The 56,523-nt window shown below is 73.4% G+C and carries 49 protein-coding genes and 1 pseudogene (2 of these 50 only partly in view); 23 read left to right on the top strand and 27 right to left on the bottom strand.

All coding sequences use genetic code 11. From position 1 onward, the window contains the following. A protein-coding gene (locus tag ACQ1X7_RS00275; RefSeq protein WP_432476142.1) for an SDR family oxidoreductase crosses the window boundary here: on the top strand, window positions 1–837 show its 3' portion. It extends 3 nt beyond the left edge of the window; only the last 837 of its 840 coding nucleotides appear in the window; its start codon lies beyond the left edge, outside the window; its stop codon occupies window positions 835–837. A 76-nt stretch (window positions 838–913) separates the two neighbouring features. On the opposite strand, the gene ACQ1X7_RS00280 is transcribed toward ACQ1X7_RS00275, so the two are convergent. Beyond that, window positions 914–1,342, bottom strand: coding sequence for a CBS domain-containing protein (locus ACQ1X7_RS00280; RefSeq protein WP_432476143.1), 429 nt, complete (start codon window positions 1,340–1,342; stop codon window positions 914–916). 177 nt (window positions 1,343–1,519) lie between these two features. Beyond that, window positions 1,520–2,872 (bottom strand): sodium:proton exchanger, encoded by a 1,353-nt coding sequence (locus ACQ1X7_RS00285; protein WP_432476144.1) that lies wholly within the window; start codon window positions 2,870–2,872, stop codon window positions 1,520–1,522. A gap of 99 nt (window positions 2,873–2,971) precedes the next feature. Here ACQ1X7_RS00285 and ACQ1X7_RS00290 point away from each other — a divergent pair, with 99 nt between their 5' ends. Further along, a complete protein-coding gene (locus ACQ1X7_RS00290; protein ID WP_432476145.1) occupies window positions 2,972–3,244 on the top strand; it encodes a DUF7218 family protein in 273 nt (90 codons plus the stop codon). Window positions 3,245–3,295: 51 nt separating this feature from the next. On the opposite strand, the gene ACQ1X7_RS00295 is transcribed toward ACQ1X7_RS00290, so the two are convergent. Continuing rightward, window positions 3,296–3,805 (bottom strand): DUF6328 family protein, encoded by a 510-nt coding sequence (locus ACQ1X7_RS00295; RefSeq protein WP_432476146.1) that lies wholly within the window; start codon window positions 3,803–3,805, stop codon window positions 3,296–3,298. A gap of 205 nt (window positions 3,806–4,010) precedes the next feature. Continuing rightward, on the bottom strand, window positions 4,011–4,709 hold the full coding sequence (locus ACQ1X7_RS00300; protein WP_432476147.1) for a GAF and ANTAR domain-containing protein: 699 nt from the start codon (window positions 4,707–4,709) through the stop codon (window positions 4,011–4,013). 249 nt (window positions 4,710–4,958) lie between these two features. Between ACQ1X7_RS00300 and ACQ1X7_RS00305 the strand changes: the two genes are divergently transcribed. After that, entirely contained in the window at window positions 4,959–6,017 is a 1,059-nt protein-coding gene (locus ACQ1X7_RS00305) for an NAD-dependent epimerase/dehydratase family protein (RefSeq protein ID WP_432476148.1), read from the top strand. An 18-nt stretch (window positions 6,018–6,035) separates the two neighbouring features. Further along, window positions 6,036–7,220 (top strand): alcohol dehydrogenase catalytic domain-containing protein, encoded by a 1,185-nt coding sequence (locus ACQ1X7_RS00310; protein WP_432476149.1) that lies wholly within the window; start codon window positions 6,036–6,038, stop codon window positions 7,218–7,220. A 28-nt stretch (window positions 7,221–7,248) separates the two neighbouring features. Here the strand turns inward: ACQ1X7_RS00310 and ACQ1X7_RS00315 are convergent, their stop codons facing one another. Genes ACQ1X7_RS00315 through ACQ1X7_RS00335 form a run of 5 tightly spaced genes read right to left on the bottom strand, consistent with a single transcriptional unit; the run spans window position 7,249 to window position 11,978 of the window. Next, window positions 7,249–8,073, bottom strand: coding sequence for a class II fructose-bisphosphate aldolase (locus ACQ1X7_RS00315; protein ID WP_432476150.1), 825 nt, complete (start codon window positions 8,071–8,073; stop codon window positions 7,249–7,251). A 20-nt stretch (window positions 8,074–8,093) separates the two neighbouring features. Beyond that, window positions 8,094–9,032: a 1-phosphofructokinase family hexose kinase gene (locus ACQ1X7_RS00320; protein WP_432476151.1), complete on the bottom strand. Its 939-nt coding sequence runs from the start codon at window positions 9,030–9,032 to the stop codon at window positions 8,094–8,096. Then, window positions 9,020–10,171, bottom strand: a complete 1,152-nt coding sequence (locus ACQ1X7_RS00325) for an N-acetylglucosamine-6-phosphate deacetylase (RefSeq protein WP_432476152.1) — start codon at window positions 10,169–10,171, stop codon at window positions 9,020–9,022. The genes ACQ1X7_RS00320 and ACQ1X7_RS00325 overlap by 13 nt, the downstream gene beginning before the upstream one ends. Next, window positions 10,168–11,067, bottom strand: a complete 900-nt coding sequence (locus ACQ1X7_RS00330; protein WP_432476153.1) for an ROK family protein — start codon at window positions 11,065–11,067, stop codon at window positions 10,168–10,170. The genes ACQ1X7_RS00325 and ACQ1X7_RS00330 overlap by 4 nt, the downstream gene beginning before the upstream one ends. Beyond that, window positions 11,064–11,978 carry an SIS domain-containing protein gene (locus ACQ1X7_RS00335; RefSeq protein WP_432476154.1) on the bottom strand — a complete coding sequence of 305 codons (915 nt, stop codon included), beginning with the start codon at window positions 11,976–11,978 and terminating at the stop codon, window positions 11,064–11,066. The genes ACQ1X7_RS00330 and ACQ1X7_RS00335 overlap by 4 nt, the downstream gene beginning before the upstream one ends. Before the next feature lie 79 nt (window positions 11,979–12,057). Here ACQ1X7_RS00335 and ACQ1X7_RS00340 point away from each other — a divergent pair, with 79 nt between their 5' ends. From ACQ1X7_RS00340 to ACQ1X7_RS00360, 5 genes are all read left to right on the top strand, one after another. Continuing rightward, on the top strand, window positions 12,058–14,010 hold the full coding sequence (locus ACQ1X7_RS00340; RefSeq protein WP_432476155.1) for a DUF5107 domain-containing protein: 1,953 nt from the start codon (window positions 12,058–12,060) through the stop codon (window positions 14,008–14,010). A 100-nt stretch (window positions 14,011–14,110) separates the two neighbouring features. Beyond that, window positions 14,111–15,529, top strand: a complete 1,419-nt coding sequence (gene ngcE / locus ACQ1X7_RS00345) for an N-acetylglucosamine/diacetylchitobiose ABC transporter substrate-binding protein (protein ID WP_432476156.1) — start codon at window positions 14,111–14,113, stop codon at window positions 15,527–15,529. Window positions 15,530–15,553: 24 nt separating this feature from the next. Beyond that, the gene (locus ACQ1X7_RS00350) at window positions 15,554–16,465 is read left to right on the top strand and encodes a carbohydrate ABC transporter permease (RefSeq protein WP_432476157.1); all 912 of its coding nucleotides are present in this window, start codon (window positions 15,554–15,556) and stop codon (window positions 16,463–16,465) included. Between the two features lie 13 nt (window positions 16,466–16,478). Then, window positions 16,479–17,384: a carbohydrate ABC transporter permease gene (locus ACQ1X7_RS00355; protein WP_432476158.1), complete on the top strand. Its 906-nt coding sequence runs from the start codon at window positions 16,479–16,481 to the stop codon at window positions 17,382–17,384. 46 nt (window positions 17,385–17,430) lie between these two features. Further along, window positions 17,431–18,216 carry a DeoR/GlpR family DNA-binding transcription regulator gene (locus ACQ1X7_RS00360; RefSeq protein ID WP_432476159.1) on the top strand — a complete coding sequence of 262 codons (786 nt, stop codon included), beginning with the start codon at window positions 17,431–17,433 and terminating at the stop codon, window positions 18,214–18,216. Between the two features lie 148 nt (window positions 18,217–18,364). Here ACQ1X7_RS00360 and ACQ1X7_RS00365 read toward each other — a convergent pair whose 3' ends face one another. The 3 genes from ACQ1X7_RS00365 to ACQ1X7_RS00375 are packed head-to-tail and all read right to left on the bottom strand — an operon-like array spanning window position 18,365 to window position 21,360. Further along, the gene (locus ACQ1X7_RS00365; protein ID WP_432476160.1) at window positions 18,365–19,321 is read right to left on the bottom strand and encodes an NAD(P)-dependent alcohol dehydrogenase; all 957 of its coding nucleotides are present in this window, start codon (window positions 19,319–19,321) and stop codon (window positions 18,365–18,367) included. Further along, a complete protein-coding gene (locus ACQ1X7_RS00370) occupies window positions 19,318–20,070 on the bottom strand; it encodes a hypothetical protein (protein ID WP_432476161.1) in 753 nt (250 codons plus the stop codon). The genes ACQ1X7_RS00365 and ACQ1X7_RS00370 overlap by 4 nt, the downstream gene beginning before the upstream one ends. A 51-nt stretch (window positions 20,071–20,121) precedes the next feature. Beyond that, the gene (locus ACQ1X7_RS00375) at window positions 20,122–21,360 is read right to left on the bottom strand and encodes a patatin-like phospholipase family protein (RefSeq protein WP_432476162.1); all 1,239 of its coding nucleotides are present in this window, start codon (window positions 21,358–21,360) and stop codon (window positions 20,122–20,124) included. 62 nt (window positions 21,361–21,422) lie between these two features. On the opposite strand from ACQ1X7_RS00375, the gene ACQ1X7_RS00380 reads away from it, so the two are divergent. Next, entirely contained in the window at window positions 21,423–22,280 is an 858-nt protein-coding gene (locus tag ACQ1X7_RS00380) for a hypothetical protein (RefSeq protein ID WP_432476163.1), read from the top strand. 26 nt (window positions 22,281–22,306) lie between these two features. Here the strand turns inward: ACQ1X7_RS00380 and ACQ1X7_RS00385 are convergent, their stop codons facing one another. From ACQ1X7_RS00385 to ACQ1X7_RS00425, 9 genes are all read right to left on the bottom strand, one after another. Further along, window positions 22,307–22,789 (bottom strand): hypothetical protein, encoded by a 483-nt coding sequence (locus tag ACQ1X7_RS00385; RefSeq protein ID WP_432476164.1) that lies wholly within the window; start codon window positions 22,787–22,789, stop codon window positions 22,307–22,309. A gap of 94 nt (window positions 22,790–22,883) precedes the next feature. Beyond that, window positions 22,884–23,876, bottom strand: a complete 993-nt coding sequence (gene egtD / locus ACQ1X7_RS00390) for an L-histidine N(alpha)-methyltransferase (RefSeq protein ID WP_432476165.1) — start codon at window positions 23,874–23,876, stop codon at window positions 22,884–22,886. Next, a complete protein-coding gene (gene egtB / locus ACQ1X7_RS00395; RefSeq protein ID WP_432476166.1) occupies window positions 23,873–25,237 on the bottom strand; it encodes an ergothioneine biosynthesis protein EgtB in 1,365 nt (454 codons plus the stop codon). The genes egtD and egtB overlap by 4 nt, the downstream gene beginning before the upstream one ends. A gap of 111 nt (window positions 25,238–25,348) precedes the next feature. Next, window positions 25,349–25,702, bottom strand: coding sequence for a hypothetical protein (locus ACQ1X7_RS00400; RefSeq protein WP_432476167.1), 354 nt, complete (start codon window positions 25,700–25,702; stop codon window positions 25,349–25,351). Window positions 25,703–25,772: 70 nt separating this feature from the next. Further along, window positions 25,773–26,231 (bottom strand): pyridoxamine 5'-phosphate oxidase family protein, encoded by a 459-nt coding sequence (locus tag ACQ1X7_RS00405; protein ID WP_432476168.1) that lies wholly within the window; start codon window positions 26,229–26,231, stop codon window positions 25,773–25,775. Next, the gene (cydD, locus tag ACQ1X7_RS00410) at window positions 26,228–29,578 is read right to left on the bottom strand and encodes a thiol reductant ABC exporter subunit CydD (protein WP_432476169.1); all 3,351 of its coding nucleotides are present in this window, start codon (window positions 29,576–29,578) and stop codon (window positions 26,228–26,230) included. The genes ACQ1X7_RS00405 and cydD overlap by 4 nt, the downstream gene beginning before the upstream one ends. After that, the gene (gene cydB / locus ACQ1X7_RS00415) at window positions 29,575–30,591 is read right to left on the bottom strand and encodes a cytochrome d ubiquinol oxidase subunit II (protein WP_432476170.1); all 1,017 of its coding nucleotides are present in this window, start codon (window positions 30,589–30,591) and stop codon (window positions 29,575–29,577) included. Before cydB ends, cydD begins: the two co-directional genes overlap by 4 nt. A gap of 13 nt (window positions 30,592–30,604) precedes the next feature. After that, complete coding sequence (locus ACQ1X7_RS00420) at window positions 30,605–32,053, bottom strand: cytochrome ubiquinol oxidase subunit I (protein ID WP_432476171.1); 1,449 nt, start codon at window positions 32,051–32,053, stop codon at window positions 30,605–30,607. Window positions 32,054–32,239: 186 nt separating this feature from the next. Beyond that, window positions 32,240–33,136, bottom strand: coding sequence for a sulfite exporter TauE/SafE family protein (locus ACQ1X7_RS00425; protein ID WP_432476172.1), 897 nt, complete (start codon window positions 33,134–33,136; stop codon window positions 32,240–32,242). 220 nt (window positions 33,137–33,356) lie between these two features. On the opposite strand from ACQ1X7_RS00425, the gene ACQ1X7_RS00430 reads away from it, so the two are divergent. Genes ACQ1X7_RS00430 through ACQ1X7_RS00440 form a run of 3 tightly spaced genes read left to right on the top strand, consistent with a single transcriptional unit; the run spans window position 33,357 to window position 36,371 of the window. Then, complete coding sequence (locus tag ACQ1X7_RS00430; protein WP_432476173.1) at window positions 33,357–33,923, top strand: hypothetical protein; 567 nt, start codon at window positions 33,357–33,359, stop codon at window positions 33,921–33,923. 1 nt (window position 33,924) lies between these two features. Continuing rightward, the gene (locus tag ACQ1X7_RS00435; protein ID WP_432476174.1) at window positions 33,925–35,160 is read left to right on the top strand and encodes an alpha-hydroxy acid oxidase; all 1,236 of its coding nucleotides are present in this window, start codon (window positions 33,925–33,927) and stop codon (window positions 35,158–35,160) included. Beyond that, window positions 35,157–36,371 (top strand): MFS transporter, encoded by a 1,215-nt coding sequence (locus tag ACQ1X7_RS00440; protein ID WP_432476175.1) that lies wholly within the window; start codon window positions 35,157–35,159, stop codon window positions 36,369–36,371. Before ACQ1X7_RS00435 ends, ACQ1X7_RS00440 begins: the two co-directional genes overlap by 4 nt. Window positions 36,372–36,474: 103 nt before the next feature. Here ACQ1X7_RS00440 and ACQ1X7_RS00445 read toward each other — a convergent pair whose 3' ends face one another. Together ACQ1X7_RS00445 and ACQ1X7_RS00450 are read right to left on the bottom strand one after the other, a co-directional pair. Further along, window positions 36,475–38,307: a phosphoenolpyruvate carboxykinase (GTP) gene (locus tag ACQ1X7_RS00445; RefSeq protein WP_432476176.1), complete on the bottom strand. Its 1,833-nt coding sequence runs from the start codon at window positions 38,305–38,307 to the stop codon at window positions 36,475–36,477. Window positions 38,308–38,431: 124 nt separating this feature from the next. Beyond that, a pseudogene (locus ACQ1X7_RS00450) lies at window positions 38,432–38,895 on the bottom strand (DUF6328 family protein). Between the two features lie 135 nt (window positions 38,896–39,030). Here ACQ1X7_RS00450 and ACQ1X7_RS00455 point away from each other — a divergent pair. From ACQ1X7_RS00455 to ACQ1X7_RS00475, 5 genes are all read left to right on the top strand, one after another. Beyond that, window positions 39,031–39,174 (top strand): GPGG-motif small membrane protein, encoded by a 144-nt coding sequence (locus ACQ1X7_RS00455; RefSeq protein ID WP_432476177.1) that lies wholly within the window; start codon window positions 39,031–39,033, stop codon window positions 39,172–39,174. An 88-nt stretch (window positions 39,175–39,262) separates the two neighbouring features. Beyond that, a complete protein-coding gene (gene recC / locus ACQ1X7_RS00460) occupies window positions 39,263–42,583 on the top strand; it encodes an exodeoxyribonuclease V subunit gamma (RefSeq protein ID WP_432476178.1) in 3,321 nt (1,106 codons plus the stop codon). After that, entirely contained in the window at window positions 42,580–45,876 is a 3,297-nt protein-coding gene (locus ACQ1X7_RS00465) for a UvrD-helicase domain-containing protein (protein WP_432476179.1), read from the top strand. Before recC ends, ACQ1X7_RS00465 begins: the two co-directional genes overlap by 4 nt. Further along, window positions 45,873–47,603: an exodeoxyribonuclease V subunit alpha gene (gene recD, locus ACQ1X7_RS00470; RefSeq protein WP_432476180.1), complete on the top strand. Its 1,731-nt coding sequence runs from the start codon at window positions 45,873–45,875 to the stop codon at window positions 47,601–47,603. The genes ACQ1X7_RS00465 and recD overlap by 4 nt, the downstream gene beginning before the upstream one ends. Window positions 47,604–47,664: 61 nt before the next feature. Next, window positions 47,665–48,264, top strand: coding sequence for an ACT domain-containing protein (locus ACQ1X7_RS00475; RefSeq protein ID WP_432476181.1), 600 nt, complete (start codon window positions 47,665–47,667; stop codon window positions 48,262–48,264). 13 nt (window positions 48,265–48,277) lie between these two features. On the opposite strand, the gene ACQ1X7_RS00480 is transcribed toward ACQ1X7_RS00475, so the two are convergent. After that, window positions 48,278–48,724 (bottom strand): nitroreductase family deazaflavin-dependent oxidoreductase, encoded by a 447-nt coding sequence (locus ACQ1X7_RS00480; RefSeq protein ID WP_432476182.1) that lies wholly within the window; start codon window positions 48,722–48,724, stop codon window positions 48,278–48,280. A 66-nt stretch (window positions 48,725–48,790) separates the two neighbouring features. On the opposite strand from ACQ1X7_RS00480, the gene ACQ1X7_RS00485 reads away from it, so the two are divergent. After that, window positions 48,791–49,708, top strand: a complete 918-nt coding sequence (locus ACQ1X7_RS00485) for a 1,4-dihydroxy-2-naphthoyl-CoA synthase (protein ID WP_432476183.1) — start codon at window positions 48,791–48,793, stop codon at window positions 49,706–49,708. Here the strand turns inward: ACQ1X7_RS00485 and ACQ1X7_RS00490 are convergent. Continuing rightward, the gene (locus ACQ1X7_RS00490) at window positions 49,702–50,871 is read right to left on the bottom strand and encodes an MFS transporter (protein WP_432476184.1); all 1,170 of its coding nucleotides are present in this window, start codon (window positions 50,869–50,871) and stop codon (window positions 49,702–49,704) included. The genes ACQ1X7_RS00485 and ACQ1X7_RS00490 overlap by 7 nt on opposite strands. 129 nt (window positions 50,872–51,000) lie before the next feature. Here ACQ1X7_RS00490 and ACQ1X7_RS00495 point away from each other — a divergent pair, with 129 nt between their 5' ends. Then, the gene (locus ACQ1X7_RS00495; RefSeq protein ID WP_432476185.1) at window positions 51,001–51,669 is read left to right on the top strand and encodes an HAD-IA family hydrolase; all 669 of its coding nucleotides are present in this window, start codon (window positions 51,001–51,003) and stop codon (window positions 51,667–51,669) included. 18 nt (window positions 51,670–51,687) lie between these two features. Here the strand turns inward: ACQ1X7_RS00495 and ACQ1X7_RS00500 are convergent, their stop codons facing one another. Further along, window positions 51,688–52,392: a DUF4386 family protein gene (locus tag ACQ1X7_RS00500; RefSeq protein ID WP_432476186.1), complete on the bottom strand. Its 705-nt coding sequence runs from the start codon at window positions 52,390–52,392 to the stop codon at window positions 51,688–51,690. Between the two features lie 159 nt (window positions 52,393–52,551). On the opposite strand from ACQ1X7_RS00500, the gene ACQ1X7_RS00505 reads away from it, so the two are divergent. Continuing rightward, a complete protein-coding gene (locus ACQ1X7_RS00505) occupies window positions 52,552–53,253 on the top strand; it encodes a CPBP family intramembrane glutamic endopeptidase (protein ID WP_432476187.1) in 702 nt (233 codons plus the stop codon). Window positions 53,254–53,322: 69 nt separating this feature from the next. Further along, window positions 53,323–54,012 (top strand): NAD-dependent deacylase, encoded by a 690-nt coding sequence (locus ACQ1X7_RS00510; protein ID WP_432476188.1) that lies wholly within the window; start codon window positions 53,323–53,325, stop codon window positions 54,010–54,012. Between the two features lie 62 nt (window positions 54,013–54,074). On the opposite strand, the gene ACQ1X7_RS00515 is transcribed toward ACQ1X7_RS00510, so the two are convergent. Continuing rightward, window positions 54,075–54,839 (bottom strand): TetR/AcrR family transcriptional regulator, encoded by a 765-nt coding sequence (locus ACQ1X7_RS00515; RefSeq protein WP_432476189.1) that lies wholly within the window; start codon window positions 54,837–54,839, stop codon window positions 54,075–54,077. A 93-nt stretch (window positions 54,840–54,932) separates the two neighbouring features. Here ACQ1X7_RS00515 and ACQ1X7_RS00520 point away from each other — a divergent pair, with 93 nt between their 5' ends. Continuing rightward, on the top strand, window positions 54,933–56,523 hold the 5' portion of the coding sequence (locus ACQ1X7_RS00520; RefSeq protein WP_432476190.1) for an MMPL family transporter. It continues 611 nt past the right edge of the window; the window shows 1,591 of its 2,202 coding nt (coding positions 1–1,591); its start codon is at window positions 54,933–54,935; the stop codon falls past the right edge of the window.

Here is a 56,523-nt window from a genome sequence, read left to right on the forward strand (position 1 = left end):
GACCAGCCCCCGCAGCAACAAGAGGTTCCGGGTGACCAGTCCCGGATGCAGCCCGTGCCGGACTGTGGTGAGCAGACCTACCGGGGTAGCGGCCGGCTCAGCGGCAAGGTGGCGGTCATCACCGGCGGCGACAGCGGCATCGGTCGTGCCGTGGCGATCGCGTACGCCCGGGAGGGGGCCGATGTCGTCATCAGCCATCTGGCCGAGCCGGACGACGCGGAGGACACCGCAGGGTGGGTCCGTGAGGCGGGGCGCACGGCGTTGACCATCGCGGGTGACGTCTCCGAGCCCGGGCACTGTCGGGAGATCGTCAGGCGCACCGTTGCGGAGCTGGGCCGGGTCGACGTCCTGGTCAACAACGCTGCCTTCCAGATGAACCACAGCGACCTCGAGGAGATCTCCGACGAGGAGTGGCAGTACACCTTCGCCACCAACGTGTCGGCCATGTTCTACCTGGTCAAGGCCTGCCTGCCGCACATGGAGCCGGGGTCGTCGGTGATCGGCAGCACCTCGGTCAACTCCGACATGCCGTCGCCGGACCTGGCTCCGTACGCAGCGACCAAGGCGGCGATCGCCAACTTCTGCGCGAGCCTGGCGCAGATGCTGGGCCCCCGCGGCATCCGGGTGAACAGCGTGGCTCCCGGCCCCATCTGGACGCCGCTGATCCCGTCCACCATGCCGCCGGAGAAGGTCGAGCACTTCGGCGAGGACACGCCTCTCGGGCGGCCCGGTCAGCCGGCGGAGCTGGCGGGGGCGTACGTGCTGCTCGCCTCGGACGAGGGGAGCTACATGTCCGGCGCCCGGGTGGCCGTCACGGGCGGACGCCCCATCCTGTGAGGCACCGACCTGCGGCGGCACGACGTCGTCGGCCCCGGACGACCGGGGCCGACGACGTGGCGGGGTGGGCGGGCGTTCACCCGTTCTCGGGTGCCGAGGAGATCGCGGCCACCAGCTTCCCTGCCTGATCCTCGGGGAGGTGCTTGGCGATGTCCGCCTGACTGATCATGCCGACCAGGTCGTGGCCGTCGATCACCGGCAGACGGCGGACGCCGGCACCGGTCATGGTCCGCAGTGCCTCCTCGACGGAGTCGTCGGCCCCGACCGTGACGACCTCGTCGCCGGCGTACTGCTCGACCCTGACCTCGGACGTGTCCATGCCCTCGGCCACACAGTTCAGGACGATGTCGCGGTCGGTGATGACGCCCTTGAGCCGGTTGTCGTCGCCGCAGATCGGCAACGCCCCGACGCCGAGGTCCCGCATCTTGCGAGCCGCCTCGGTGACCGTCTGGTCGACCTGGGCGCACTCGGCGCCGCCGGTCATGATGTCGCGTGCGGTGGTCATCTCTGATGTCCCCTCTCTCGTGGTTGCTTCGAACCGGTCTCGTACCCGCCCGCCCCCGACCGACACCACGCCCGTGCGGGTGAGTCAGCGACCGCCGCTGTAGGGGAGGGGCTCCTGCACCTTCGTCCTGACGCCGTCGCGCATGAACCGTTGGCCGGGGTTCACCCGCGGCGGTTCTCAGCGCGCACGGACGGAGTCGTCCTCCTGGGGCTCCTCGGGGAGGGCCTCGAGCGAGGACACGGTCGCGTCCCTGACCAGCCTCAGGGCACGGCCCCGGTGCCTCATGAGGATCGCGACCGCCGCGACCACGTACACAGCGGACAGCACGACGATCACGATCTGGTTGACCTGCTCGCTGAACAGCACGCTCACCAGGAACTGCGACAGGAACAGTCCGAGGAGCGCGATGGCGGCGCGCGCGTTGAGGCTCACGTTGACGAGCAGCGCGACGGCGAAGAGGGACTGCGCCCCGGTGATCAGGAGCTCGTAGCGCTGATGGGTGTCGAGCGGGAGCCCACTGGTGGTCATCGCGGACACCGCGAAGACCACCGGCAGCCCGCCGACCAGGAGGGTCCACTGGTTCACCTTGCTCGAGAGCAGCGTGCCCAGGGAGTCGCTGGCCTTGAGCCGCCACGCGTAGAGGCAGGCCACGATCAGCTCGGGCGACTCGCTCGCCAGCGGTGCCACCCACTGGACCAGGAGGAACTCGGAGATGCCGATCTGACGTCCCGAGGCGACCAGGCTCTCGGCGAAGTGCTCGGCCGTCGCCAGGATCACCAGCGCCGCGAACGAGAACATGACGACGAGCGCGGTTCGGCGTACGCGTCTCGGGCGCCTCCCCACCCAGGCCGAGACCCCGAGCAGGTCGGGCTCGGTGCGCGGCATGCGGGACAACCGCCATGCGTACGCCACGAACAGGCCGATCAGCACCACCGAGTCCCAGATGCCGATGCTGGTGCGTAGTGGGAGCGACAGGGAGTACAGGGTCGCGAACGCCAGGAAACCGATCTCGACCGACATCGCGGGAGCGAGCCGGACCTCGCCCACGCGGCTCGAGGCGGACGCCGCGTCGCCGGTGTCGCGCCCCTCGCGCCGGGCGGTCCGCCACACGGCCAGGGTCGCCACCAGGACGACCAGGGGCCACCCGACGCCCACGAGGACCCGGTTGGCTCCGGTCATGTTCGCCAGCGCCAGGGAACAGACCTCCGGGCTGCTCCCGTCCCCGGTGAAGGCAGCGCCACAGTGTGTGGCGAACACGAAGTCGACGGCGTACTCGGGCAGCACGGCGAGCAGCGCGAGCAGGGCGAGCGCGAGCCCCGCGTTGATGTCGACCTGAACCGCCTCGGCGGCCCACGACAGCAGGAACGCCGCGCCGATGATGGCACCGCCGTAGATCACCGCCAGCAGCGGTTCCTCCAGGTGGGGAGCAGGCAGTCCGAGGTAGCTCGACACGCCGAGCCACGACCCGGGCAGGGCGGCCAGGGCTGCGAGGTAGAGGGACACGGGCGGGCGTCTGGTCGAGTCGTCCACGCATCTCACCGTGCCCATCGGTGTCTCGTGCATGCGGTCGGGGATGGAACGGCCGCCCGCGGGTACGACCACCTCCAGGAGCAACCTGAGGAGGAAGAGATGCCGCAGGGCAAGGACCCGGGTCCCAGCGTCAAGGACGACGAGAAGTACGAAGCGCTGCGCCGGGAGGGCGCGAGCAAGGAGAAGGCGGCGAGGATCGCCAATGCCTCGGCCGCCGAGGGCGAGGACACCGTCGGCAAGCGCGGAGGCCGAGCGGGGTCGTACGACGACTGGAGCGTCGATGACCTGCGGGAGCGGGCGTCAGAGCTCGACATCGAGGGCCGCTCGCAGATGAGCAAGTCAGAGCTCATCGACGCGCTCCGCAACCACTGACGGGCTGCTTCCCGGCCGACCACGGGTCGGCGACCTGGTTCCGGTCCCCGGTCAGTCGGGCAAGTCTTGGCGCGCCGCGACGAGCGGGATCACGAGCAGCAGGACGGTCAGCACCACGGTCGCACTCGCGGCCACCACCAGGGCAGGCGTCCACCCGAGGGTGACGCTGAAGATCAGGGTCGTGATGCCGACGATGATCGCGGCCAGCAGGGCGATCAGCACCTGGGTCAGCAGGTGTCCCGTCGCCACCACCCGGTCCTTGACGTGCTGCCGGAAGACCCGACGGTGGACACCGATCGGCACGAGGGTCACCCCCACCGCAAGGGCGGACACGACGACGATCGCCAGGTACAGCCGCACCTGCCAGGCGTCCAGCTCTCCGAACCGGAAGCTGAACGGCAGGGTGAGGAGGAAGCCGGCCAGGAGCTGGACGCCGGTCTGGACGACGCGCAGCTCCTGGAGCATGTCCAGCCAGTTCCGGTCGAGCCGTTCGGCCTCGGTCTCGTCGCGCTCGTACATCGCCGTGCTCCGTTCCTGCGGTCGCGTGCTGCCACCGCTCATGTTCCCAACGCCGGGTCGATGAAGACGTCGCGCACGGACGGGAGGAGGAACGCAGCGGGCGGTCGATGCCGTCGGCGCCCAGCTCCAGGGCGTCCCCGCCGCGGGGGGACGGCTCCGACTCCACGCGAGCCGGAGCAGGATCTCGTCGGTGCCCGACTGCATCGTGAGCTCCGGGAGCACGTCGCGGATCCTGTCGCTGCCGGCGTCAGTCCATGGTGTACCTCGTGTCGGTGGAGCTGACGAGCTCGGCGGCGACGTCGCGGAGCTTGACGTTCCCGGTCTGCGAGGTGCGGACCAGGAAGCCGAACGCCCGGTGCGCGTCGAGCTGGTACCGCTCCATGAGGATCCCGGTCGCCTGGCCGATCACCTGACGTGACGCGATGGCGTCGTTGAGCTCACGCTCGGCACGGAACCGGCCCAGCGCCAAGGCTGCATGGGTGGCGAAGAGCTCGGCCAGCGGTACCGCGTCGTCGTCGATGGTGGCCGAACCGGTGGAGTACAGGTTGAGCCCACCCAACGAGTCCCCGTCCTCGTAGAGGCCGACCGCCAGCTGGGCGCGGAGACCGCGTTCGGCGGCCTGCGGGATGTAGCGCGGCCACCGCTGCGCGTGGTGGGCGTTCTCGACCAGGAGCACCCCCTGCTCGACGATCGACTCGTAGCACGGTCCCTCCTTGAGCCCGTACTGGAGGGCGTCGAGGTCCCAGACCAGCTGGTCGGTGCCGGCGCGGGTCTCGATCGTGCCGTCGCGATGGGTGATGGACACCCCGACGTGGTCGAAGCCCGGGACGGTGTGCCGCGCGGCGTGGGCGATCGCCGCCAGGGTCTCGTCGGCGTCCATGGGGGTGTGGAGCAGCCGCGCGACCTCGGTGATCGCCTCGGAGATGCGGGTGGAGTCGGCGTCCACGAGTGCTCCTGCCGCTGTGCGCTCTGCTGACACCGCGGTGACCGCGCACAACGAAGCACACCGAGGTGGACGGCCACCGGAGGGCACCGCCGGTGACCGTGGGACCGGCTCAGACTTTACGCCGTCGGACGGAGGCGGCAAGGACGGCACCGGTCGCCCCCGACCGACCAGCCTCTCGTCGCCATGGGTGTGTGCTGGTGGCGGGACCCGGGCCGGTTTGGCGAGCGTCGGGTCGGGTACGGCGGCGACATGCGGATCGCGATCACGGGGGCCACCGGCAACGTCGGGACGGCGCTGCTGCGTCGACTCACGACGTCGCAGGAGCACGAGCTGGTGGGGCTGGCCCGCCGGCTCCCCGAGGGCGATGACGGCGGCGTCGAGTGGGTGGCCGTCGACCTCACCGGCGGCGACGACTCCGTCCTGCGCGAGGCGTTCCGTGGTGCCGATGCCGTCGTCCACCTGGCGTGGGGCTTCCAGCCCTCGCACGACACCGAGTACCTGGCGAGGCTGGGCGTCGGTGGCACCCGTCGGGTGCTGGTGGCGGCAACGGCGACGGGAGTGCCACACCTGGTCCACATGTCCTCCGTGGGTGCCTACTCCCCCGGGCCGGCCGTCGAGCCGGTGGACGAGTCGTGGCCCACCGAGGGCGTGGCCGGGTCGCCGTACAGCCGGCACAAGGTGCGCGCGGAGCGACTCCTCGACGCCTACGAGCGCGACGACGGCCCGGTGACGATCACGAGGCTGCGGCCCGGCCTGATCGGACAGCGGGGTGCGGCTGGGGCGCTGCTGCGCTACGCCGTACCGGGGTTCGTGCCCGCGCGGGCGTTGGGACTGCTTCCCGCCATCCCGCTCGATCGCAGGCTGCGCGTCCCGATGGTGCACGCGGACGACGTGGCGGCCGCCATCGAGCTGGCGCTCCGGCGACGGCTGGGCGGTGCGTTCAACCTCGCCGCCGAGCCGCCGGTGACGGCCGTGACCATCGCCGATGCCCTCGGGGCCAGGTGCGTGCACGTCCCGGCGTCAGTTCTGCGACGGGCCGCGTCCCTCGCCTGGAGGGTGCGGCTGCAGCAGGTCGACCCGGGATGGCTCGACCTCGCGATGCAGGTGCCGCTGCTCGACACGACCCGGGCGCGGAACGAGCTGGGATGGGCTCCCGAGGTGCCCGCCGACGCGGTCCTGCGGGAGACGGTGGCCGGCCTGGTGCGCGCCGAGGCCACCGGAACGCCCGTGCTGCGACCACGGACCGCCTCGGGGCGGCTGGCGGACCTGGTCCGCCGCGGCCCCGTCGGCAACCGACGTACCCCCTGACGACCACGAAGGAGAGAAATGCGAGCACTGACCTGGCAAGGAATCGACGACGTGCGGGTGGAGACCGTGCCCGACCCGGTGATCGAGGAGCCGACCGACGCGATCGTCCGGATGACCACCACGGGCCTGTGTGGATCGGACCTGCACCTCTACGAGGTGCTCGGGCCCTTCATGACCGAGGGGGACATCCTGGGCCACGAGCCGATGGGGATCGTGGAGGAGGTGGGCAGCGGGGTCACGAACCTGCGGCCGGGTGACCGCGTGGTGGTGCCGTTCCAGATCGCGTGTGGTGACTGCTTCATGTGCGGCCACGGACTGCCGACGCAGTGCGAGACCACCCAGGTGCGCGAGCACGGCATGGGGGCTGCCCTCTACGGCTACACCAAGCTCTACGGGCAGGTGCCGGGCGCGCAGGCGGAGTACCTGCGCGTGCCCCGTGCGGACGCCAACCCGATCACGGTGCCGGACGGCCCGCCGGACGACCGGTTCGTCTATCTCTCCGACGTGCTGCCCACCGCGTGGCAGGCGGTCGAGTACGCCGCGGTGCCGGACGGCGGCACCGTCGCCGTCCTCGGGGTCGGCCCGATCGGCGACATGGCGAGCCGGATCGCGGCCCACCGCGGCCACCGGGTGATCGCGGTCGACCCCCAGCAGGACCGGCTCGACCGGGTGAAGGTCTTCGGAGCCGAGACCGTGTGCGTGGGCGAGGTCGACGGTGACGGCGTCGGCGAGGTCATCCGCGACCTCACCGACGGGCGGGGTGCGGACTCGGTGATCGACGCGGTCGGGATGGAGGCGCACGGTTCGCCGGTGGCCCGGGCGGCGCAGAAGGTCGTCGGCAAGCTGCCCGACGCCGTCGCCGCCCCGATGACGAGGGCGGTGGGCGTGGACCGCCTGGCCGCCTTCAGCACCGCCATCGACGGGGTGCGCCGCGGCGGCACCATCTCCGTCGTCGGGGTCTACGGTGGGGCAGCGGACCCGGTGCCGATGCTCACGATGTTCGACAAGCAGCTCCAGCTGCGGATGGGCCAGGCCAACGTGCGCCGATGGGTCGACGACATCATGCCGCTGCTCACCGACGACGACCCGCTCGGCGTCGACACGTTCGCCACGCACCGGCTCCCCCTGGAGATGGCGCCGCACGCCTACGCCGACTTCCAGCAGAAGAAGGAGGGCGTCTGCAAGGTCGTCTTCCAGCCCTGAGCGGCGCCGTCGGCGGTGGCCGCCGGACTCAGTACGACGTCGGGGCGAGCAGGGTCAGCAGCCGCGCGACCTCGTCGGCGACGGCGTCCCGGCCCGGGCCGAGGTAGCGGCGCGGGTCCACCAGGTCGGGGTCGGCGAGCGCCCGGCGCACCGCCGCCGCCATCACCTTGTTGAGCTGGGTCGCGACGTTGATCTTGCGCATCCCGTGGGAGACCGCACGGCAGAGCCCGTCGTCGGGGACGCCGGAGGATCCGTGCAGCACCAGGGGCACCGGGACCGCGGCGGCGATCTCGGCGATCAGCCCGTCGTCGAGCACCGCGTCGCGGGTCAGCATCGCGTGCGAGGAGCCGACGGCGACGGCCAGCGCGTCGACCCCCGTCTCCGCGACGTACGACGCGGCCTCGTCGGGCCGGGTCCGGACCCCGGCTGCGTGGACCCCGTCCTTGCCGCCGACCTCGCCGAGCTCGGCCTCGACCCAGACCCCGGCGGCGTGCGCTCGTTCGACCACCGATCGGGTGGCGGCGACGTTGTCGTCGTGGGTCAGCGCCGAGGCGTCGTACATCAGGGACGGGAGGCCGAGGTCGAGGGCCTGCGCAACCAGGTCGGTCCGCGTCACGTGGTCGAGGTGCACGACCACGTCCACCGACGCCGTGTCGGCCACCGCGAGGCAGGCGCGCGCCAGCGGGGCGAGCGCGCCGTGGTAGTCGACGGTGTTCTCCGAGAGCTGGAGCACCACCGGGCGGCGGGCCCGCTCGGCCCCCGCGACGATCCCCTCGGCGTGCTCGAGCTGGATCACGTTGAACGCGCCGATGCCGGCGCCCGCGGACTCGGCGCGACGGACGAGGTCGGCCATGGTGGAACCCGCGGGGCCGGTCACGGCGCGTCCTCGTCGAGCGCGTGGGCGGTCGTGCGGACGCGGTGGTGCTGGAACCGCGGGACGTCGACCACGCCCGCGACGGGCGCGGTGACCGCGGTCGCGGCGAGGGCGACCGCGTCCTGGGCGATCCGGGCGGGTGCGTCACCGGCCGTCACACCGCGAGCGATCGCGGCGGTCGCCGCGTCCCCGGCGCCGGTGGGGTTGCCGGCGACGCCGCGAACACCGGGCACCACCCAGCAGCCGTCGGGAGCTGCCACCACGATCCCCTCGGCGCCCCGGGTCGCGAACACGGCGCCGACCCCGCGGCCGACGAGGGTCCGGGCAGCAGCGACGACCTCGGACGTGGTCCCCGACGGGCCACACAGGTCGGCGAGCTCCTCGGCGTTCGGGGCGAGCACGACGCCCGGGACCTCCGCGGCGGCGCGCAGGGCGGCTCCGGACACGTCGAGCACGCTGCGGACGCCGCGGTCGTGCGCCCGTCGGGCGAGGGTGGCGGGCAGTGACGGGTCGACCCCGGGCGGCAGGCTCCCCGACACCACGACGCACCCAGCCCCGGGCAGCAGGCCTTCCACCCGGTCGCACAGGTCCCGCTCGGCGGCGGGGGTGTCGACCGGGGCCGAGCCGGGCTCCCAGAAGGACGTGGTGCGCTCACCGTCGAAGACGGTCACCGTGCTCCGGACCGACGGCAGCGACTCGACGAACGCCGACCGGACGCCGAGCCGCTCGACGTCCGCGGCGAACCCGGGGCCGGCCAGGCCGGAGGCGACCACCGGCTCGCCCAGGCGGGCGAGCACGGCAGCGACGTTGACGCCCTTGCCGCCCGCCCGGCGTCGCGCGGTCGCGACCCGGTGCACGCGACCCGGGTCGAGGCCGTCGGTCGCGTAGCTGACGTCGTACGCCGGGTTCGGCGTGACGGTGACGATCAGCCCACCCATGCGCCGCCCCGCATCACCCGGTCGACCCGCCAGTCCTCGGTCAGGGCCACGACGTCGGCGCGGAGCCCGGTGGCGAGCACACCCCGGTCGGAGAGGCCGAGCAGGGCCGCGGGAGTGGCGGTGGCGGCGGCCACCGCCGCGACCGGGTCGACGCCCGCCAGGGTGACGCACCGACGGACCAGGTCGCCGACGTGGGAGGTCCCGCCGGCGATGGAGCCCGAGGCGATCCGGGCGACTCCCTCGGTGACCGTGACGTCGAGCGACCCGAGCGTGAAGGCGCCGTCGGGCAGGCCGGCCGCGGCCATCGCGTCGCTGACCAGGACGACGTGCCCGCCGGGGTCGACGTCGAAGACCAGGGTCGCGGTCTCGTCGGCCACGTGCACGCCGTCGGCGATCAGCTCGACCGTGGCGGCGCCGCGGGCCAGGGCCGCCAGTGCCGCCCCCGGCGTGCCCGGCTCGCGGTGGTGGAAGGGCGCCATGCCGTTGAAGAGGTGGGTCACGACCGGGGTACGGCGGGCGCCAAGTGCTGCGGCGAAGTCGGTGGCCGCGGCGTCGGTGTGGCCGAGCGCCGCCACCACGCCGGCGTCCTCCAGCAGCGCGGCGACGGCGTCGGAGCCGGCGAGCTCGGGCGCGAGCGTGACCATCCGGACGGTGCCGCGGCCGGCGGCCAGCCAGGTCCTGACCGCCTCGGGGTCGGGGTCGGCCAGGGCCGCCGGGTCGTGGGCGCCGCACCGGGCCGGGCTCAGGAAGGGCCCCTCGAGGTGGCTGCCGACGATCGTGGTGGCGTCGGCCTCCACCACCTGCGCGATCGCGGCGACCTGCACGGTGATCGTGTCGGGCGGGGCGCTCACCAGGCTGGCGAGCAGGGTCGTCGTGCCGTGGCCGAGGTGGTGCGCCGCGACAGCCTCGATCGAGGCATGGTCGGTGGACGTGACGACGTGGCCACCCCCGCCGTGGCAGTGCAGGTCGACGTAGCCGGGCACCAGCAGCCCGGCCGGCTCCGGGGGCGCGCCCTCCCAGCCCCTGCGCGGTCCGACGTACCCGAGGGTGTGGCCGCGCACCTCGACGACGGCGTCCTCGACGATCCCGGTGGCGGTCACCACGGTGCCGGCGAGCACCGGTCCGGACGTGGCCTTCATGTCTCCGCCCTCCAGCCGTCCAGCGCCAGCAGGGCAGCGCCGACGACGCCGGCCCGGGCGCCGTGCCGAGCCGTGGCCAGCGGTGGCGCGGGGACCACCCGGGCCCGTTCGGCCAGCGCGTCCCGCAGCGGGTCGAGCAGCCGGTCCCCGGCCTGTCCGAGGCCGCCGCCGATCACCACCAGACCCGGCCCGAAGAGCAGCGCGACCGTGGTCAGGCCGTCGGCGAGCGCGTCGACGGCCTCGGTCCACGCCATCCGGGCGGCCTCGTCGTCGGCCAGCCGGTCGAGCACGTCGCGAGCACCCGCTGCGGGCCGTCCGCTGAGGGCGGTGTACCGACGCGCGATCGCGGACGCGGAGGCGACGGCCTCCAGGCAGCCGTCGCCGCCGCAGCCGCACGTGGTCCCCGGCCGGACCGCGACGTGGCCGAGCTCGGCGGTGGCGCCGCCGTCGCGGGACTGCAGCTTCCCGTCGGAGAGCAGCGCGGCCGCGATCCCCGTCCCGATCGACACGAACACCTGGTCGGCCACGCCCCGGCCGGCGCCGGTGCGGTGCTCGGCGACCCCGCCGGAGGCGACGTCGTTCCCGAGCCGGACCGGGAGGCCCCAGGCCTCGCCCAGCGGACGGGCCAGCTCGAGGTCGCGCCACCCGATGTTCGCGCTGTACGTCGCCACCCCGGCCGCCGGGTCGACCACTCCCGGCACCACGACCCCGGCCGCGGCGACCGGCCGGCCGCCGGCGTCGCCCAGCAGGGTGCGGCCGACCTCGGCGATCGCGTCGCGTGCGTGCGGGTCCCGCTGGGTCGGTGCGGTGCGGGCGGCGAGCACGGTCCCGTCGGCGTCGACCAGCTCGCCCTTGACGCTCGTCCCGCCCACGTCGATGGCGAGGGCGAGGGTCATGGCTCCAGAATGATGGATCGCGTCAGGTTGCGGGGCTGGTCGGCGTCCAGGTCGCGGTCGGCGGCCCGCAGCACGCACAGCCGGTGCACCTTGACCAGCTCGGCGAGCGGGTCGAGCCCGGAGTGCAGGAACGTCGCACCGGTCGCGGCGACGTCGCGGGCGAAGTGGGGCACCAGCGGACCGAGGGCCCACACGGCCCGGCCGGGCGAGGCCAGCGAGATCGGACCGTGGCGGTACTCGGTCTGCTGCCAGCTGTCGGTCCAGGACTGGGTGGACTCCTTGAGCTTCAGCGCCGCCTCCTCAGCGAGGCCGAAGGCGTCGCCCTGGCCGACGAAGCTGATCTGCTCGGCCGCACGCACCGGGTCGAACCAGTCGTCGTCGAGCTCGAGGACGGCGCGCGCCTGCTCGGAGGCCTGGGTCAGGTCGTGGCCGAGGTGCCAGCGGAGCAGGGCGATCGCGGTCGTGGCGGTGCGGGACTGGACGACCGACCGCTCGTCGGCGAAGGCCAGCGAGCACACCTCGCCGAGCCGGGCGGCGGGCGAGTCGGGGTCGGCGGTGATGACCGTGACCGGCACCCGGCCGTCGAGCCGCTCGAGGGCGTGCACGACCTCGGTCGTCGTCCCGGACCTGCTGATCGCGACCACGCGGTCGTACGGACGGTCGAGCACGGCGTCGCCGGCCGGCCAGGCGTCGGTCTCGCCGAGCCCCGCCGTCTCGCGCGTCGCGGCGACGGAGTGGGAGACGTAGAGCGAGCTGCCGCAGCCGATGAAGGCCACCCGCTCGCCGGGCTGGGGGAGCACGTCGGCGTACTCGTGGGCGAGGTCGCGTGCGGTCATCCAGTCCTCGGGCTGCGTCGTCAGCTCGGACGCGAGGTGGGTGCCGGGACCGGAGACCACGTTCGTCGAGTTCACGCGGGGGAGTCTAGGCAGCCGTGATCGAAAGTGGCAACACGCTTGACTCTACGATCAGAAACGCGCAAGTGTCGGGGCCATGGTGACCGCTGATCCCCACCCGGCACGCGCGATCCGGACCACCGTCGAGCTCGCGGCCGCGTCGCTCGGTGAGCCGAGCCCGCTGCCCCGGCTGACCCCGTTGCGGACCCTGCCGCGCACCGACATGGGGGACGGCGTCCCCGACGACCTGCAGGAGCGGGCGCGGTTCGGCCGGCTCGCCTCGCCGCTGCCCTACCGGGTGCTGTCCGGCTACGACCGGGTGCCGGTGCCCCGCCGGTTCGACGCGATCGAGCTCGACAACGGCCTGCTGCGGGCGCTGGTGCTGCCCGGGCTCGGCGGCCGGGTCTGGTCGCTGCACGACCACGGGCGCGACCGGGAGCTGCTGTTCGTGAACCCGGTGGTGCAGTACGCGAACTTCGCGCTGACCGACGCGTGGGTCGCCGGTGGCATCGAGTGGAACCTCGGCTCCACCGGTCACAGCACCACCACGAGCCGGCCCATGCATGCGGGCGTGCTCCGGCGCGGCGACGGCGACGTGGTGAGGTTGTGGGAGTGGGAGCGGACCCGCGACCTGGTGCTCCAGATCGACCTCTCGCTGCCGGAGGGGTCCGACCGGCTCTACGCCTCGACGCGCGTCGTCAACCCCGACCCGGAGGACAAGCCCCTCTACTGGTGGACCACCATCGCCGTGCCCGAGACCGAGGGCACCCGGGTGCTGGCCGGCGCGGACTCCGCGTGGCGCACCGACTACGCCGGCGTGCTGTCGCGGGTCTCGCTGCCCCACCCGGACGGGCCGTCGTACGACGCGAGCCGCGCGCTCTCCTCCACCCGGGTGGCCGACTACTTCTACGACGTCGGCGAGCAGACCGGACGCCACCTGGTGTCGACCGAGGCCGACGGCCGCGGGTTCGCGCAGTCCTCCACCGAGGCGCTGCGCGGGCGCAAGCTGTTCGTCTGGGGCAACGGCGTCGGTGGCAGCCGCTGGCAGGAGTGGCTGTGCGGACCCACCGCGCGCTACCTCGAGATCCAGGCCGGCTACTGCCCGACCCAGCTGGAGCACGACGTGATCCGCGGCCACGACGAGGTCTCCTGGACCGAGGCGTTCGGGGCGGTCGACCTCGACCCGGACGTCGTGGCGGGACCGTACGACGCGGCCTGCGACGCGGCCCGTACGGCGACCCACGCGGCCGCGCCCCCCGGGCCGCTCGAGGAGCGCCACCTGGGCTGGCTCGGCGAGGTGGCCGATGCGCCGGTGGACGAGGTGCTGGCGGTGGGGGACGGCTGGGGCCGGACCGAGGAGCTGCTCCGCGGCGGGTCGGGTGCCACCCCCGCGCGGCCGTTCCCGACGGTCGACGACGACAGCACCCCCGCCCGCGCACTGGTCGAGGGCGACCGCGCGACCTTCGAGCGGACCGCCGACCGGTTGCCGGTCCCACCCGTCTCCGACCGCTGGCGAGCGGTCCTGGGGACCGAGGACGACCACTGGTGGCTCGACCACGCGCGCGCAGTCCAGGCCCAGCTGCGGGGCGAGCGCGACCGGGCGCGGGCGGCGTACCGGCTCAGTGTCGAGGCGCACCCGACGGCGGTCGCGCTCCGGGGCCTCGGCGTGCTGGCCGGCGACGAGGGCGACGTCGACGAGGCGGTGTCGTGCTACGCGCAGGCCCGGGAGCTGGACCCGTCGTGCCGACAGCTGGCCACCGAGCAGCTCCAGGTCCTGCTCGACGCCGGCCGGCCCGACGACTGCCTCGCCGTCGTCGACACCCTGCCCGACTCCGTCCGCAGCCACGGCCGGACCCGGCTGCAGGAGGCGCAGGCACACGCCGACGTCGGGGACGCCGGAGCCGCCGACGCGTTGCTGCAGGACCTGGTGGTCGAGGACCTGGCCGAGGGCGAGACGGTCATCAGCGACCTGTGGGCGCAGCTGCACCCGCACGAGCCGGTCCCGGAGCACCTCGACTACCGGATGTTCGTCGCCGAGGAGCCGCGCTGACTGATCGAACCTGCTCGTATTGCCTCTTGATCTTGCAACTCCGCACATCCTAGGCTCGGCCCACAGGCCCGCAGGCCCACTCTGTCTCGAGGAGAGTCCCATGCCCCACCCGGTCCCCCAGTCCCGACGCATCTTCCTGCAGCGCGCAGGTGTCGCGGCCGTCGCGGTCGCCGGCGGCAGCTCGCTGCTCACCGCGTGCGCCTCCTCCGGCGGCGGCTCGTCCTCTGAGAACCAGGGCGAGAAGAGCGCGGACAACCCCTTCGGCGTGGTGGCGTCCGCACCGCTGTCGGTCGTGATCTTCGACGGCGGGTACGGCGACGACTACGCCAAGTTCCACGAGTCGCTCTACAGCGACCGGTTCGCCGAGGCCGACATCAGCCACAAGGCGATCACCGACATCCGCCAGCAGATGCAGCCCCTGTTCAACGCAGGCACGCCGCCGGACGTCCTGGACAACGCGGGTGCCGAGGCGATGCCGATCTCCACCCTGGCCGACACCGGCCAGCTCGCCGACCTCAGCGACCTGTACGCCGCTGACGCGATCGGCTTCGACGGCATGACGGTCGAGGAGACCCTCAACCCGGTCGCCATCGAGTCCGGCCAGTACGACGACACCCCGCTGGTGCTCAACTACGCGCTGCAGGTCTACGGCCTCTGGTACGACGCTGCGCTGTTCGACGAGAAGGGCTGGGAGCCGGCGGAGACCTGGGACGACTTCCTCGCGCTCTGCGAGGAGATCAAGGGTGCCGGGATGGCCCCGCTCGCCCACCAGGGCAAGTACCCCTACTACATCGAGCAGCTGCTCTGGGACCTCGCGGTCAAGCACGGCGGCCCCGAGGTCGCGTACGCGATCGACTCCCTCGAGCCCGGGGCCTGGGAGAACGAGTCGATGAAGGCGGCGGCCGGAGCCATCGAGGAGCTCAAGGCCAAGGGCTACATGCTCGAAGGCACCGAGGGCCTCGACCACATCCAGTCCCAGACCCGCTGGAACGAGCACAAGGCCGCGTTCATCACCTGCGGGTCGTGGCTGGAGAACGAGCAGAAGGAGGTGGCGCCGGGGGGCTTCGAGACCACCGTGTCGCCTACCCCGCTGCTGCCCGGCGCGGCGCTCCCGTTCGACTGTGGCCGGGTCGAGGCGGCCGAGGCGTTCATCGTCCCGGCGAAGGCCGAGAACGTGCCCGGTGGCCTGGAGTACATGCGGATGATGCTGTCCAAGGAGGGCGCCGCGGAGTTCACCAAGCTCACGGCCGCCCCGACCGTGGTCAACGGCGCCACCGAGGGTCTGGACCTCACGCCGGGGGCCGCGTCGTCGATCGCGCTGATCGAGAGCGGCGGCGACGACAACTGGAACTACTACTACAACAAGTGGTACACGCCGATGGAGCCCAAGATCGGCTCCGCCGTCGCCGAGCTGGCCGCCGGTCGGATCGACGCCGACGAGTTCTGCAGCCGCGCCCAGGCGGCTGCCGACGAGACGGCCGAGGACCCGAACACGGTCAAGCGGACCCGCTCGGCCTGACCCGGCGCACGAGAGGGGCTGGGGATGAGGCACGGCAAGGGACGGTTCATCGTGGGCTTCCTCGCCCCGGGACTGGTCCTGTACGTCGTCTTCGTCCTCTCCCCGTTCGTGCAGGCCTTCCACTACTCGTTGACCGACTGGACCGGCGTCACGCCCGAGTTCAGCTACATCGGGCTGGACAACTTCCGTCGGCTGCTCGACGACTCGCTGTTCCTCGCCGCGATGCGCAACAACATCGTGCTGCTGGTGGTGGTCCCGCTGGCGACGGTGTTCCTCGCGCTGCTCTACGCCTTCCTGCTCAACGTCGGGGGCAGCGCGTCGAGCGCAGGCGTCAAGGGGATCCGCGGCAACGGGTTCTACAAGCTGACCTTCTTCATGCCGCAGGTGCTGTCGATCCCCGTGATCGCGGTGATCTGGTCGGTGATCCTGGAGCCGACGAGCAACGGCCTGGTCAACTCGGTGCTGGGACTGGTCGGGATCGGTCCGTCGGGGTTCCTGTCCGACCCCGACCTCGCGCTGTGGTGCGTCATGTGGGTGCTGGTCTGGGGCAGCGTCGGGTTCTACCTGGTGCTGTTCAACGCCGCGATCAGCTCGGTGCCGCGGGAGATCTTCGAGGCCGCGGTGATCGACGGGGCCGGCCGGCTGTCGACGTTCGTCCGGGTCACCCTGCCGCTGCTCTGGGACACCGTACAGACCGCGTGGGTCTACCTCGCGATCCTGGCGCTCGACGTCTACGCGCTGGTGGCCGTGATGACGGCCGGCCCCGGTGGCCCCGACAACTCGACCCAGGTGATGTCGCTGCAGATCGCCCAGAACGGCTTCCAGTTCGGCCGGGCCGGCTACGCCTCGGCGATGGGCGTGGTGCTGTTCGTCCTGACCTTGGTGATCGCGGCGTTCATGCTGCGGATCTCGCGCCGTGACCGAGTCGAGTTCTGAGCAGGAGACGACGATGACCACCACGTCCCCGCCGGACCTGCAGCCGGGCGAGGCCTCGCGCCCGCCGACCTCCCACGGCCCGCAGCTGCGGCAGGGGTCCGGCGACACCGCGGCGTCCCTGACCGCCCACGCCGTGCTGCTGCTGTGGTCGCTGCTCGTGATCGTGCCGTTCCTGTGGGCGCTGCTGGCGTCGGTCAAGGACTCGCGCGAGATCTTCGGTGACCCGTGGTCGCTGCCCGAGACCTGGCGGTGGTCCAACTTCAGCGCGGCCTGGGAGCGCGGCGGCGTCGGCGACTACCTGCTCAACAGCGTGATCGTGGTGACCGGCGGCGTGGTGCTCACGATGCTGCTCGGCTCGATGGTCGCCTACGTGCTCGCCCGCTACGAGTTCCGCGGCAACCGGCTGATCTTCTACCTGTTCGCGGCGGGCATGATGTTCCCGGTCTTCCTCGCGATCGTGCCGCTGTTCTTCGTGGTGCAGAGCCTCGGCATGCTCTCGACCTACCACGGCCTGATCCTCGTGTACGTTGCCTACTCGCTGCCGTTCACGGTGTTCTTCATGCACGCGTTCTTCCGGACCCTGCCGACCTCGATCGCGGAGGCCGCGATCATGGACGGCTGCTCCCACACCCAGGTGTTCTTCCGGGTGATGCTCCCGATGGCGAAGCCCGGGCTGCTCAGCATCGGCATCTTCAACGTGCTCGGGCAGTGGAACCAGTTCGTGCTGCCGTCGTTCCTGTCGCCGGAGAAGCCGGTGCTGGCCCAGGGGATCGCGACCCTGCTGGCCCAGCAGCGCTACGAGGGCAGCTGGGGCATCCTGTTCGCGGCGCTGGCGATCGCGATGGTGCCGGTCGTCATCGTCTACCTGATTTTCTACCGCCAGATCCAGGCCGGCCTGACGGCGGGCACCCTCAAGTAGGCCGGACCACGAGACGATGGCCCGTACCCCGGACCGAGGAGCCGCCGTGTCCCGCCACTCCCGACTCGACACGATCCTCGAGCTGCTCTCCCAGCACGGCAAGCTCGACGTCGAGGAGCTGGTGCAGGCGCTCGGCGTGTCCGCCGCGACCGTGCGGCGCGACCTCGACCGGCTGGCCGACCAGCAGCTGCTCACCCGGACCCACGGCGGCGCCGTCCCGACCGCGGCGTCCTACGACCTCCCGCTGCGCTACAAGGCGACCCGCTTCGCCGACGCCAAGCTCCGCATCGCCCGGGCGGGTGCCGAGATGGTGCAGGCGGGTCAGGTGGTCGGCTTCAACGGCGGTACCACCACGACCGAGGTCGCCAGGGCGCTGGCCCGCCGGGCCGAGCTGGGGGGCGACGGCGACCGGCCGCTGACGGTGGTCACCAACGCCCTCAACATCGCCACCGAGCTCGCCGTACGCCGCCACATCAAGATCGTCGCCCTCGGCGGCGTGGCCCGGCCGCAGTCCTACGAGCTGATCGGCCCGCTGGCCGACGCGTCGCTCACCCAGATCAACCTCGACCTCGTCTTCCTGGGCGTCGACGCCTTCGACCTCGAGCACGGCGCCACCGCCTCCCACGAGGGCGAGGCGAGCGTGAACCGGCAGCTGGCCGCGCGCGCCCGCCGCGTCGTCGTCGTGGCCGACCACTCCAAGCTGGGGAAGTCGGCGTTCGCGCGGATCTGCGACGCCGACCAGGTGGACGCGCTGCTCACCGACGCCCCACCCGACCCCGCGACCGCCGCGGCCCTGGCCGCGCGGGACGTGGAGGTCGTGGTCGCCGACTGACACCTGCGGGAGCCCTGAGTGGGACACCGTGTCCCGGATCCGGCAGGTCGTGGCCGGCCCGTGGTGGAACGCGGTGTTCCACCACCCTCGGTCTGGGCCACCCCGGTTCCGGAACGGCCTGTTCCACTCACTGCGATGGCGGTGTCGCTCAGGCGACCTCGACGACCACCTTGCCCAGGGCGCGGCCCTCGCCGACGTGCGCGAGGGCCGCGGGGACCTGGTCGAGCGGGAACGTCCGGTCGATGTGGATGGCGACCTCGCCGGCGACGCACAGGTCGGCCAGCTCCGCGAAGTGGGCCGGTCCCTCCTTGACCAGCAGGACGCCGAGCGAGCGACCGGTGAGGGCGCCCGCGACCACGCCGACCGTCACGATCTCGAGCAGCGTGCGGACGTTCCCGCCGACGCAGCGGTAGGTGCCCCCCGGTGCGAGCGCGCGCCGGTACGCGAAGGGCGAGCGGTACGCGACCAGGTCGAGCACGAGGTCGTACGGCGGCCGGACCCGCGTGAAGTCCTGCTCGGCGTGGTCGAGGACCTCGTGCGCACCGAGTGACCGCATGAAGTCCTGCTTGCGGGCGTGGTCCACGCCGGTGACCTGTGCACCGGCCCGAACGGCGAGCTGGACCGCGAACGACCCGGAGCCGCCTCCCGCGCCGTTGACCAGCACCCGCGCTCCGGGGACCGCCCAGCGGGTGCCCTGCACGGCGATCGCCCCGGCCTGCGGCAGGGTCGACGCCTGGGCGAACGACAGCTCCGGCGGCTTCGTGGCCAGTGCGGCCTCCGCTGCGACGGCGTACTCGGCGAACCCGCCCATCAGCGCCAGGTTGTCGCCGTAGACCTCGTCGCCCGGTCGGAACCGGGTCACGCCGTCCCCGACCTCGTCGACCACTCCCGCGATGTCCGAGCCGAGCACGTGGCGGCGCGGGGCCCGCAGCCCGCCCAGCCGGGCGTAGCCGGGCGACCCGGTCAGACCCTCCCAGTCGCTGAGGTTGACCGACGTCGCCACCACCCGGACCCGCACCTGTCCCTGGGCCGGCGAGGGGACCGGGAGGTCGGCGAGCCGCATCACCTCGGGAGGTCCGTAGCGCTCGCGGACGACCGCCTTCACGCCGGACGCCCGTCGTCGGCGTGCCCCGGCGCACCCGGGAGGCGGATGTCGAGGTCCTTCAGCCGGTCGCGGCGGGCGAGCGCGGTGACGAGGAGCTGCAGGTCCGCGGTGTCCGGCAGGTCGTCGGCGCCGTCGTGGTGGCGGAGCTGCCCGACGAGCGGCTGCACGTACTCGTACCACCACGCGCTCGCCAGGTCGAAGGGCGTCACGAACGGGGTGCCGGCCGTCGCCTGGCGACGGTAGGCCCAGGCCAGGGCGGCGTCGGCGAGTCGCGACCAGTCGGCGGGTTCGTCCAGCCAGATCGACCGGCGTACGTCGTCGGGCAGCGGGATCTCGTCGAGGAAGCGTCGCTGCGCGGCCAGGGTGTCGAGGTGGCTGAGCTGGAGGCAGCAGCGGGCGAAGGCGACGGTGCACACGTGGCGCACGCGCGCCGGGATGCTCGCCCAGTTGCGCTCGCGTGCGACGGCGATGCGGTGGTGGCCGTCCAGCACGAAGTAGACCTCGCCGAGTCGCACCAGCTCCACCGCCGGCGGGTAGCTGCCGCGGTCGAAGAGCTCCCGGACGTGGCGGTGCCGGTCGGTGGTGCGCCGGGGTCGGAAGTCGCGGTCGAAGTCCTGGGACCGGGCGGCGCTGCCGATGATGGAGGCGACCGGGACCTCGTCGCCGTACGTGCCGAGGTGGCCCTCGTCGCCGAGCGCCGCGAGCGCGTCCGAGAGGGGGACCAGCGGCTCGGCCGACCGGAACCTCATGTGGTGGGCAACCACTGCGACGGCGGCGGCATTCCGGTGAGGAGGGCCGGATCAGGACGGGTCGGAGAGCGGCACCAGGTCGGTCCGCCACAGCCCCGGGTTGTCCGCGAGCCACTGCTCGGCGTCGCGCCGGCCGAGGTCTGCGGCCGCCACGAAGAAGTCGGGGTCGAAGAGCAGGTAGGACAGCAGCTCGCCCTGGAGGGGGCTGTCGCTCCCGAGCAGCCGGTGGACCAGCTGCAGGTCCGGGTCGAGCAGCGACCGCCGGAGGCCGTGGTTGGCGCGGAACACCTCCATCGCCAGCTCGGCGAGGTCGGTCCCCGTGTGCGGCGCCACGGCGACGTACGGCGTCACGCGGAACGGCGGCCGGCCGATCTCCGCACGGTGCCGGTTCAGGTGGGGGGCGACCTCGTCGTCGGCAGCGAAGCTGTTGACCGACGCCAGCCGCCGCAGGTCGTGCCGCAGCGGGTCGTCCATCACGGCGCCGAGCAGGGTGGCACCGCCGTCGCCGAGGTCGACCGCGGCCTGGTCCTGCGCGGGGTCGGGGTCGGTGGCGTGCAGGGCGCCGGTCCCGACGACCACGACCCGGTCGGCCCCCAGCTCCAGAGCCGGCGCCAGCGGCACCCGTCGGCGCGTGGCGCCGTCGACGTACCACCCGGCCGCCGACTCGGGCTCGGACACCTTCACCGACGGGAACAGCACCGGGATCGCCGCTGACGCCATCAGGTGGTCGACCCCGAGGCGGGTCTCGGCATAGCAGCGGTGGTGCTCCCGCGGCGGGTTCGGCAGGTCGCCGTACGACGCCGTCGCCTCGGCGAACATCGTGACCCAGCCGGTGCGGACCGACGTCGCGGTGACCGCCGCGACCTCGACCAGGCCCTCCTCCACGTTGCGGTGGAGCCGGTCCCAGTCGATCGAGCGGTCCAGGGTCCTAGCGAGCGGTCGGGTTCCGACCAGCCCGCGCAGCCGGAAGCGGGACGCGCCGACGGTCTCCGAGGCGTAGCGCGCCAGCACCGTCGGCGCCTGCCGCCACAGCGGCTGCATGACGTTCTTCTTGGTCGCACCCTGGAGAACCCCCATCAGCCGGTCCGCCTGCTCCTCGGGGCCGAGGTGTGCGGTGGCCGCGAGCGCTCCCGCGATCAGTGCGCCGGCGCTGGTGCCGACCAGCAGGGTCGGACGTGGACCGCGGGCAGCGATCGCGGGAAGCAGCACCTGCAGGGCGCCGACCTGGTAGGCCGACCGGGCGCCGCCGGCGTCGAGGACGAGGGCCACGCGTTCGCGGGAGCTGCTCATCCGGGGAGGCTACTGACGCGACCGGGTCGTCGGACAGTGGCCACTCGGACATGATGGGCCGCGTGCGTACGAGGTGGGGAGTCGTCGTGGCGGTCGTGCTGGGTCTGGTGCTCGGGGGGTGCTCGGCGTCCCAGCCAGGACCGTCGTCGTCGGACCAGCCCCAGGTGCGGCTCGGGTTCACCCAGCTGCTCCCCGACGAGGGGACTCGACGCGCGTTGCTCCGCGTCGAGAACGTCTCGGACTCCGAGCTGGCCGTGACCGCCGCCGGGCTCGACTGGGCCGGGTACGGCACCTTCACCTCGCCCCAGGACGCGACCCTCGCGGCCGGCCAGACGCTCGACCTCCAGGTCGTGCTGCCGGTCCCCGACTGCGCATCCGCAGACGCCGCCGAGGATCCGGTGCGCGGGATCGTCCGCACGGCGGCCGGCGAGGTGGCGCAGCCGCTCGAGGGCAGCGGCCAGGTGTTCGTCCGCCGGCTGTACGACACGTGGTGCGCCGACCGGCTCCTGGAGGAGAACGTCGAGATCGGGTACGCGGACGACTGGCGGGTCGCGCCCGGGCAACGCGACGGTGAGCCCGCGGCCGTCGGCACCCTGCTGGTCACCCGGCGGGACGGGACCGACCCGGTCGAGGTCGTCGCGTCGGACGGCACCGTGCTCTACGACCTCCGCGTCCCGACGCCGGTCACGATGCCGCCGTCGGTGCCCGAGGCGCGCCTGCCCGCCGCGATCCTGCCGGGCAACCGGTGCGACGAGCACGCCCGCGGCCAGGCCACCGCAGCGTGGACGCTCGCCCTCACGGTGAAGGTGGGCGAGGGGTCCGACGCGCGTCGGGCTCGGGTCCTGGTGGAGCCGCCGGCCGAGGTCCGTCAGCTGGCCACGCGCGCGCTCGACCAGGCGTGCGTCCTGCGCGCCGGTTGAGCGACGCGGGTGCTGCGTCGCCGGGGTCAGGCCTCGATGCGCTCGCCGTCGAACGTCCCGGAGCCCGTGCCGACCTCGTTGCCCGCGGGGTCGGTCACCGTGAAGGTGAACGAACCGCTGAGCCGACCGTGCCTGGCGGCGCCCGCCAGCCTGAGCTCGATGACCGGCCCCGAGCTGCCCGGTCCGTCGTCGCCGGGGAAGCCGGTCAGCACGGTGGCGCGGAACGACCCGCGTCGACCCGGGCGCCAGGCGCCCGTGAACGGCGGCCCTGCGGGACTGATGTCGTGGACGACACAGACCTGACCGGCCGCGAAGCTGAGGACGGAGACCGTCTCGCTCCCGTCGTCGTTGTGGACCTGCACGCGCCAGCTGCCGGACAGGTGCCCCACACCGCCGGAGTCCCCGGCCGAGGCCGGCGAGGCCAGGGCCACACCCCCCAGGGCGACTCCTCCCGCTGCCATCCCCGCGTTGCGCAGCACGCTGCGCCGTCCTACCGAGTCCTCGATCATGGTCCTCCCCCTCGTCGACTCGACCTCCTGTCGATGCTGCGCCTGCGTCACGGACCTTGGCAAGGGGTGCTGGTTCGTCGACTCGTCGCCCGACTCATCGTCTGCGGGCCAGCGTGAGTGCGAAGTCTCCGTCCGGGTCGGTCCAGGTCGCGGTGACCTCGAACCCCGCGACACCGAGCTCGCGGCGGACGCCGTCGGGGCGGAACTTGGTGGAGATCTCCACCTGGATCTCCTCGCCGAGGCCGACGTCGACGACGAGGTCGGCGCCCGGGATGGACACGCGCTGGGGGACCTCGGCGCGGAGCCGGAGGTCCATCCGCTCGAGGGTCGGGTCCCAGAACGGGACGTAGCGGTAGGCGTCCGGGTCGAAGTCGGCGCCGAGCTCGCGGTTGAGGACGAGCAGGCAGTTGCCGACGAAGGCCGCGGTGAGCCCGCCCGCGTCGTCGTACGCCGCCACCAGCCGGTCGGCGCTCTTGACCAGGTCGGTGCCGAGCAGCAACCACTCGCCCGGCTCGAGGCTGTCGGCCAGGGCGCCGAGGAACGCCGCGCGCTCCTCGACGTAGAGGTTGCCGATGGTGCCGCCGAGGAACGCCACCAACCTGCCCCCGCCCTCGGACGGGTCGCCGTGGGGGAGCTGGCCGAGGTGGAGGGTGAAGTCGCCGACCACGGCCTCGACCGCGACCTCGGGGAAGCGCGCCGACAGGTCGGCTGCCGCCTGGCGGAGCGTCCCCTCGGAGACGTCGAGCGGCACGAAGCGCCGCAGCCGGCCGGTGTCGTGGAGGGCGTCCAGCAGCAGCCGGGTCTTCTCGCTGGTGCCGCTGCCGAGCTCGACCAGCGTCGTGGCGTCGCACGCGGCCGCGATCTCGGCGGCGTGCCGCTGGAAGATGGCCCGCTCGGCCCGGAACGGGTAGTAGGCGTCGAGCCGGGTGATCCGGTCGAACAGCTCGGACCCCCGGTCGTCGTAGAGCCACTTCGGTGGCAGCCGGAGCGGCCGCTCGCCGAGCCCGCGGCGTACGTCGGCGACGAGCGCGCCACTGGCCCAGCCGGGGTCCAGCAGGACCGAGACGACGGGATCGGGTGCGGTCACCCGGCGACCCCGCCCGGTACGCCGCCGTCGGCGAGCCGGACGCCCGTGAGCGCCCAGCGCGAGCGGTGGGGAAAGAAGTTGCGGTAGGTGGCGCGGGCGTGGCCCGGAGGCGTCAGTGCGCAGCCGCCGCGCAGCACCATCTGGTTGGACATGAACTTGCCGTTGTACTCGCCGATCGCCCCCTCGGGCGGCGTGAACCCGGGGTAGGGGTGGTAGGCGGACTGGGTCCACTCCCAGCAGTCGCCGTGGACCTGGCGCAGCCGGGACCCGGCCGGAGCCGGCCCGGCCGGGCGGGGGTGGAAGGTCTGCTGGTCGGCGAGGTTGCCGACGACCGGCTCCTCCTGCCCGTCGGCCACGACCGCGTGCTCCCACTCGGCCTCGGTCGGCAGCCGCTTGCCGGCCCACGTCGCGAATGCGTCGGCCTCGTAGAAGCTGACGTGGCTCACCGGCAGGCCGGGGTTGACCGGCCAGGTGCCGTGGAGCGTGTGCTCCAGCCAGACCCCGTCGTGCCGGGTCCAGTAGAACGGCGCCCGCCACTCCTCGGCCTGCACCTGGGCCCACCCGTCGGACAGCCACAGGTCGGGCCGCTCGTAGCCGCGGTCGGCCATGAACTCCAGCCACTCGCCGTTGGTCACCAGCCGGTCGGCCAGCCGGTAGGGCTCCAGCCACTGCTGGTGGCGCGGCAGCTCGTTGTCGAAGGAGAAGCCCGGGCCGCGGTGGCCGATCTCCACCAGACCGCCCTCGACGTCGACCCAGCCGGCCTCGTCGGGCTCGCACTGCTCGAGGGGGGTGCCGGCGTAGACCGGCTGCAGCGGGTTGCGGGACAGCACGTGCTTGACGTCCATCAGGAGCAGCTCCTGGTGCTGCTGCTCGTGGTGGAAGCCGAGCTCGATGGTCGCGGTCGCCGTGCGGAGCGTGCCCTCGTCGAGGGTCGTCACCAGGTCGCGCACCCGGTCGTCGACGTTGCCGCGGTAGACGCCCACGTCGTGGGCGCCCGGCCGGGTGATCAGGCCCCGGTCTGGGCGGGCGTAGCGCGGGCCGATCGCCTCGTAGTAGCTGTTGAAGAGGAACCAGTACTGGTCCTGGAACGGCGCGAAACGCGGCTCGTGCTCGGCGAGCAGGAACGTCTCGAAGAACCAGGTCACGTGGGCCCGGTGCCACTTGGTGGGCGAGACGTCGGGCATCGACTGGACGGTCTGGTCCTCCGGCGAGAGCGGCGCGGCCAGCGCCTCGGTGTGGCGGCGGACCTCGTCGAAGCGACGGAGAAGCTGGTCGGCGTCCCACTCGGTGACTCCCACCTGCGAGGGCGTCGCGTGCCCGGCTTCGTCCAGATGGGTCTCCGGGGCGGTGGTCGTGCTCATGTCGGCTTCCCTTCGATGTCGGATCAACGCTCGACGTCAACGCACACCTCCACCCTTGCGCAGCGGTCAAGCGTTGTCACCACCCTGCCGGTGGGTACCGACACCGGCCGATCAGCGCAGCACCAGCCACACCCCGATCACGGCCGGCAGGAGGCCGAGCGCCAGCCACGGCGACACGGGACGCCTGCGGTGGATCACCCGCGCGATCACGACCGCCATCACGCCGAAGGCACCGGCCGTCCCACAGACGCCGATCCGGGCGACGGTGTCCTGCTCGGGGAGGAACAGCGCAGCGACGACCAGCCCCACGCACAGGTGCCCGATCGTGGTGACCGCCAGCACCGAGACCACCCACTGCTGCACCCGGGCGAGCCGGGCCGCGGCCTGCGGGTCGGGCGGCCGTCGCGGGGCCGTGGGGTCCATGAGGTGCCGCGCGCGGCGCGGTCCGCTCGGCTGCTCGCTCATCGTCCCCTCCCGGTGGGCCTGGTGACCCCATCCTCCCCGGGCGGGGCTCTCCGGCCCGCATCGGGACCGGTCAGTCGGGCTCGATCGGCACCCGACGGTCCGGACCGCCGCCGGGCAGCAGGGACAGCTCGTCCAGCTCGGCGACGTACAGCCGGAAGCGGCCGTCGCCGGTGACCTCCGAGGCGTCCCATGCGCGGAGCCCCTGCGCGGCGCCGCGTGCGTTGAACGTCGCGAGGTCGTCGGTCACCCGGTCGGCGGGACACTCGCCGGCGCGTCCCCGCCCGTAGAACGCGGTGCCGTGGCCGGGCTCCACGCCCGAGTCGAACACCGTCACCGCCACCCGACCCGTCGCGGCCAGCGCCTGCGAGTGGCGGGTCTCCGGCGAGGACACCCACACCACGGTGGTGAGGTCGCGGTGCGCGAACCAGACGGGGGTCACCCACGGTTCCCCGCCCGCGTCGACGGTGGCCAGCACCACGTAGCGGTTGCCGGCCAGGATGCGACGCGCGGCGTCGGCGTGCTCGCTCACCTGATGAACGTACCCTGTGCGGCTGGGCGCTCCGGTGGCTCCGGTCGGTCCTCGTCCGGGCCCGGCGGGCCCATCCGGACCAGCCCGGTCAGGTGCTCCCGCCCGGCCCGCGCGTGGCCGATCCACAGCACCGCGCGGTCCGAGGGGTCGAGGAGGACCTCCCGGGCCAGCGCTCGCGCCGTGGGGCCGTCGAGGTGGGCCACGGGCTCGTCGAGCACGAGCACGGGATGGCGGGCGAGCAGGGAGCGGGCGACCCCGAGCCGCGTGCGCTCGCCCCCGGAGACCGCGTCGTGGCCATCACCGATCCAGGTGTGGACGCCCTCCGGCAGGCTGCGTACCCACTCGCCGAGCCGCGCCCGCTCCAGCGCGTCGAGCACCTCGTCGTCGGTGGCGTCGGGACGGGCCAGGCGGACGTTCTCCACGACGGTGGTCGCGAAGAGGTACGGCGCGTCGTCGACCAGGCCGACCCGGCGACGGACCTCGTCCGGGGCCAGGCCGGCGAGGTCCGCGCCGCCGAACGTGGCGCGACCGGACGCGGGCGCGAGGTACCGCATCAGCAGGGCCGCCACGGTGCTCTTCCCCGAGCCCGAGGGACCCACCAGTCCGACCCGGTCTCCCGGTCCCAGCTGCAGGGTGACCGGCTGGGTCAGGGGTCCGTCCGGCACCCAGCGCGCACTGGTCGCGTCGAGCAGCACCCGGCTTCCCGCGGGGCACGGTGCGCCGGCCCCGCTGACCGCCGGCCGGCGTCCGAGCAGGGCGGCCAGACGAGCGGCGGCCGTCGCCGTTCGCACCGACAGGGCGCCCGCGTCGGCGAGCGGCAGCGCCACGTCGGCCAGGGCCAGCGGCAGGAGGACCAGCAGTGCGGCCTCGGGCGCCGTGACCTCACCCACCGCCAGCGCCTGCGCCGCGAGGAGCGCGGCGACCGCGATCGCGCCTCCCGCGGCCACGAGCACCAGCGCCCGGCCCCACCCGGCGCCGACCCCGGCGCGGGTGCGGGCGCGGCCGAGGTCCGTCCCGGTCGCCGCGACCCGCTCGAGGGCCGGCCCGTCCGCCTGCCACACCCGCAGCTCGTTCGCCACCTGGACCGACTCCACGACGGCGTCGGAGAGCGTCGCGCGGAGCCTGACCGACTCGCGCTCGGGGCGCGCGGCCGCGAGCCGGGCGACGGCGTACCCGCCGCCCCCCGCCACCAGGGCCATCACGGCGACCGTGACCCCGGCCGTCGGGAGCAGCAGCGCGGACACCGCCGTGGCTGCCACCGCGACCAGGGCGTAGCACCGGAGCGGCATCCGGACGCGCAGCTGCGCGTCCAGGTCGGCGTCGACGTCCTCGACCACCGCTGCGAGTACGTCGCCGCGCCGGCGGCCCAGCCGGGCCGGCACCAGCGGCACGAGGGCGTCGTACACCCGGACCCGGCGCTCCGCGAGCTGGTGCAGCACGGCGTCGTGGGACCACAGCCGCTCGACGTAGCGCAGCACCGGTCGCGCCACGCCGAAGGCGCGGACCGCGGCGACGGCGACCAGGAGGGTCAGCACGGCGGGCTGCGAGGCGGCCTGCACGATCAGCCATCCCGCGGTGGCGGTGAGGGCCACCCCGGAGGCGGAGGCGAGGGCCCCGACGAGGGTGGCGGCGCCGAGCGGCCGCGGCCGCGCTCCCGGTGCCTCGACGGCCGCCACCGGCGGCGCGGTGGCATCGCTGGCGGGGGCCGGGGGCGACGGCGGTGGGGGCAGGGGGGCCGGCAGGGCGACCACCTGGTCGGCGATCTCCCTGAGGGCCGGCGAGTGCGCCACCACCACCACACCCGCGCGCTGGCCCAGGGTTGCGACGACATCGGTGATCACCCGCTCGGTGAGCTCGTCGAGGTGCGCGGTCGGCTCGTCGAGCAGCACCCACGGGCGGTCGGCCACCAGCACCCGTGCCAGGGCCAGCCGGGCGCGCTCACCGGCGGAGAAGCCGGCGCCGTCCTCACCCATGGGGCTGTCCAGGCCGCCGGGCAGGGCGCGGACCCGCTGCTCCAGCGCGACCTCGCGGAGCGCGGCCCAGAGGTCCGCCACGTCGGCGGAGGGGCGGCCCAGGCGCAGGTTGTCGGCGATGCTGCCGCTGACGAAGACCGGCTCCTGAGGAAGCAGCGCGACCCGAGCGCGACGGGTGGCACCGCCGACGTCCCGGCCGTCGAGGTCGGTCACCCGTCCCCCCGTCGGCTCCCGCAGACCGGCCAGGACCGAGAGGAGCGTGGTCTTCCCGCAGCCGGACGGGCCGGTGAGCGCGGTGACCCCTCGTGCCGGTACCACCGCGGAGACCGGCGCGAACGCCGGGACCGTCCGGCCCGGGTGGGTGACGGTCACGTCGCCGAGCACCAGCGCTGCCCCGGCACCCGGAGCGCCGCCGCCGGTCCGGCCGTGCGTGTCGTCGAGCAGGTCGAGCGCCTGCTCGAAGGCGGCACTGCCCTCGGCGGCCGCGTGGAACTCCGCGCCGAGCCGGCGCAGCGGCCAGTACGCCTCCGGTGCGAGCAGGAGCACGACCAGCGCCGTGGGGAGCTCGAGCCCTCCCGTCGCCAGCCGGACCCCGACCGTCACGGCCACCAGCGCGACCGACAGGGTGGCGACGAGCTCGAGCACGGCCGAGGAGGCGAAGGCCAGCCGCAGCGTGCGCACCGTGGCCACCCGGTAACGGTCGCTCACGTCGGCGATGCGCCGGGACTGGGCGGTCGCACGACGGTGGGCGACCAGGGTAGGGAGCCCGCGCACGACGTCCAGGAAGTGGCCGGAGAGCCCGGTCAGTCCCCGCCACTGCTCGGCGGCGCGGTCGCGGGTCGCCAGGCCGACCAGGGCTCCGAAGACCGGCACCAGCGGCACCGTGGCCATCACGATCACGGCACTGAGCAGGTCCTGGGTGGCGATCGCGACCACGGTCAGGGCCGGGAGGATCGCCGCGAGGACCAGGGCCGGCAGGTAGCGCGTGACGTAGGGCTCGGTCGCCGCCACGCCCCGGGTCAGCAGGAGCGCCACGCCCCCGCTCGCCGACGCCGGCTCGCCGCCCCGCTCCAGCACCCGGGCCAGCAGCCGGCCCCGCAGCGCGACGGTGACGGCGGTGGCCGCGCGGCCGGAGGCGAGGTCGCCGACCACTCCGACGAGTCCGCGCAGGGCGAGCACGAGCACGGTCGCGACGCCCCAGGCCGCCAGCCCGCCTCCCCCGCGGACCACGGTGACCACCAGCCCGGTCACCACCCACGCCTGGGCCAGCACCAGCACGCTCGACGTCGCGCCCGCCGCGAGCACCCCGACGAGCGGCCACCGCGCCGTGATGAGCAGCGGCCGCAGCCGCGGATCCCCCGGTCTGAGGCTCATGCCCGGCTGCTCGGGACCGTCTCGGGGATGTGGTGCACCGAGATGCGCTTGCGGAACACCCAGTAGGTCCAGCCCTGGTAGGCGAGCACCAGCGGGGTGAAGAACACGGCCACCCAGGTCATCACGGTGAGCGTGTACGGCGTGGAGGCGGCGTTCGTGGTCGTCAGGCTGGTGCCGTCGGCCAGCGACGTGGGCATCACGTCGGGGAACAGGGCCAGGAACAGGCCGGCCACCGCCACCGCGATGGCGACGAACGTGCCCAGGAACGCCCACCCCTCGCGCCGTCGTACGGCGGCGGCCAGTCCCGCGACCAGGGCGAGCGCGGCGACCACGAAGGCCACCGCCGAGGCCGACGTCCCGGTGTCGACCTGGGTCCACGCCAGGAAGAGCACCGCGCAGACCGCGGCGGCCAGCCCCACCCGGACCGCCAGCGCGCCCGCGCGCTCCCGGATCTCGCCGTCGGTCTTGAGCGCGAGGAACATGGCGCCGTGGGTCAGGAAGAGGGTCAGCGTCGTCAGCCCTCCGAGCAGGGCGTAGGGGTTGAGCAGGTCGAAGAACCCGCCGACGTACTCCAGGTCGGCGTCGATCGGGACGCCGCGCACGATGTTCCCGAAGGCCACGCCCCACAGCAGGGCCGGGACGAACGAGCCGACGACGATCGCGGCGTCCCACCGCCGCCGCCACTCGTCGTCGTCGCGCTTGGCGCGGTACTCGAAGGCCAGGCCGCGGACGATGAGGGCCAGCAGGATCAGCAGCAGCGGCAGGTAGAACCCGCTGAACAGGGTGGCGTACCACTCCGGGAAGGCGGCGAACGTCGCGCCGCCGGCCACCAGCAGCCACACCTCGTTGCCGTCCCACACCGGACCGATGGTGTTGATGAGGACTCGGCGCTCGCGGTCGTCGTGGGCCAGGACGGGCAGCAGCATCCCGACGCCGAAGTCGAAGCCCTCGAGCGCGAAGTAGCCGATCCAGAGCACGGCGATCAGGCAGAACCAGACGGTGGTGAGCTCCATGTCGTGCTCCTGGTCAGTAGGCGAAGGCCAGCGGCCGGTCGTCGGTGTGGGGAGCGGAGGGATCCTCGTCGGGGTCGACCGGGTCGGCCCCGCGACGGATGTAGGTGAGCAGCAGCCGGACCTCGATGAAGGCGAGCACGCCGTACACGAGGGTGAACAGGACGAGGGAGGTGAGCACCTCGGCCGTGCTCACCCCCGGTGAGACCGCCCGCTCCGTGGTCATCAGGCCGAAGACGGCCCACGGCTGCCGGCCCATCTCGGTGAAGATCCACCCGAAGGAGTTGGCGAACAGGGGCAGGAAGGGCAGCGCCACCGCCGCCGCGAGGATCAGCCGGCCCTGCGGCAGCCGGTTCCCGCGGGTCGCCCACAGGATCCAGGCCCCTACGACGAGCCCCGCGAACCCGAGCCCCATCATCAGCCGGAAGGTCCAGTAGGTCACCGGGATCGAGGGCGTGTAGCCACCCGGCGAGTAGTAGGCCGCGCCCGGGTCCTGGCCGTAGGTCTGCTCGTACTGCTCGCGCAGCTCGTTGATCCCGACGACCTCGCCGTCGGTGGTGCCGGTCGCCAGGTAGGACAGCAGGCCGGGGATCTTGATCGAGAAGACCTCCTCGCTGCCGTCGAGGGTGCCGATGGTCAGCACCGAGAAGGCGGCGGGGGCCTCGGTCTCGTACAACGCCTCGGCCGCCGCCATCTTCATCGGCTGGACCTCGGTCATGATCTTGCCCTGCAGGTCGCCCGAGACCACGACGCCGGCGCCACTCACCAGCAGCACCACGGCACCGGTGCGCACCGCCTTGCGGTAGAGGGGGACGTCGGTCTCGGCGTCCGCCGGGGGCACCTGCCGCATCCGCCAGAAGGCGACCCCGACGACGAACGCGGCGCCGGTCATGTAGGCCGCCAGCACCACGTGCGGGAAGGTCACCAGCTGGACCTTGTTGAGCAGCACGGCTCCGAAGTCGTCCATCTCGGCCCGTCCGGTGTCGGGGTTGAACGCGTAGCCGACGGGATGCTGCATCCAGGAGTTCGCGGCGAGGATGAAGTAGGCGGAGAACAGCGTGCCGAGGTGCACCAGCACCATGCAGGCGGCGTGCAGCTTCGCCGGTATCCGGTCCCACCCGAAGATCCACAAGCCGAGGAACGTGGACTCGAGGAAGAACGCGAGCAGGCCCTCGACCGCCAGCGGCGCACCGAACACGTCGCCCACGAAGCGGGAGTAGTCGCTCCAGTTCATCCCGAACTGGAACTCCTGCACGATCCCCGTGACCACGCCGATGGCGAAGTTGATCAGGAACAGCTTCCCGAAGAAGCGGGTGAGCCGGAGCCATGCCGGGTTCCGGGTGCGCAGCCACGCGATCTCGTAGCCGGCGATCATCGCCGAGAGCCCGATGGTGATCGGGACGAAGAGGAAGTGGTAGACGGTGGTGATGGCGAACTGCCATCGAGCGATGTCGGTGGGGTCCACGGGGTGCTCCTCCTCCGCGTGCGCCGGGTCCGGGCACCACGCTAGGAACGCCGGTACGGGCGCCACAAGGCCTTCGTGCCCTCGCCGAGGGACCTTGGTCCCGACGTGCGGAGCGCGTGGCCGCCCGGACGCGAGGCGGCCGGCAGGATGCGAGATCCTGCCGGCCGCCCGTGGTGCTGAGGTGGGTCAGACCCCAGCGAGGGAACCCTCACGCTCGATCGCCCTCGACTTGCGCTCCTGGGCGACCGCCCAGGCGATGCCGGCGATCCACGCGACGGCGATGACGGCGGTGAGGACCCCGACCTGGCCGAGCGTGGCGCCGAACGCCGACTCAGCGATGGTCTTGGTGTTGGTGACGACGATCAGGCCTCCCGCGGCGACTCCGAGGACCCGGGCCGGCAGGTGCTTGACCAGCCATGCCGCGATCGGGGCGGCGATCACGCCACCGGCCAGCAGGGCCAGTGCGTAGGACCAGAGGATCCCCTGGCTGCCCAGCGCGAAGAGGAAGCCGAGCGAGCCACCCACGGCGACCACGAACTCGGAGGTGTCGATGGAGCCGACGACCTTGCGGGGCTCGAGGCGGCCCGACGAGAGCAGCGTGGTGGTGCCGACCGGGCCCCAGCCGCCGCCGCCGATGGAGTCCAGGGTGCCGCCGACCACACCCATCGGCACCAGGAAGCGGGCGTTGGGCCGGGACTTGAAGGTCGGACGGCGGCCGCCCAGGACCAGGAAGCGGTAGATCACGTAGATGCCCAGTGCGAGCAGCAGCCCGGCGACCCACGGCTTGGCGTCGTCGGCCGGCAGGCTGGCCAGGAACGTCGCACCCGCGAAGGCCCCGACGAATCCGGGGACCGCCAGGATCGAGACCGTCTTCCAGTCGACGTTGCCGAGCTTGTGGTGGGAGAACCCGGACACCAGGGAGGTGCCGATCTCGGAGAAGTGGACGGCTGCGGAGGCGGCGGCCGGTGCGACACCGGCGGCCAGCAGCAGGGTGGAGGAGGTGACGCCGTACGCCATCCCCAGGGAACCGTCGACCAGCTGGGCGAGGAGGCCCACGAAGCCGAGCACGATGAGCTTGCGCATGAGGTTGACCCGTTTCTTGATCGGTTGACCTATAACTACTGAACAAGTCGAGATTATGAACATAGTGGACCGCTCGGGTCAACTACCGGCGTGTCGGGTCCGAGGATTTCGAGTCGCGTCACTCGTCCCGTCGCGAGCGCCGGTCGGAGTCGACGCTCCTCAATCCCCTCGCTCTCGTGCCCTTCGCCAGCTCAGGGCACGGCTCGGGCAGGATGGGGACATGACCGGTCTGTCACGGTGGCTGGAGGACCTCAGCACGCTCCAGGTGCTGCTGCTCGTCGCTGCGCTGCTCCTGGGGGGCTCGATCCTCGCGGCGCTGCTCGGTGCGGTGCTGGTCCGGATGGGGATGAGGCGCCCGGCCGTCGTCGAGTGGGCCTCCCGACTCGCCGAGCGGGTCCTCGACCTGGTGAAGCGGCCGCTCACCATCGTGGTGCTCGACGAGGTGGCGGCGGTCATCCAGACCGGTCACTACACCAAGAACATCTCCGACGCGCTCAAGGAGAACCACGACGACCTGAAGGCGATGGTGGCCGAGAAGGTGCGGCAGGACCCCAACGTGCGGCTGATCGGGCGACTTCCCGGCTACGACACCATCGTCAGCGAGGTCAGCGAGACGACGCTGCGGGTGCTGATCGAGATGCTGGAGGACCCACGCATGGACGAGCTGGTCAACGACCTGCTGCGCAACAACCTGACCCAGATCAAGCACGCGGTCCGCACGAGTGCCCACGAGGACGTCGTCCCCCACCCGCCCGCCGACCCGATCCCGCCGCGGCCGAGGAGCTGACGTGGTCCAGCGCCAGCTGCCGCGTCGGCACGACCTCGCGCCGCTGCTCCGGTTCAAGCGTCCGGTGTGGTCGGCGACGGAGCGCCGACTCGCGGCCGCCCTCACCGTCGACGACCTGCGGCGGATCGCGAAGCGCCGTACGCCGCGAGCGGCGTTCGACTACACCGACGGGGCCGCCGACGGCGAGGTGTCGCTGGCCCGCGCCCGGCAGGCGTTCGCCGACGTCGAGTTCCACCCGGCGGTGCTGCGCGACGTCTCGGACATCGACACCTCGCGGGAGGTGCTCGGATCCCGGGTGGCGCTGCCGTTCGGGATCGCCCCCACCGGGTTCACCCGGATGATGCACACCGAGGGCGAGGTCGCCGGCGCCACGGCGGCCGCAGCGGCCGGCATCCCGTTCGCGTTGTCCACCATGGGGACCACCTCGATCGAGGACGTGGCCGCGGCGGCCCCGGCGGGCCGGAACTGGTTCCAGCTCTACATGTGGAAGGACCGCGACCGGTCGATGGCCCTGGTCGACCGCGCGGCCAGGGCGGGCTTCGACACGCTGCTGGTGACCGTCGACGTCCCCGTCGCCGGCGCCCGGCTGCGCGACGTCCGCAACGGCATGACCATCCCGCCCACCCTCACCCCGCGCACCGTGCTGAACGCCGTACCGCGGCCCAAGTGGTGGTTCGACTTCCTCACCACCGAGCCGCTGACCTTCGCCTCGCTCGACTCCTGGTCCGGCACCGTCGCGGAGCTGCTGGACACGATGTTCGACCCGACGGTCACCTACGAGGACCTCGCCTGGATCAAGGACCAGTGGCCGGGAAGGGTCGTGGTGAAGGGGGTGCAGTCGGTCGACGACGCGCGACGCTGCGCCGACCTCGGCGTCGACGCCGTGCTCCTGTCCAACCACGGGGGGCGCCAGCTCGACCGGGCGCCCGTGCCGTTCCACCTGCTGCCCGACGTGGTGGCGGCGGTGGGGGACGACGTGGAGGTGCACCTCGACACCGGCATCACCTCCGGCCAGGACGTCGTCGCGGCGGTCGCGCACGGCGCGACGTTCACGCTCGTCGGGCGCGCCTACCTCTACGGCCTGATGGCCGGTGGGCGCGCCGGCGTCGACCGGGCGGTCGCGATCCTCCGCGGCCAGGTCGAGCGCACCATGCGGCTGCTGGGGGTCGCCACCCTCGACGAGCTCGAGCCCGGGCACGTGACCCAGCTGGTCCGCCTGGAGCCGCGGCGCCGGTGACGGCCGTCGACGCCGCCCCCGACAGCAGGGAGGCCGTGCGCCAGCTGGTGCTGGTGTCGGCCGTCCAGGTGATGGCGGTGGCGACGTGGTTCGCGGCCTCGGCCGCCGCCCCTGCGCTGCGGGCGGAGTGGGACATCGGGCAGGTCGGCGAGGCGCTGCTGACGATCGGCGTCCAGATCGGGTTCGTGGCCGGGGCGCTGGCCTCGGCCGTCACCAACCTCCCGGACCGGGTGCACCCGCCGCGACTGATGGGGATCGGGGCGGCGGTCGCTGCGGTCGCGACGCTCGCGACCGCGCTGGTGGTCGACGGACCGGCCGCGGCGGTGGCGCTGCGCCTGGTCACCGGCGCCGCGCTCGCCCTGGTCTACCCGGTGGGCATGAAGATCGTCGTGAGCTGGTTCGAGGACCGCCGGGGGCTGGCCGTGAGCGTGATGGTCGGGTCGCTGGCGCTCGGCAGCATCTTCCCCCAGCTGATCTCGGGCACCCTCGACGAGGCGTGGCGCACCGCGCTCGTGGTGTCCGCGCTGCTGGCCCTGGTCGCGGCGCTGCTCCAGCGGTGGGTCCGGGTCGGGCCGCTCGTGGGCGCGTCGGAGGGCTTCCGGCCGGCCGCGGTGGTCGACGTGTGGCGGGCGTCGGCGCCGCGGCTGGCCAACCTCGGCTACCTGGGCCACATGTGGGAGCTGTACGCCGTGTGGGCCTGGGCGCCGGCGTACCTCACCGCGAGTCTGGTCGCCCGCGACCAGCCCGCCTCGCGCGGCCTGGTGGGGGTGGTCGTGTTCGTCGCGTTCGGTGTCTGCGGGCTCCTCGGCTGCCTGGTCGCGGGCTGGGCGGGGGACCGGATCGGTCGGGCCCGCGCCGCCACGGCGGCGATGCTGGTCAGCGGGGCGTGCTGCCTGCTCGCGGCGGTCGCGTTCGGCGGCCCGCTGTGGGTGCTCGTGCCGCTGCTGATGGTGTGGGGTGCGTCGGTGATCGCCGACTCCGCGATGTTCTCCGCCTGCCTCGGCACCGTCGTCGACCAGCGGTACGTCGGCACGGCGCTGACCTTGCAGACGGCGCTCGGCTTCCTGCTGACGGTCGTGACGATCCAGCTGGTGCCCGTGGTGGCGTCGGCCGCCGGCTGGCCGGTCGCGGTGGCGCTGCTGTCGGTCGGGCCGCTGCTGGGGTCGATCGCCATGGTGCGGCTGACGCCGCTGCTGCCGGACCGGGTGTGACGGGTCAGCCTCGGGGTTCGTGGGCGAGTCTGGCGGTTGGCGCGGGATGTTTCGGTCACTAACCTCCGGTTTCCCCGGCCGGCCGGGGAAACCGACGGCCCCCTCAGTCCTCCTCGAGCGCCGCCGCCACCCGCCGGTGGGCCTCCCAGATCTCCTGGGGAAGGCCGTCGAACTGGGTGAGGTGGTCCTCGCGGAAGCCCATCTCCTGGCGCCAGCGGTCGAGGTCGAGGGTGAGCACCCGGTCGAGGTCGGCCTGCGGCACCGACAGGCCGGTGAGGTCGAGCTCCTCCTCGGTCGGGAGGATGCCGACGGGCGTCCGCCGACCCGTGACCGACCCGTCCTTGAGCCGCATCAGCCAGAGCAGCGGTCGCAGGTTCTCTCGGTAGCCCGGCCACAGGAAGTGACCGTCGTCGGGATCCTTCTGGAACCAGTTGACGTGGGCGAAGATCGGCCGCTCGGTCGCCGCCCCGACGATCCGCAGCCAGTGGGCGGCGTACTCGCCCTCGGCGTAGGACATGAACGGCCGCATCGACATCGGGTCGTAGCGCAGCTGCCCCTCGACGCCCTCGGCGGCGAAGGTCGCCTCGGCGCCGAGCGTGAGGCCGTCGTAGACACCCTCGGCGAGGTCGGTGATGGCGCGGACCAGCGGCTCCCGGTCCGACGTGCGGCCGCCGAAGATGATGCCGTCGATGGGCACCCCGGCCGGGTCCTCGAAGTCGGGGGCGATGTTCGGGACGTTCGCCAGGGTCGTCGTGAACCGGCTGTTGGGGTGGGCCCACGGCGAGTCGTCGCGCGAGGACCGGTCGGCGATCTTCTCGCCCTTCCAGTCGTGCCAGCCGGTCACGTCGGCCGGCGGTGACGGCGTCTTGCCCTCCCACCACACCTCGTGGGTGTCGGTGTTGTAGGCGACGTTGGTGAACAGCACCCGGGTGCCCTCGGCGACCGACTCCAGCGCCGTCGGGTTGGTGCGCTCGTTGGTGTCCTTGGCGACGCCGAACACTCCGAACTCGGGGTTCATGCCGTACAGCCGGCCGTCGTCGCCGACCCACAGCCACGCGATGTCGTCGCCGTAGAACTCGACGTGGTAGCGGTCGCCGAGCCCGTCGGGCGGGAGCATCATCGCCAGGTTGGTCTTGCCCGACGCGCTCGGGAAACCGCCGCAGATGTGCCACTTCTCACCGGTCTCGCGGTCGGTGATCCCGATCAGCATGAACTGCTCGGAGAGGAACTCGCGGGACGCCCAGCCGTCGTAGGCGGCCTGCCGTAGACCGTGGGCGATCTTGCCGAGCAACGCGTTGCCGCCGTACGACGACCCGAAGTGGAGGATCGTCCGCTCGTCGGCGACGGTCACGAACCAGCGCTGGTCGTCGTCGGTGCCCTGGCCGAGCCGCTCGAGGTCGCCGGTGACGTGGACCGCCCGGACGAAGGTGTCGGGGTCGTCGAGCTCGTTGATCAGGTCGATGCCCACCCGCGCCATCCGGATCATGTGGAGCACGACCGTGCGGTTGTCGGTGAGCTCGACGCCCGCGGCCCACTTCTCCAGTGGCGACCCGGGCGGCGACATCAGGTAGGGGATCACGTACATCGTCTTGCCCTCGAGCTGGCCGCGCATCTTGCCCTCGAGCAGCGGCTTCATCTCCTCCGACGGCCGCCAGTTGTTGTAGACGCCCCGGTCGGAGGGGTTGCCGGTGGCGACCACGGTGCGCTCCTCGGAGCGGGCGGTGTCCTTGTAGTAGGACCGGGAGTAGTAGCGGCCCTCACCGGCCGGCTCGATCTCACCCGCGTCCAGCGCCTCCTGGATCAGCCGCTGGTCGTCGGCCGCGCTGACGACCTCGATCCGTGCCGCGCCGGTGACGTCGGCCCAGTGCGCCACGTAGTCCCGGACTGCCTGGTTGCGCAACCCCGCTGCGTCGAGGGCGCCTTCCACGTCGGCCATCTCGCTCCACCTCTCCGCTGCCCCACGTCGAAGGCAGGCACGTTCCGGCTCGTCTCGTGACGTGGGAGGCACCGTACAAGCCCGACGACGTTCCGGGACAGCAGGGCCATCGGCACCGGTGGCCTCACAGGTCGCGCGAGAGCAGGCGGGGCAGCGCGACCAGCAGCGCGACCGCGAGCAGCCCGGTCACGAGGGCGACCACCTCGGCCGGGGCCCGTCCGACGACCACGTCGACCATGAAGGTGAGCATCCCGACAACGAGCAGCGCGACGCCCGCGAGGCCGACGCGCAGCGCGACCGCCCCGGCAGCGACGACCCGCTCCTTGACCTGCCGTCCGGTGAGCCGGCGGTGGACCGAGATGGCGGTCATGACCGAGAGCGTGGTGAGCACCGCCGTGCACATCAACCCGAGGAACATCCCGCGCTGCACGAGGTCGAGGTCGCCGAACGCGGGCTGGAAGGGCAGGGTGAGCAGGAACCCCCCAGCAGCTGCACGCCCGTCTGCATGACGCGCAGCTCCTGCAGCTGGTCGACCCACAGCCGGTCGAGCCGCTCGTGGGGGGTCTCGTTGCGGATCACGTCCACCATCCGGTCGAGCCTAGCCCTGCCGGCGGTCGCCGCGCGGCGTACGGGCGTTCACCTGTACGGGTGTGGGAGGCCCGTCCCGCGGCTGGGAGGTTGGGCCACGGCCGCCAGATCGGTGGCCGACGGAGGGAGTGACCGATGGAGCTGATCCTGTGGATCCTCGCGGTGATCCTGGTGATCGCCGGTGTGGTGTCGCTGATCCGGGGTGCGGTCCTCATGGGGATCGTGCTGATCGTCGTCGGGCTGCTGGTCGGCCCGGGAGGCGTCAGCGTCTTCACCTGACGCCCGTACCCACCACGCTGTCGGCGGCGGGCCCTATGTTGGGGCCCGTCGCCGACTGGTGTCCGACGGGTCGAGGAGGGTGTGCTGCGTGACGCTGTTCCTCCACCGGGCGCCCCGGGCCGACCTGCTCGCCGACGGTCTCGGTGACCTGCTCTCGGACCCGCTGGCCGACCCGTTCGCCTCCGAAGTGGTCGTGGTCCCGGCCCGGGGGGTCGAGCGGTGGCTCTCCCAGCGGCTCTCCCACCGGCTCGGCGTGGGCGAGGCGGGCCGTGACGGGGTGTGTGCCGGGGTCCGCTTCCTGAGCCCCCACTCGCTGGTGTCGCTGCTGCTGGGCCGCGAGCGCGACGACCCCTGGGACCCCGACCGGCTGGTCTGGCCGCTGCTCGACGTCATCGACGCCGGACTCGACGAACCGTGGGCGGCGACCCTGGCCCGTCACCTCGGCCACGGGCTCGACGGCGCCGAGGCCGACCTGCGCCGGGCCCGCCGGTGGTCGGTCGCGCGGCGGCTCGCCGGCATCCTCGCGTCCTACGCGCGGCAGCGACCGCAGCTGGTGACCGACTGGCGGGAGGGCCGCGCCACCGACGGCGCCGGCGGCGACCTCGACGCCGACCTGGCGTGGCAGCCCGAGCTGTGGCGCCGGCTGCTCGACCGGGTGGACGAACCGCCCCCCGACGTCCGGCACGCCGACACGCTGACCCGGCTGCGGGCGGGCGACCCCACGCTCGACCTGCCCGGGCGGCTCTCCCTGTTCGGCCACACCCGGCTCCCGGTCACCGAGGTCGCGCTGCTCGACGCGCTCGCCGCCCACCGCGACGTCCACCTGTGGCTGCCCCAGCCCTCGCCCGCCCTCTGGGACGCCCTCGCCGGCACGGGCGGGGTCGTCCCCCGGGCCGACGACGACTCCGCCGACCGGGTGGGCCACCCGCTGCTGGCCTCGCTCGGCCGTGACGCGCGCGAGCTCGCCCGGGTGCTCGACGGGGTCGGCGAGCCGCCGGCCCCCGCCCAGGTGCTCGACGAGCGCGCGACGCTGCTGGGCTGGCTGCAGGCCGACCTCCGGGCCAACGCCGCGCCCGCCCCCGACGTCCGCGCGGACCGGGTCCACGCCGCCGACGACCTCAGCCTCCAGGTCCACGCCTGCCACGGCCCGGCTCGTCAGGTCGACGTGCTGCGCGAGGTGCTGGTGGGGCTGCTCGACGACGACCCCACCCTCGAACCGCGCGACATCCTCGTGATGTGCCCCGACATCGAGACCTACGCGCCGCTGATCGCGGCGGGGTTCGGGCTCGAGGGAGTGGTGGCCGACGGCCACCCGGCCCACCGGCTCCGGGTGCGCCTCGCCGACCGTGCGCTGTCCGCCACCAACCCCTTGCTGGCGGTCGCGGCCCGGCTGGTCGAGCTGGCCGGCGGTCGGGTCACGGCGAGCGAGGTGCTCGACCTGGCCGGCACCGACGTCGTACGCCGTCGCTTCGGGTTCGACGACGACGACCTGGAGCGGATCTCCGACTGGGTGGGGGCTGCGGGCATCCGCTGGGGGATCGACGCCGCGTCGCGGGCCGACTTCCGGATGGACCAGTTCGGCCACAACACCTGGCGAGCCGGGCTCGACCGGGTGCTGCTCGGCGCGGCGGTCAGCGGTGACGACCACGTCCACGTCGGCCGTGGCCTGCCGCTCGACGACGTCAGCAGCGGCGACCTCGACCTGCTGGGCAGCCTCGCCGAGCTGCTCCACCGGCTCCAGCGCACCCTCGCCGCCCTCGACCGGGCGGGCTCGGTCGGCGAGTGGATTTCGGCCCTGCGCGAGGGCGTGCTGGGCCTCACCCAGGTCGACCCCGACGTGGCCTGGCAGGTGCCCCAGCTGGAGGGTGAGCTCGCGCGAGCCGTCGACGCGGCCGGCGACGGCGACGCCGTCACCCTCCGGCTGCCCGACGTCCGGGCGCTGCTCCACTCGCGGCTGGGTGGTCGACCGACGCGTGCCAACTTCCGCACCGGCACCCTGACCGTCTGCACCATGGTCCCGATGCGCTCGGTGCCCCACCGGGTCGTGTGCCTGGTCGGCCTCGACGACGCCATCTTCCCGCGGGTGACCACCGTCGACGGGGACGACGTGCTGCTGCGCCGGCCTCTGACGGGGGAGCGCGACGCCCGCAGCGAGGACCGTCAGCTGCTCCTCGACGCGGTCCTCGCCGCCCGCGAGACCCTGGTCGTCACCTACACCGGGGCCAACGAGCACACCGGGCAGGAGCGGCCCCCGGCCGTGCCTCTGGGCGAGCTGCTCGACGCCGCCGACCGCACCACCGCGGCTCCGGTGCGCGAACGGGTACTGGTCCGCCACCCGCTCCAGCCCTACGACGAGCGCAACCTGCGGCCCGGGGCGCTGGTCGGCGAGCGGCCGTTCAGCTTCGACGCCGCTGCCCTCGAGGGGGCGCGAGCGGCGTGGGGTGAGCGCACCCCGGTCCCGCCGTTCCTGCCCGAGCCGCTTCCTGCTCGCGACCCCGACGACGTCAACCTCGCCGAGCTGCGCGAGTTCTTCGGCCACCCGGTGCGGGCGTTCCTCCGCCGTCGCCTCGACGTCACCGGCACCCTCGAGGCCGACGACGTGCGCGACGCGATCCCGGTGGCCCTCGACGCGCTGGAGCAGTGGTCGATCGGCGACCGGCTGCTGCGGGAGGTGCTGGCCGGCGCCGACCCGACCGCGGTCATGACCGCCGAGCTGCTCAGCGGCACCCTGCCGCCCGGAGGGCTGGGGGAGCGGGCGCTCCACGGTGTCGCCGAGGAGGCGCAGCGGCTCTTCGGCCGGACCGCCGAGCTCCGCACCGGCGACCCCCGCACCGTCGACGTCGACGTCGACCTCGGTGCCGGCCGGAGGCTGACCGGCACGGTGTCGGGCGTCTTCGGCTCGCGACTGGTCACCCTCGGCTACTCCCGCCTCAAGCCGCGGCAGCGGCTCCACACGTGGATCGACCTGCTCGCGCTCAGCGCCGCCCACCCCGACGAGCACCTCACCGGCCACGCGGTCGGGCGGGCCCGTGCCGGGCCCCAGCGGGCCCTCTCCGGGCCGCTCGACGAGCGGGCCGCCCAGTGGCTCCGTCAGCTCGTCGACCTGCGCGACCTCGGGCTGCGCCGTCCGCTTCCGGTGCCGATCGCCACCGGCTGCGCGTGGGCCGAGGCCCGGGTGAAGGAGCTCCTGGGGGCCGACATCGACCCCGCCCTCGCGGCGGAGCGCGAGTGGCGGACCGACCCCGACAACCGCTTCGGCATCCCCGGCGAGGACTCCGACGCCTCCCACGTCCGGGTCTACGGACGCCGTGCGCCGGTGCAGCGGCTGCTCGACGACGGTCTGGCCGAGCACGCCTGGACCATCTGGGAGCCCCTGCTCACCGGCGGGGAGCGGGTGGCTGCCCTGTGACCGGTCCCCGTCCCTTCGACATCCGTGCCGACCTGCCCAGCGGCACCACGCTGCTCGAGGCCAGTGCCGGCACGGGCAAGACCTGGACCATCGGCGCGCTGGTGACCCGCTTCGTGGCCGAGGGCGAGGCCCGCCTCGACGAGATGCTGGTCGTCACGTTCGGGCGAGCCGCCAGCCAGGAGCTGCGCGAGCGGGTGCGCGCCCAGCTGGTCGAGGCCGAACGCGCCCTGGGCGACGAGGGTCCGGGTGACGTCCCCTCCGACCTGATCCAGCTGCTGTGCAGCCGCCCGGAGCCCGAACGTCGCGCCGCCCACCGCCGCCTGGTCGAGGCGCTCGCGTCCTTCGACGCCGCCACCATCGCCACCACCCACCAGTTCTGCTCGATGGTGCTGGGCTCGCTCGGCGTCGCCGGCGACACCGACGCCCGGGCCCGGCTGGTCGAGGACCTCGACGAGCTGCTCGGCGAGGTCGTCTCCGACCTCTACCTCCGGGCCTTCGCCTACGACGAGGACGAGCCGGCGTTCTCCTACGCCGAGGCGCTGGCGATCGCCCGGCAGACGGCGCTGGCCGACCCGCAGGCCCGGGTGGAGCCGGCGGGCAGCCCCCGCGACACCGCTCACGGGCGCAAGGTCGCCTTCGCCGAGGCGGCCCGCGCCGAGCTCGACCGGCGCAAGCGGCAGCTCGGGATCCTGTCCTACGACGACCTGCTCAGCCAGCTGGCCGACGCCCTGAGTGACGACGACGCACCGGCCCGGGCGCGGATGCGGCAGCGATGGCGGATCGTGCTGGTCGACGAGTTCCAGGACACCGACCCGGTCCAGTGGCAGGTGCTCGACCGGGCGTTCAGCGGCCACGCCACGATGGTGCTGATCGGTGACCCCAAGCAGGCCATCTACGCGTTCCGCGGCGGAGACGTCGTCACCTACCTCGCAGCCTCCGAGACCTCGCTCGCCCAGCAGACCCTCGACGTCAACTGGCGCAGCGACCACGACCTGCTCCAGTCGTTCCAGGCCGTGCTGCGCGGCGCAGCCCTCGGTGACCCGCGGATCGTCGTCCACGACGTCTCGGCCCACCACGGGGGCCGGCGGCTGGAGGGGGCACCCCACGACCACCCGTTCCGGCTGCGGGTGGTGCGACGCGACCAGTTCGGCCGGCGGGGCAGCAAGCCGCTGACGGTCGGTCAGGTGCGCCCCCACGTCGCGCGTGACCTGGCGTGCGACGTGCACGAGCTGTTGGCGAGCGGTGCGACGTGGAGCGGTCGGCCACTGGAGCCACGCGACGTCGCCGTGATCGCCTACCGGCACGCCGACCTGGCTGCGGCCCAGGCCGCGCTCCGCGAGGTGGGCGTCCCCGCCGTGATCGCGGGGGGCGGCAGCGTGTTCGCGACCGAGGCGGCCGACGAGTGGCTGCTGCTGCTCGAGGGTCTGGAGCAGCCCCACCGCAGCGCGCGGGTCCGGGCGGCGGCACTGAGCTGCTTCGTCGGGCGTACGGCGACCGAGCTCGACCGCGGCGGTGACGAGCTCACCGATGAGGTCGCCGACACCCTCCGCTCGTGGGCCGAGGTGTTCGCGGCCAGGGGGGTCGCGGCCGTGGTCGAGGCCGCGACGGTCGCGGGGCTCCCGGGTCGGGTGCTGTCCCGGGTGGGCGGTGAGCGCCTGCTCACCGACCTGCGCCACATCGGCGAGGCCCTCCACGAGGTGGCGCTCACCGAGCGGCTCGGGCTGGTCTCCGCCCTGGCGTGGCTGCGCGACCAGGTGGCGGAGGGCCGCGGTGGTCGTGGCACCGAGCGCACCCGCCGGCTCGACTCCGACGCCGCAGCGGTGCAGCTCGTGACCATCCACGCCAGCAAGGGACTGCAGTACCCCGTCGTCTACCTCCCGGCGCTCGCCGACCGCAACGTCCCCAAGCCGTCGACGCCGCTCTACCACGACGCCGAGGGCCGACGCTGCGTCGACGTCGGCGGGACCACCGGCGACGGTTGGTCCGACCACGTCTCCCGGTGGGCCCACGAGGAGTCCGGCGAGTGGCTGCGACTCCTCTACGTCGCGCTGACCCGCGCCCAGTCGCAGGTGGTGGCCTGGTGGTCGCCCACCCGCAACACCCCGGCGTCCCCGCTCCACCGGATGCTGCAGGGGCGCCGTCCCGACACCTCCGAGGTGCCCGACACCTTCGGCGACCGCACCGACGACGAGGCGGCCGAGGTCTTCGCACGCTGGGCCGATGCCGGAGGTCCGGTGCCCGAGCCGGCGGTCCCCGCCCCGCTCGCCGGCGAGGTCCCGCTGCCGGGCCCCGCGGGACTGGCCGTACGCCGGTTCGACCGGACCGTCGACACCGAGTGGCGCCGGACGTCGTACTCCTCGCTGGTGAAGGTCGACGGCCTCGCCTCCCCGTCGGTCGGGAGCGAGCCCGAGGAGCAGCCGCGCGACGACGAGCCGCCGCTGCCGGTGCCCGACGATGCCGCCGGGGCGGGCACGCCGTCGCCCATGGCGGGGCTGCCGGTCGGGGCCACCTTCGGCTCCCTCGTCCACGGGGTGCTCGAGCACGCCGACCCCGACGCTCCCGACCTCCGTGCCGAGCTCGCCACCCGGCTCGCCGAGCAGCTGGTCCGCTGGCCGGTCGACCTCGACCGCGACCAGCTGGTCGACGCCCTGGTCGCGGTCCACGACACCCCGCTGGGCTCCCTCACGGGCGACGTGACGCTGCGCGAGGTGCCGCTGGCCGACCGGCTGCGGGAGCTGGAGTTCGAGCTGCCGCTCGCGGGGGGTGACCTCGGTGTGACCGGGGAGGTCACGCTCGGCGACCTCGCGCCGATGCTGCGCCGCCACCTGCCGGCCGACGACCCGGTCCGGGGGTTCGCCGACGCCCTGGCCGAGCCCGCGCTCGGCGGACAGGCGCTGCGCGGCTACCTCACCGGCTCCGTCGACGTGGTGCTGCGGCTCCCCGGCCCGCGCTACGTCGTCGTCGACTACAAGACCAACTGGCTCGGGCCGCGCGACGCCGAGCTCACCGCCGAGGCCTACCGGCCGTCGGCGCTCGCGGAGGCCATGGGCGGCTCCGACTACCCGCTCCAGGCGCTCCTCTACGCCGCCGTGCTCCACCGCTACCTGCGGTGGCGGCAGCCCGGCTACGACCCGGAGGCCCACCTCGGCGGCGTCCTCTACCTCTATCTCCGTGGCCTGTGCGGCCCGGCGACGCCGCTCGTCGACGGCGAGCCGTGTGGCGTCTTCTCGTGGCGGCCGCCGGTGGCGCTGGTGCGTGAGCTGTCCGACCTGCTCGACGGGAGGCGCTCGTGACCGACCTGTTCGAACCGACCGGCGAGGCCGACCCTCGACTGGTCGCCGCCCTCGGGGGCCGGCTCGGCTGGTTCAACCGGGCGGGCGTGCTGTCGGCCGCCGACGTCCACGTCGCCACCCGGACCGGCGACCTCGCCGGGGAACGCGACGAGAAGGTGCTGCTGGCCGCCGCGCTCGCCACCCGCGCCGTACGGACCGGATCGGTCGGCGTCGACCTCGAGACGGTCCGCGACATCGCCCCGGAGCTGCCCTGGCCGGTGGCCGACGAGTGGTCCGCCGCCGTGGCGTCGTCCGCGTTGCTCGGGGCCGGGGTGCTGCGCCAGGAGCTCGGCCTGGTCTACCTCGACCGCTACCACCGCCTCGAGCGCCAGATCGCCGACGACGTGCTGACCCGGACCTCGCAGCCGCCGCCCACCGTCGACGAGGCTCGGCTGGCCGACGCCCTCGCCCGGGTGCGCGGCGGCCACCTCAGCGACGAGCAGGCCGAGGCCGCGCTCGCGGCGTGCCGGCAGTGGACCACCGTCGTCACCGGCGGCCCCGGCACCGGCAAGACCACGACCGTGGCCCGGATGCTGGCGCTGCTCTCGTCCCAGTCCGACCGGCCGCTGTCGATCGCGCTGACCGCGCCCACCGGCAAGGCCGCCGCACGGCTGGCGGAAGCGGTCGACGACGAGCTGCCCGAGGGCTTCGCCGACCGGGTCGGCCGGCCCGAGGCGATGACCCTCCACCGGCTGCTCGGCTGGCGGCCCGACAACCAGACCCGCTTCCGCCACGACCGGCACAACCGGCTCAAGCACGACGTGATCGTCGTCGACGAGTGCTCGATGGTCGACCTGACGATGATGGCCCGGCTGCTCGAGGCGGTCCGGCCGCAGACCCGGCTGGTGCTGGTGGGCGATCCGCGGCAGCTGACCTCGGTCGGCGCCGGTGCGGTGCTGTCCGACCTCGTCGAGGGCCTCCCCGAGGGCCTGGTCCGCGGGCTCTCGCGCAACTACCGGTCCGCGGCCGGCATCCAGGCCGTCGCCGACGCCCTGCGCGACGCGGAGGGCGAGGCCGATGCCGATGCGGTGCTGGCCGCGCTCCGGGCCGGCTCCGACGACGTCGAGCTCGTCGAGACCGACGACCCGGCGCCGGTGCTGCGCGACCGGCTGGTCGGCCACGCGCTCGACGTACGACGGCTGGCGGCCGCCGGGCGTGACCGCGACGCCGTCGCCGCGCTCGCCCGCCACCGGCTGCTGTGCGCCCACCGCGAGGGCCCGCGTGGCGTCCGTACCTGGAACCGCGCGGTCGAGCAGTGGATCGGGGAGGCGACGGGGGAGCCGATCTGGTCGTCCTGGTACGTCGGCCGGCCGCTGCTCGTCACCGCCAACGACCACGCCCTCGAGATCTACAACGGCGAGACCGGCGTCGCGGTGCTCGACGGCGGACGACTGCGTGCGCGGATCGACGGCTCCCGGCGCGGCCTCACCGACCTCGCCCCCGGCCGCCTCGACGCGGTCGACACGATGCACGCGCTCACCATCCACAAGAGCCAGGGCAGCCAGGCCGCCGAGGTCACGGTGCTGCTGCCCGAGGAGGGGTCCCGGCTGCTCACCCGCGAGCTGTTCTACACCGCCGTCACCCGGGCCCAGGACCGGCTCCGGGTGGTCGGCACCGAGGGCGCGGTCCGGGCCGCCGTCGCGGCCCGTGCCCAGCGGGCGACGGGGCTGCGGCAGCGGCTGCGCTGACGGCGTTCACCGGCTGGACCGGCGAAACAGGGGCGCAATCCTCGGCCGATATCGTCGAGCCATGCCCTACCTGCTCCGCGTCTGCCTCCCCGACGTCCCGGGGTCGCTGGGGCGCGTCGCGACGGCGATCGGTGAGGCCGGCGGCGACATCGAGGCGATCGAGATCGTCGAGAAGCGCTACGACGGCACCGCGGTCGACGACGTCTTCCTCGAGATGGTCGATGGTGCGATGCCCGACTCGGTGGTGTCCGCCTGTGTCGGGCTGCCCGGCGTCGAGGTGCTCTGGATCAACCGCTACGCGGCGGGCGGCAACGTGTTCCTCGACCTCGAGGCCGTCGAGGACCTCACCGCCAACCCGGACCGGGCCCCCGACCGGCTGGTCGAGCTGCTGCCCGTCGTGTTCCGCTCCGACTGGGGGGCGCGGGTCCACCGCGAGAACGGCGTGGTGCGGGCCACCGCGGCCGCCCCGGACGGCCTGGCCTGGACCCAAGTCGCCGAGCCGGGCGAGGTGGCCGGCCCCGACGAGGACCTGTGCGTCGCCTGCCCGCTCGGGTCCGACGAGGTGCTGCTGATCGGGCGGCGCGGCGGTCCGGAGTTCCTCGACTCCGAGCTGGCCCGGTTCGAGCACCTCGCCAACCTGGCGCGCTCCATCTCCTCCTGACGGGCGGTGCCGCTCAGTCGGCTCGCTCGAGCAGGAAGACGGGGATCATCCGGTCGGTCTTGCGCTGGTAGTCGCCGTAGGTCGGCCAGGTCTTCACGGCCCGCTCCCACCACTCGTCCCGCTCGGTGCCGTCGGGCAGCTCGCGCACGGTGTAGGTCGCCTTGTCGGGGCCGTCCTGCAGGTCGACCTCCGGGTGCGCGCGGAAGTTGTGCGCCCAGACCGGGTCCTCCGGACCGCCGCCGTACGACGCGACCGCGAGGTAGCGGCCGTCGTGCTCGACCCGCATCACCGGGTTCTTGCGCAGCTTCCCGCTCTGCGAGCCGACCGAGGTGATCACCACGATCGGGTCGCCGGTCCGCGCCAGCACGTTCGCGCGGGCGCCGTTGGACGCCTCGAACTCCGCGACCTGCTCGCGCACCCACTGCTGGGCGCTGGGCTCGTACTCGCCTTGGAGTGCCATGTCCTCCACAACACCGTGCGGCCGGTGAGGATTCCGCGCGACACGCGGGGCGATAGCGTGCGCGCCATGACCGCGATCGACGGGGTGTCGGAGACCTTCGACCCCGAGCAGTGGGACGACGTGCCGGACTTCGACGACCTGACCGACCTCACCTACCACCGCGCCCGGGCGCACGGCACGGTCCGGGTCGCCTTCGACCGGCCCGAGGTCCTCAACGCGTTCCGGCCCCACACGGTCGACGAGCTGTTGCGCGTCCTCGAGCACGCCCGCACCTCCTCCGACGTCGGCTGCGTGCTGCTCACCGGCAACGGGCCCGGCGCGAAGCACGGCAAGCGCGCGTTCTGCACCGGGGGCGACCAGCGGATCCGGGGCCGCGCGGGGTACGAGTACGCCGAGGGGGAGACGGCCGAGACCGTCGACCGGGCGAGGCTGGGGCGGCTGCACATCCTGGAGTGCCAGCGGCTGATCCGGTTCATGCCGAAGGTCGTGGTGTGCCTGGTCAACGGCTGGGCCGCCGGCGGCGGCCACAGCCTCCACGTGGTGTCCGACCTGACGCTCGCCAGCGCCGAGCACGCTCGGTTCAAGCAGACCGACGCCGACGTCGGGTCGTTCGACGGCGGCTTCGGGTCGGCGTACCTGGCCCGCCAGGTGGGGCAGAAGTTCGCCCGCGAGATCTTCTTCCTCGGCGACGAGTACGACGCCTCCGACGCCCACCGGATGGGCATGGTCAACAAGGTGGTGGCCCACGCGGAGCTCGAGGCCGAGGCGCTCGAGTGGGGCCGGAAGATCAACGGGAAGAGCCCGACCGCGCAGCGGATGCTCAAGTACTCCTTCAACCTGATCGACGACGGCCTGGTCGGCCAGCAGCTGTTCGCCGGCGAGTCCACCCGGCTGGCCTACATGACCGACGAGGCCCAGGAGGGGCGCGACCAGTTCCTCGAGAAGCGCGAGCCCGACTGGTCGCCGTTCCCCTGGTACTACTGAGCTCGGGCGAGCGCCCGGCCGGCCAGTCCGAGCACGGCGAACCCGAGCGTGTAGAGCAGCCACCCGCGCGGGCCGAGCGCGATGACGAGCGTGACCAGCGCCGGCCCGGCCATCATGCCGAGGGCCTGTCCGGTGCCGTAGAAGCCCTGGTGGGCGCCGGGCGCGCGGGCGTCGGCCAGCTCGAACGAGAGGGAGAAGCCCGCCCCCGAGGTGAGGATCTCCCCGAGCCCGTGCGCCACGCCGCCGAGGACCAACACCACGGAGGCGACCACCGGACCGCCCCAGGCCGCGGCGGCGTACGCGATCGTCGCGGTGGCCAGCAGAGAGCCACCGGTGAGGAGGGCCCGCCCGGCGCGGTCGACGCGTTCGAAGCCGCGGTTCAGCCTCACCTGGAGCAGCACCACCAGGGACGTGTTGAGCACGAGCAACCCGCTGACGAGGGCCACCGGTGCCTCGGTGCGCGTCACCAGCCAGATGGGCAGCCCGATCTCGATGACGGCGAAGTGGGTGACCAGAGCGCCGTTGACGCAGGTCAGGCCGAGGTAGCGCCGGTCCCGCCACGGCCGGTGTCGCGGCGTCTCGACCCGGTCGTCGCCAGTCTTCCGCGCCGTGGGGACGTGGTCGACGGGCATGCGCAGTGCCAGCACCGCCGCGACCAGGTAGGTGAGTGCGGCCGCCGTCATGGCGTAGCGGAAAGCATGGACGCCGCCGTCGAGCAGCACCACGGCGGCCGCTCCGGAGCCGAGTCCCATGCCGAGGTTCGTCGCGACCCGCATCCGGGCGCGGGCGGTGGTCCGCTCCGGCCCGACGAAGGCCCGGGCCACCAGGGTCTGCCGGGCGGTCGCCGACCCGCGGTTCATCCCGCTCTCCAGACCCGCGAGCATCCCGAAGGTCAGCAGGGAAGAGGCCCAGGGGAGGACCAGCAGCGCTCCTGCCTCCACCGTCATGGTCAGCGCGATGAGGTGTCGGGCCGGGACGTGGTCGGCAACGAACCCCGCCACGGAGGACGCCACGACACCGACCCCCGCGGCCAGCGTGAGGGCGAGGCCGACCCCCTGCACGCTCAGCCCCACCACCTGGGTGAAGTACAGGACCGAGACCGCGAAGAACACGCCGCGACCGGTCGTGCTGACCAGGGTCAGGCCGAGCAGCAGGCGCAGCACGCCGCGCTGCTTCCCGTCGTGGTGGTGGACCCGGGTGGGGCGTCGGGCAAGGTGGACACGGCGCTCCTCTACAGATGTCGAGCCGCTACTCTACATCTGTCGAGAACGCGTTGGAGCAGGGAGGTCGTGGTGTCGACAGGAGCTCGACCCGACGTCGTGGTGCTGGACCTCGACGGGGTCCTCCGCCGCTGGGACCCGGCGATCATGGGCCGCGCCGAGGCGCGAGCCGGCCTGCCGGAGGGGGCCCTGGTCGCCGCCGCGCTCGACGACCACGAGCTGCTCCGGGACGCCGTGACCGGAGTCCTGTCCGACGGGGAGTGGCGGGCCGAGATCACCCGCCGGCTCGCTCGCCGGTTCGGGGCCGCGGCTGAGGACGCCGTCGCCGCCTGGTCCCACCCCGCGGGCGAGGTCGACCACGACGTGCTCACCCTGGTCAGGGAGGTGCGGGTCGCGGTGCCCGTGGCGCTGTTCAGCAACGCGACCACCCGACTGCCCCGCGACCTCGACACGCTCGGACTGGGAACGGAGGTGGACGTGGTCATCAGCTCCGCCGTCCTCGGCCTGGCCAAGCCCGACCCTGCCGCCTTCGTCGAGGCCGCCCGCCGCTGCGGCCGAGCGCCGGGGGACTGCCTGTTCGTCGACGACTCGGCCGCGAACGTCGCCGGCGCGCGGTCGGTCGGCATGGACGCCCACGAGTTCACCTCACCGCCGGCGCTGCGTGCCCTCCTCGTCGCGAGCGGGCTGATCGAGGACCGCCCTCCGGGGACCCGACGAGGTACCGAGCTGCCCGCTGGGTGAGGCGCACCCCGCCTCGGCTCAGTGATCCGGCCCGGTGGGAACCGGGTCACCCCGCCACAGGCCCGCGGCCGTGAGCAGGAACCAGATCAGCAGCGCCGCCAGGCCGGCGACCCAGGCCAGCTCGAGGCCCACGGCCGCGAGCTCGAAGGAGCCCAGGAGCGAGCCGATCGTGGCCACCAGGCCCGTGTAGCCAGTGATCCGCCACAGCCTCGTCCGGGCCCCCAGCATGACGAGGCTGGCGGCGCCCACGGCCAGCCCGAACGCCAGCCGAGCCAGGGACGTGAGGGTGTCGCCGAGCCACAGGAGCGTCGTGGCGTCGGCCGCGAGCACCTCGCGCAGCGCGCTGTCGGCGTCCGGCCACGACTCCAGGGTGGAGGCGCCGATGGCCACCTGGGTGGCGTCGGCGCCGGCGCTGAACGCGGCGCCGAGGATCGCGAACCCGAGGGCCAGCCGCAGGGGCGACCGGCTGTGACGGGACAGCGCCTCTCGCAGGGCGACGAATACCGGGACCACGAGGAACGCCAAGGCAGTGAAGAGCACCACCGAGACCAGGAAGCGCTGGCGGTCCGCCGACGCCTCGTCGAGGAACGCCACCACCTCCTCGCGCGGCGAGGTCGACGAGGTGAAGGCCACCTGGGCGGCGACCACCGCGAGCACCACCAGCACGGAGGCGACCGAGCCGAGCCTGACCCATCCGCGGCCGTTCCTGACCTGGTCCTCCACTGCCCCTCCCGGGTCTCGACGCGTCCCCGAGAGGTCGCCTGAGCGTAGGTCGGGTCGCGCGCCCTGTGCCAGCGTCGTTCGGACCCTGCGGACGGGGCTTCCGGCCCTGCCCCTCGTGCCGCGGGACCGGGTGTGCTGGGGCCGGAGGTCGTGCGGTCGATGACGGACGCCAGGAGGCTCGAGAGGACGCCGGGCAGCCGTCCGTCGGTGGCGGTCCGGCGGCGGAGGTGGCGGCTCGTCACCGTCCTCGAGGTCGTCGTCGCGGCCGTCGCGGTCCTGCTCGACCTGTGGCTGCCGACCCTGGTGCTGCTGGCGCTCGCGGGGGTGTCGCTGCTGGTCCGCCGCCGGGGCCTCGGGTCGCTGGGCCTGCGCCGGGGTCCGCGGCCGGTCCTGGCCCTGAAGATGCTCCTGCTCGCGGCCGTGTGGTCGGTGCTCCAGCTCGGAGTGGTCCTGCCCGTGGTCACCCGCCTCTCGGGGGACGAGCAGGACCTCAGTGGCTTCGGGGGCCTGGAGGGGAACGTCGGGATGCTGGTCGCGCTGCTGGTCCTCAGCTGGACGTTGGCGGCTTTCGGGGAGGAGCTTGCCTACCGCGGCTACCTGTTCACCCGGCTGCGCGAGGCGGCGGGCGACGGTCGGGTCGGTGTCCTGGCCGGTGTGGTCGGCTCCTCGTTGCTCTTCGGCCTCGCCCACGCCGAGCAGGGAGTCGTCGGGATCGCCGTCGTCACCGTCGACGCCGTCGTGTGGAGCGTGCTCCGGATCCACTACCGCACCCTCTGGGCCTCGATCCTGGCCCACGGGTTCAACAACACGATCGGCTTCGTCACCTTCTTCCTCGTGGGACCCGTCGCCCCCCTCTGGTAGCCCGGAGCCGCGCCGGCGTCGGTGAGATCATGGCCGGGTCGTGGCCGCGGTCCGGGAGGTGGTGAGGGCGTGCGCGTGCTGGTCCTCACCGGCGCCGGCATCTCCGCCGAGAGCGGCCTGCCGACGTTCCGGGACGCGGACGGGCTGTGGGAGGGGCACGACCCCACAGCGGTGGCGACGCCCGAGGCGTACGCCGCCGACCCCGACCTGGTGCACCGGTTCTACGACGAGCGACGCGCGGCCCTCGCCCGGGTCGAGCCCAACGCCGCCCACCGGGCCCTCGCACGACTCGACCAGCACCTCGGCGACGACCTGCTCGTGGTCACCCAGAACATCGACGACCTCCACGAGCGGGCGGGCTCGCGGCACGTGCTGCACATGCACGGCCGGCTGCGCTCGGCGTGGTGCACGGCGTGCGACGAGCGGAGCCACTGGACCGGGTCGCTCGGTGACCGGCCACCCTGCCCGGCGTGCGGCCGCCCGTACCTCCGGCCTGACGTGGTGTGGTTCGGCGAGGTGCCGCACGGCATGGAGCAGATCGAGCGCGCGCTGTGGGCGGCCGACCTGTTCGTCTCGGTCGGCACGTCGGGTGTGGTCTACCCCGCCGCGGCGTTCGTCCAGTACGCCGCCGCCCAGGGCACCCGCACCCTCGAGCTCAACCTCGACGCCAGCGACACCAGCGACGACTTCACCGAGTCGCGCCGCGGCCCTGCCACCTCGCTCGTCCCCGCCTGGGTCGACGAGCTGTTGGGTGGATAGCTGGACGCCACCATCACGGTTTCGGGTCGCCGCACGATGATTTCGGCGTCCAGCTATCCGAATCAGCGGGCGATCTCGGAGCGCAGGAGCGACCGGTAGCGCTGGCGGTCGGCCTCGTCCACCCCGAGCCGGGGGAGCCAGGCGGCCGTCATCTCCTCGAACAGGGCACCGCTCTCGATGATCCGCGGGTCGAGGTGGCCGAAGACCTCGAGGGTGACCGTCCCGTAGAGCGTCGCCCAGGCCTGCTGGAACACCCAGAGCAGGCCCTGGTGCCCGTCGGGCACCGCGTCCGGGTCGATGGGCACCAACGGTTCGCGCAGGGTCTCGGCGAGGTCGGGATCCAGGTCGTCGAGGTCGGGGTGAGGGAAGTCGTACTGCTCCCACACCGCGACCAGCAGCCCGTTCATGTAGTGACCCGAGGTGGCGGCGGTCAGCAGCTCTCGCCGCACGCACGCGGTGTCGGCGACCGGGTTGGCGAAGACCAGGCTGAACTCCGACCGGTCGCGCAGCGCCCACCGGCGGAACGCGACCGCGGCGCAGATCAGCTGGGCCAGCGGGTCGTCGTCGGGCTGGGTCGCGGCCGCCGCCCGGAACTCCTCGGTGGCCGCCTTGTCGATCTCGAACGCCACCAGGTCGACCAGCTCCTGGTAGCTCGCCACGTAGCGGTAGAGCGCCGGCGCGGTCATCCCCATCCGCGACGCGACCGCCCGCAGCGACAGGTCCTCACCGGCCCGGAGCAGGTCGCGCGCCGACCCCACGATCTCGTCGTACGTCGCCTCCCGCTGCCGCTCGCGGCGGGTCAGCGGCGGCGTACCGGTGTGGGTCACGCGGGTGGCTCCTCGAGGGGTCGGCGGGCCTTGACGCGGGCAGTTTACACCGTTTACGGTTTACACCGTTCACTTTCCTGAAGGGTGTGTCCCATGGCCGGTCGGAAGAGTCTCGATCGCTGGAGCGGGTTCCTGGTCCGCCGACCCGTGGCCGTGCTGCTCGCCGCGCTCGCGCTGACCCTCGCCGCGGGCGCCTACGGCGCCGGCGTCTTCGGATCGCTCTCGCAGGGGGGCTTCGACGACCCGGACACCGAGTCGGCGCAGGCGCTGGCGCGCGAGCGCGAGACCGTCGGCAACCACGGCGTCGACGTGGTGGCCATCTACTCCAGTGACGACCTGCGGGTGCAGGACCCCGAGTTCCGGCAGCGCGTCGAGGACACCCTGGCCGGCATCCCCGAGGGCACGACCACCCAGGTGGTCACCTACTACGACACCCGGTCGCCCGACCTGGTCAGCCGCGACGGCCACAGCACCCAGGTGCTGATCTCGCTCGAGGGCGAGTCGCAGGACGACTACCTCGACAGCTTCGACGAGATCGCCGACGACCTCGAGGCCGAGGGGCTCCAGACCGACCTCGCCGGCACCTTCGCGATCTTCCAGGACGTCAACGAGTCCACCGAGCAGGACCTGCGCCGGGCGGAGACCATCTCGCTGCCGGTCGTGGCCATCCTGGCCGTGCTGATCTTCGGCAGCCTCGTCGCCGCCTCGATGCCGGTCCTGGTCGGGGCCCTGGCCGTGGTCGGCGCGATGGCGGTGATCCGGCTGCTGACCCTCGTCACCGACGTGTCGATCTTCTCCATCAACGTGATCACCCTGCTCGGCATGGGGCTGGCGATCGATTACGCCCTGTTCGTCGTGAGCCGGTTCCGCGAGGAGCTCGCCCTCCGGCCGGTGGACGACCCCACGGCGGTCGGGGACGCGCTGACCACCACGATGCGCACCGCCGGACGGACCGTGCTGTTCTCCGGCCTGACCGTCGCCGCGGCGATGTCGTCGCTCCTCGTCTTCCCGCAGGCGTTCCTGCGCTCCATGGGGTACGGCGGGATCGCGGCCGTCCTGGTCGCGATGATCGCCGCCCTCACCGTGCTCCCGGCGACGCTGCGTCTGCTCGGCCGACGGATCGACCGCGGCCGGGTGTTCCGGAGGCGCCGTCCGGTCGCCGACGGCACGGGTGCCTGGGCGCGGATCGCGGCCGGCGTGATGCGCCGCCCGGTGCTGGTCCTGGTCGCCGTGACGGTCGGCCTGCTGGTGCTGGCCTCGCCGTTCCTCGGGGTGAAGTGGGGTTCGGTCGACCACCGGATCCTGCCCCACGACGCCCCGTCCTACGTCGCCACCGAGAAGCTCGCCGACGAGTTCGGGTCGGAGACCTCGACCGCGACGATCGTGCTCGACGGCACCGACGCCCGCGACGTCCGGGCCTACACGAGCGACCTCGAGGCGGTCGACGGCGTCACCGCGGTGCAGCCGGTGGCGGAGGACGGCGACGTGACCCTGCTCCGGGCGTCGTGGGACGGCAACTCGCAGACCCAGGCGTCCCAGGACCTGCTCGTCGACGTACGCGCGGTCGAGCCGGCGACCGGCGAGGCGCTGGTCGGCGGCCTCACCGCCGAGACCGTCGACCTCGAGGCCTCGCTGGCCGAGAACCTGCTGTGGATGGGCCTGGTCGTGCTCGTCGTCATGGTGG

The sequence above is a fragment of the Nocardioides sp. GXQ0305 genome (assembly GCF_050880345.1).
In the GTDB taxonomy this organism is placed as follows: Bacteria; Actinomycetota; Actinomycetes; order Propionibacteriales; family Nocardioidaceae; genus Nocardioides.

What these genes read in the sequence shown, in the direction of transcription:
- ACQ1X7_RS00280 (WP_432476143.1), bottom strand. Translation starts at nt 1,342, where the DNA reads ATGACCACCGCACGCGACATCATGACCGGCGGCGCCGAGTGCGCCCAG.
- ACQ1X7_RS00290 (WP_432476145.1), top strand. Translation starts at nt 2,972, where the DNA reads ATGCCGCAGGGCAAGGACCCGGGTCCCAGCGTCAAGGACGACGAGAAG.
- ACQ1X7_RS00295 (WP_432476146.1), bottom strand. Translation starts at nt 3,805, where the DNA reads ATGAGCGGTGGCAGCACGCGACCGCAGGAACGGAGCACGGCGATGTAC.
- ACQ1X7_RS00305 (WP_432476148.1), top strand. Translation starts at nt 4,959, where the DNA reads ATGCGGATCGCGATCACGGGGGCCACCGGCAACGTCGGGACGGCGCTG.
- ACQ1X7_RS00310 (WP_432476149.1), top strand. Translation starts at nt 6,036, where the DNA reads ATGCGAGCACTGACCTGGCAAGGAATCGACGACGTGCGGGTGGAGACC.
- ACQ1X7_RS00315 (WP_432476150.1), bottom strand. Translation starts at nt 8,073, where the DNA reads ATGGCCGACCTCGTCCGTCGCGCCGAGTCCGCGGGCGCCGGCATCGGC.
- ACQ1X7_RS00320 (WP_432476151.1), bottom strand. Translation starts at nt 9,032, where the DNA reads ATGGGTGGGCTGATCGTCACCGTCACGCCGAACCCGGCGTACGACGTC.
- ACQ1X7_RS00325 (WP_432476152.1), bottom strand. Translation starts at nt 10,171, where the DNA reads ATGAAGGCCACGTCCGGACCGGTGCTCGCCGGCACCGTGGTGACCGCC.
- ACQ1X7_RS00330 (WP_432476153.1), bottom strand. Translation starts at nt 11,067, where the DNA reads ATGACCCTCGCCCTCGCCATCGACGTGGGCGGGACGAGCGTCAAGGGC.
- ACQ1X7_RS00340 (WP_432476155.1), top strand. Translation starts at nt 12,058, where the DNA reads ATGGTGACCGCTGATCCCCACCCGGCACGCGCGATCCGGACCACCGTC.
- ngcE (WP_432476156.1), top strand. Translation starts at nt 14,111, where the DNA reads ATGCCCCACCCGGTCCCCCAGTCCCGACGCATCTTCCTGCAGCGCGCA.
- ACQ1X7_RS00350 (WP_432476157.1), top strand. Translation starts at nt 15,554, where the DNA reads ATGAGGCACGGCAAGGGACGGTTCATCGTGGGCTTCCTCGCCCCGGGA.
- ACQ1X7_RS00355 (WP_432476158.1), top strand. Translation starts at nt 16,479, where the DNA reads ATGACCACCACGTCCCCGCCGGACCTGCAGCCGGGCGAGGCCTCGCGC.
- ACQ1X7_RS00370 (WP_432476161.1), bottom strand. Translation starts at nt 20,070, where the DNA reads ATGAGGTTCCGGTCGGCCGAGCCGCTGGTCCCCCTCTCGGACGCGCTC.
- ACQ1X7_RS00375 (WP_432476162.1), bottom strand. Translation starts at nt 21,360, where the DNA reads ATGAGCAGCTCCCGCGAACGCGTGGCCCTCGTCCTCGACGCCGGCGGC.
- ACQ1X7_RS00385 (WP_432476164.1), bottom strand. Translation starts at nt 22,789, where the DNA reads ATGATCGAGGACTCGGTAGGACGGCGCAGCGTGCTGCGCAACGCGGGG.
- egtB (WP_432476166.1), bottom strand. Translation starts at nt 25,237, where the DNA reads ATGAGCACGACCACCGCCCCGGAGACCCATCTGGACGAAGCCGGGCAC.
- ACQ1X7_RS00400 (WP_432476167.1), bottom strand. Translation starts at nt 25,702, where the DNA reads ATGAGCGAGCAGCCGAGCGGACCGCGCCGCGCGCGGCACCTCATGGAC.
- cydD (WP_432476169.1), bottom strand. Translation starts at nt 29,578, where the DNA reads ATGAGCCTCAGACCGGGGGATCCGCGGCTGCGGCCGCTGCTCATCACG.
- cydB (WP_432476170.1), bottom strand. Translation starts at nt 30,591, where the DNA reads ATGGAGCTCACCACCGTCTGGTTCTGCCTGATCGCCGTGCTCTGGATC.
- ACQ1X7_RS00425 (WP_432476172.1), bottom strand. Translation starts at nt 33,136, where the DNA reads ATGCGCAAGCTCATCGTGCTCGGCTTCGTGGGCCTCCTCGCCCAGCTG.
- ACQ1X7_RS00430 (WP_432476173.1), top strand. Translation starts at nt 33,357, where the DNA reads ATGACCGGTCTGTCACGGTGGCTGGAGGACCTCAGCACGCTCCAGGTG.
- ACQ1X7_RS00445 (WP_432476176.1), bottom strand. Translation starts at nt 38,307, where the DNA reads ATGGCCGACGTGGAAGGCGCCCTCGACGCAGCGGGGTTGCGCAACCAG.
- ACQ1X7_RS00455 (WP_432476177.1), top strand. Translation starts at nt 39,031, where the DNA reads ATGGAGCTGATCCTGTGGATCCTCGCGGTGATCCTGGTGATCGCCGGT.
- ACQ1X7_RS00475 (WP_432476181.1), top strand. Translation starts at nt 47,665, where the DNA reads ATGCCCTACCTGCTCCGCGTCTGCCTCCCCGACGTCCCGGGGTCGCTG.
- ACQ1X7_RS00480 (WP_432476182.1), bottom strand. Translation starts at nt 48,724, where the DNA reads ATGGCACTCCAAGGCGAGTACGAGCCCAGCGCCCAGCAGTGGGTGCGC.
- ACQ1X7_RS00485 (WP_432476183.1), top strand. Translation starts at nt 48,791, where the DNA reads ATGACCGCGATCGACGGGGTGTCGGAGACCTTCGACCCCGAGCAGTGG.
- ACQ1X7_RS00505 (WP_432476187.1), top strand. Translation starts at nt 52,552, where the DNA reads ATGACGGACGCCAGGAGGCTCGAGAGGACGCCGGGCAGCCGTCCGTCG.